The organism is Hydrocarboniphaga sp., from assembly GCF_965279055.1.
Taxonomy (GTDB): domain Bacteria; phylum Pseudomonadota; class Gammaproteobacteria; order Nevskiales; family Nevskiaceae; genus Hydrocarboniphaga.
This window is the reverse complement of record NZ_OZ257125.1, coordinates 1,363,010-1,419,918: the sequence shown is the minus strand read 5'-3', so window position 1 is coordinate 1,419,918 and position 56,909 is coordinate 1,363,010. Positions and strand designations below refer to the sequence as shown.

The following is a 56,909-nucleotide window of genomic DNA, read 5'->3' as shown; positions in this document are numbered from 1 at the left end:
GCGCCAGTATCTGGCGATGCTGCTGCCCGACGGCGCCGCGCTGATGCTCAATCTGCTGCGTTTTCCTCAGGAAATCGTCGCCCACGACGAATTCAAACTGCCCGAGGGCAAGCCAGCCGACTTCAAGATCAATGCGCGCGAGATCGACATGGCGGCGCAGCTGATCGAATCGATGTCGGTGGAATGGAATCCCGAGGACTACAAGGACGACTTCCGCGACAAGCTGACCGCGATCGTCGAAAAAATGGTCAAGGAGCAGTCCGACGATCTGGTCGCCGAGGACGACGAGGAAGAAGAGCAGCCGAGCAAGGGCAAGGGCAAAGCCACACAGCCGGACTTCATGGCACTGCTGAAGCAGAGCATCGCCGCCAAGGGTCAGAGCCAGAAAACCGGCCGCGCCAGCCGCAGCCCGAGCCGCCGTCGCAGCACGCATACCAAGGCGCCAGCGAAGACCGCGAGCAAAACCGCGACGAGCAAACGCAAAAGCAAGTAGGCGGAAACCCTACCCTCCGTTCGTCCCGAGTAGCCCGCGATTTTTTGCGGGCGTATCGGGACGAACAGGGTTTGGTGGCAACTTCAACAACAAACCAGCGCACATAAAAAAAGCCCGGCGATTGCTCGCCGGGCTTTTTAATTCCCGCCAGATCGATCTGGCGGGTGATCAGACCTCGATCAGCCTTCGGTCACCTTGAACTCGACGCGACGATTGTTCTCGCGTCCTTCCTCGGTGTCGTTGGTGTCGATCGGGTTGGACTCGCCGTAGCCCACCGGCTTCAGGCGCTTCTGCTGCACGCCATTGTCCTCGAGGAACTTCTGCACCGCGATCGCACGACGCTCGGACAGGCCGAGGTTATAGGCCTCGGTACCGATCCAGTCGGTGTGGCCTTCCACGTCCACCTTGATGTTCGGGTAAGCCGACAGCGTCTCGGCGACCTCCTTCAGGATGACCTTGGATTCCGGCAGCAGGCGATCGGAGTCGAACTCGAACTTGACGCCGCGGAGCACGAAGCGACGGTCCAGAGCGCAACCGCGGGCATCGACGGCTTCACCCGGACGCGGCTTGCGGCAATCGCCGGCCGGCGCGCAACCATCCGGCAGCACCTTCAGGCCTGGAGGCGTGTTCGGGCACTGATCCTGGTCGTCCGGAATGCCGTCACCGTCGCTGTCCAGCGGGCAGCCATCCGGGCCGACCTTCTGACCCACCGGCGTGTTCGGGCACTTGTCCAGATTGTCCGGGATGCCGTCGCCGTCGCTGTCCGCGATCGGGCAACCGACTGCGTTCACGGCCTGGCCAGGCGCGGTCTTCGGGCACTGGTCGAGGTAGTCCGGGATGCCGTCGCCATCGCTATCCAGCGGGCAGCCGTTCGGGTCGACCTTGACGCCGGCCGGGGTACCCGGGCACTTGTCGAGGAAATCCGGAACGCCGTCGCCGTCGCTGTCGACCGGGCAACCGTTGGCATCGACGATCGCGCCGGGCGGCGTGCCGGGGCAGCGGTCGAGGTTGTCGGGCACGCCGTCGCCGTCGCTATCCAGCGGGCAGCCATCGGGGCCAACTGCGGTTCCCTTGGGCGTATTCGGGCACTTGTCCAGGTAATCCGGAACGCCGTCGCCGTCGAGATCGATCGGGCAGCCATCGGAGTAGACCTTGACGCCGCGGGGCGTATCCGGGCACTTGTCGAGACCGTTGGGCACGCCGTCGCCGTCGTCGTCGGCCGGGAACGCGCCGAACTTGTACAGGAAGCCGACCGAGAAATCCCAAAGGTAGAACGTGTCCTCGGGGACATCGCCCTTCTTGTTGATGAAGTCCAGGCTGTAACGGCCCTGCATGCGGAAATCCCAGTGCGGGCTGAGGTTCAGCATCGCACCGCCGCCGACGCCGACACCACCGCCACTGAGGTTCTCGTCGAGAAAATCAATGAAGTGGTAGTTGACGTTGGCAAGCACGAACGGCCGGATCGGAATCTCCTGCGGCAGCACGTACTGGATGAAATTGAAACCAATGGTCGGGCGGCTGTAGTCGTACTTGCCCTTCACATCTTCGACATTGAGCTTCAGATAGTTGGCTTCGAGCTCGATGCCCTGCCAACCGGTGATCGCGCGGCCGACGGAGAACGATCCGTAGGGGCCGAACTTAGCCGAATCCGTTCCCGCGTATGACGCACCGCCCGAAAGCGAGGTGTACCAACGCTTATCCACCTCGTCGTCCTGCGCCATTGCCATGGTCGCCCACAGCAAGGCAGCGACGGCGAAGCCAAGCTTCTTCAGCATTACATTCTCCCTGTACGGCATGAAAACAGTGCAACCCCCGCCGTCCCGGCCGATCCGGGTGACGTCCAACCCATCTTTTTTTCCCAAAACCGGCGATGGGCATAGCTCAGGTGCTATTCACGGCTGGCCGGTATCTGTAGATTATGCCCTGTACGCACTGGCTTACAACAGACTTCGGATGAAGTTGATGCCGAGCCGGTCGCGCAATCGGGCGATCAACACTGAGTGGGAATGGGAGTAGAGATGAAAGGGATGCGAATTCTGGTGCCCCTGTGGGCGCTTTTGCTGACCGCGTGCGGCGACGGGAGTATCCAGAGTCCGGATTTCACCGCCGTGCTCAAAGGTCTGCAGGTTCAGGACCGGGCGACTTCGTCCAGCACCGTGACTGCCGCTGCCGGCACCACCGTGCAGTTCGATGCGATCGGGCAGTTCAGCACGCCGCCGGGCTCCGAGACGGACACCACGGCGCAGAAGGTCGATGCCTCGTGGGAGAGCACCGACGTCAATGTCGCCACCATCGACGGCGACGGCCTGGCGACGGCCGTTTCGCCGGGCGTGGCGACGATCACCGCCAGCAAGGGTGATTTCACGGCCACCGCCACGCTGACGGTCACCGAGGCGCAGGTCGTCTCGCTGTCGATCATCCGCACCGGTGACTCCACCCAGACCGCGCTGACCAGCGACACGATTCCCAAGGGTGGCCAGCGTAGCTATACCGCGATCGCGACGCTGACCAATGGCGCCAAGGTGGTCAACCCGACCACCAGCTGGACTTCGTCGGTGCCGACCGCGGTGCAGGCCGATTCTCCGGCCGACCCGACGCCGACCAAGGTGTTCAAGTCACCCTCCTCGGCCACTAACGGCGCCGTTTCGGTGATCGAGGCCAGCAGCCCGGCTCCGAACAACACCACGATCCGCGCCAGCCTGCCGGTCACCGTCAGCGCCGCGACGCTGACCGGTGCATTGGAGGTCAGACTGAACCCGGCGAGCCCGATCCCGATCAACTCGTCGACCATCGCGACCGCCTACGGCGCCTACAGCGACGGCTCGATCAGCCCGATCAGCAATTCGTCGATCGACTGGACATCCGGTTCCGACACCCTTGCCACGGTGGACGCGAACGGCAAGGTCACGACCAAGACGATCGAAGGCACGGTGGACATCATCGCCACGCTCAAGACCGGCGCGGAACCGCAGATCGTCGGTGCTGCACGCACCGCCAGCACGCCGCTGCTGATCACCGGCGCGGTCTGCACCAGCCCGCTGCTGGCGCCGGCTCAGGTCACGGTCAGCACCAGCCCGCTGTGTCTGCTGTGCAACGTCGATTCGCCGGATAACCTCGTCGATGCCGACAGCAGCAACTTCGCCCAGGCCAACATCGGCGTCGGCCTGCTGACCCTCAGCTCGGTCACGATCGACGTCAAAGGTACCAAGATATTCCCGGGCGGCCCGAACACCAACGCGGGCTTCATCGTCGGCCATCCGGCTGGTCAGCTGGTGTCGGCGGAACTGCTGGCGCAGGTCACGGTATCCACCTATCTGGGCGCCACGGAGACCGGCGACACCAGCAGCGACAGCAATCCGCTGACGGTCGACCTGCTCGGCATCACGCTGATCGGCAACAACGAGCAGGCACTGTTGTCCATTGCCTCGACCAAGTCGTTCGACAGTCTGCGCCTGACCTACAACGGCGGCCTGTTGACTGCGCTGTCCGGCCTGCAGGTCTACAGCGCCTGCGGCACCACGGCACCGCCGGCGGCCACGCCGTAAGCCTCCGCTTCATCGCATCAAACAAAAAGGGCGCCGAAAGGCGCCCTTTTTGTTTGCCGATGATTTCGCGGCCTCAAGTGCAACCCGGGTAGCATTCCGGCTACGACAGCAGCAGCTTGATCGCCTGCGGATAGAGTTTGACTTCGACTTCTTCGAGCAGCCGCGTGGCGAGCTGTTCGGCGGTTTCACCGGCGCGGATCCTCATGCGCCCCTGCAGGATCACCGGGCCGCCGTCGAGTTCCTCGGTGACCCAGTGCACGCTGGCGCCGTGTTCGCTGTCGCCGGCGGCAATCGCCCGCGCGTGCGTGTCCAGGCCTGGATACAAGGGCAGCAACGACGGATGGATATTGATCAGCCGACCGGCGAAGGCGCGCACGAAGGCACTGCTCAGAATGCGCATGAAGCCAGCGAGCACCACCAGATCGGGCTTGCATGGCTCGATCGCGGCGATCATTTCCGCGTCGAAAGCTTCGCGCGTCGGAAAGTCCGCGTGGCGGATCACACAGGTATTGATGCCGGCGGCGCGCGCATAGTCGAGGCCGCCGGCGTCGGGCCTGTTGCTCAGCACCAGCGCGACTTCGGCCTGCAGCTCACCGCTCGCTATCGCCTCGATGATCGCCTGCAGATTGCGGCCGCGACCGGAAATCAGCACGACCAAGCGCTTCATCGAAACGCCCTCAGACGAAGCGTACGTCCTGCTTGCCCTTGACGATCTCGCCCATCACGAAGGGCTTGGACTTCTTCAGCGCGGCCAGCGTCTCGGCCACCTTCTTGCGCGGCACGACCATCGCGAAGCCGACGCCGCAGTTGAACACGCGCCACATTTCGTCCTGTTCGACGCCGCCCTTTTCCTGCAGCCAGTCGAAGATTGCCGGGCGCTTCCAGCTCGTCGTGTCGATCACCGCCGCGGTGCCCTTGGGGAAGCAGCGCGGCAGGTTGCCGACGATGCCGCCGCCGGTGATGTGCGACATGCCGACGATCGGCAGCTTGGCATCGAGCGCCTTCAGCACCGGCTTGACGTAAATCGTCGTCGGCGCGAGCAGCGCGTCGCCGATGGTGCCGCCTTGGAACTTGTCGTCGAGGCTGGCGCCGCTGACTTCGAGAATCTTGCGCACCAGCGAATAGCCGTTGGAATGCGGGCCGCTGGACGGCAGGCCGATGATCAGGTCGCCGACCTTGATCTTGCTGCCGTCGATGATCTTGGATTGCTCGGCGACCGCGACGCAGAAACCGGCCAGATCGAAATCGCCCTTGGCATACATGCCCGGCATTTCGGCGGTCTCACCGCCGACCAGCGCGCAGCCGGCGAGCTTGCAGCCGGTGGCGATGCCCTTGATTACCTGCGCCGCGACTTTTTGATCGAGCTTGCCGGTGGCGTAGTAATCGAGAAAGAACAGCGGCTCGGCGCCCGACACCAGCACGTCGTTGACGCACATGCCGACCAGATCCTGGCCCAGGCCCTCGACGCGGCCCGAATCGATGCCCAGGCGCAGCTTGGTGCCGACGCCGTCGGTGCCCGACACCAGTACCGGCTTCTTGTACTTCTTCGGCAGCGACACCAGCGCGCCGAAGCCGCCGACGCCGGCCAGCACTTCAGGCCGGCGCGTGCCGCGGACGATCTTCTTGATGTCGTCGACGAGTTCGTCACCGGCATCGATATCGACGCCGGCGTCGCGATAGGAAAGGCCTGCTGCTTTGGTCATGGAGAGTACGGGTGCGGGAGCGCAGGCTCGACGGCGTCGGCTGCTGGGTTGGGGGCGGCTCTGTCTGTGATTTTACCGGTTGGCACCGGATAATGCGCCCTTGCCTGACCGGTCCAGCCCGATGAACGCAGCGCCCGACAGCGTCGAAGACAGCGTCGCCTCCTCGTTCAAGGAGAACTGGCCGTGGATGCTGGTCGGCGTCGCGCTGCTGGTGTTCACCTGGCTGCTGGCCCCGATACTGACCCCGTTCGTGGTCGGTGCCGGCCTGGCCTACATCGGCGATCCGCTGGTCGACCGGCTCGAAAAGCTGCGGATGTCGCGCACGCTGGGCGTCAGCCTGGTGTTCTTCGTGATCTTCGCCGCACTGGTGCTGGTGGTGCTGCTGGTCGTGCCGATGCTGCAGGGCCAGCTGACGGTGCTGGTGCACAACATCCCGGACTGGCTGACCTGGGTACAGGACAAGGCCCTGCCCAAACTCGGCATCAAGCTGCCGCGCGGCGTGCAGCTCGATGCCGAGGGCGTCAAGACGCTGATCACGCGCAACTGGTCCAGTGCCAGCGACATCCTGCCGGCGATCTGGGAACGCGCCTCGCAGTCCACCGGCGCAATCGTCACCACGATCGCCAACCTGCTGCTGATTCCGATCGTCACGTTCTACCTGCTGCGCGACTGGGATCTGCTGGTCGCCTGGGTGCGCAACACCATTCCGCCGCGCTGGCGGCCGAACGCCGACAAGCTCGCGCTCGAAACCGACGACGTGCTCAGTGCCTTCTTCCGCGGCCAGCTGACGGTGATGGCGGCGCTGACCGTGTATTACTGGATCGCACTGTGGCTGGCCGGTTTGAACCTGGCGCTGATCGTCGGCCTGATCATCGGCCTGGTCAGCTTCGTTCCGTATCTGGGCGCGGTGATCGGCATCGTCACTGCGGTGATCGCGATGGTGGTGCAGACCCAGGAGCTGACGCCGTTCATCTGGCTCGGCGTGGTATTCGCGATCGGCCAGTTTCTCGAGTCCAACGTGTTCTCGCCCTGGCTGATCGGCGACCGCATCGGCCTGCATCCGGTGGCGGTGATTTTCGCGGTCATGGCTGGCGGCCAGCTGTTCGGCTTCATCGGCGTGCTGCTGGCGCTGCCGGTGGCCGCGGTATTGGCGGTGATGATGCGCCACACGCTGCATCACTGGCTGGGCAGCAAGCTGTACCTTCAGGACGCGCCGCTGAACGAACTCACGCCCGAGCAGCTCGACAGCGTGCCGGGGCCGATGCCCTAAGGTGAAGGGCGAGCAGATCCCGCTGTCGGTGCAGCTGCGCAGCACCGCGAGCTTCGACACCTATCATGCAGGCCCGAATGCCGACGCCGTTGCCGCGCTGCGCGCGCTCAGATCGGGCGGACTGTATCTGTACGGCCCGGCCGGCACCGGCAAGAGCCATCTGCTGCAGGCGCTGGCGCGCGAGGCCCAGCAGCGCGGACTCAAAGTCAGCTATCTGCCCTTGCGCGGCCTCGTCGACAACGGCGCCGATGCGCTCGACGGGCTGGTCGGTTTCGACCTCGTGTGCGTCGACGACATCGAGGCCATCGACGGCAATGCGGATTGGCATCACGCGCTGATCCGGCTGCTCGACCGGCTGCGTAGCGAGGGCAGCGGTTGGTGCGTTTCCGCGTCCGCGGCTCCCGAGCGCATCGCCAGCCTGCTGCCGGATCTGCGCACGCGCCTGTCGGCGCTGCCGCTATTCGGCCTGCGCGCGCTCAGCGACGACGACAGACGCGCCTGGCTGCGAGAAGCCGCGCGTCAGCGCGGCCTGGAGTTGCCGGACGATGCCGCGCGCTGGCTGATCAATCACCTGCCGCGCGACGCCGGCAGCCTGCTGCTCGCGATCGAACAGCTCGACCGCGCCTCGCTGCGCGACAAGCGCCGGCTGACGATGATGTTCGTGCAGAAGACGCTGGAGCCCCGTTAGCGAAGCTCTTCACGAAGCACTCATTTGTCATTCCCGCGAAAGCGGGAATGACAGGCTGATGCAGCAGCTCCTCAAAATTCCTACGGCCTCTCTCGGGCCAGCAGCCGCACGTACAGCACCAGCGCGACGAAATCGATCGCCGCGATGCTCGCCAGAAAGAACGCCGACCATTTCTGCATCGGCTGCGCATAGCCCGAGGCCAGATAACCCGCGGCGTAGAACACCACCAGCATGCAGGCCCAGGAATACGTGTAGGCGCGGCCGCGGATGATGCCGGCGATCGGCAACAGCAGCGGCAATACCAGCAGCGCGCCGCTGCCGCCGCGCGAGCCGATCAGCATCAGCACGATCAGCAGCAGATGCGAGGCGATCGCGACGACTCTCGCGTAAAAACTCAGCGGACGCTTCATGCGAGCTTCTGCGCAAACTGCGCGACGCGACGCCCCAGCGCATGGCACAGCGTGATCTCGTCGCGCGTCAGCACCGCTGGACTCGAACCGGTGCCGGCAACGTGCGAAGCGCCATACGGCGTGCCGCCGCTCTGCGTGCTCGACAGCGCCGGCTCGGTGTACGGAATGCCGGCGACCAGCATGCCGTGATGCAGCAGCGGCAGCAGCATCGTCAACAGGGTGCTCTCCTGGCCGCCGTGCATCGTGCTGGTCGAGGTAAATACCGCGGCGGGCTTGTTCGCCAGCGCGCCGGACATCCACGGGCCGGACGTCGAATCCAGAAAATACTTCATCGGCGCGGCCATGTTGCCGAAGCGCGTCGGGCTACCCAGGATCAGGCCCGAGCATTCGCGCAGATCGTCATGGCTGACGTAGACCGGCCCGTCCTGCGGAACTTCCGGCTGCGTCGCCTCCGTGACCGTCGACACCGGCGGCACGGTGCGCAGTCGCGCGACCGCACCGGCGGCTTCGACGCCGCGACAGATTTCGCGCGCCATCGCCGCGACCGAGCCGTTGCGCGAGTAGTACAGCACCAGGATGTCGTTCATTGCGGCGGATCGGCAGGTGGAGTGCGCATTGTAGTGGCTTGCAGCGCGCCGCTTCGGCGATCATGCGGTTTCGCCTTCCGCCATCGAGACCGCCGTGCTGCCAGAGCGCCCCGCCCGCCTGTTGCTGATGCTGCTGACGACGACCGCGCTGCTGGCAGCCTGCGCGCCGCCGCGCCGGCTGGACGTGCCGTACACGCCGCCGCCGCGAGCGCAGCCAGCGGCGCAGCCGGCCACAGCGCAAGGCGCCGCGCTCGACACGATGACCCGCCGCAACAATGCGACGGTACGCCCGGAAATCCGCCCGCTGACCACGCAGACACCGCCGCCGTTGCCCGACTACCTGCCGCCCTCGGCGGGCAGCGATCCGGCCGGCAAGCGCGCCGCCGACGTGCCCTATCTGCAGCTCGCGCAGGCCGAACTGCAGAAGTCCTATCAGTACACCGGCCTCAACGACGCGCAGATCGCGCAGCAGAAAAACGCCGAGTCGCTGCTGGTGCTGGGCGCCGGCGAAGCCGCGTACAAGGCCTTGCTGCAGCTCAACGACCAGCTGAAAAACGGCGTCAAGCCTTATGCGATCAAGCGCGGCGACAACTTGTGGATCATCTCGGCGCGCCCGGAAATCTACGGCAATCCCTGGCTATGGCCGCTGATCTGGCAGAACAACCTGCAGGTGATTCCCGACCCCAATCGGCTCAGCGCCGGCCAGCAGTTGAAGATCCGCCCGAATCCGACGATCGACGAAGTGGTCGACGCGGTCAATTACGCGCGCGAACGCGCCAAGACCAGCGATACGCGTATCGGCGAAGTGAAGGAAGAGACGCCGTAAGAGCGTCGCTTGAGCGGCTTGCCTACCCGCGATACCAGCGCTTGTTCAGCGCATTGATCACCAGCGCCGGATACTGCGGCTTGCCATAGCTGCCGTTGTAGCGCTGCAGGGCCTTGACCAGATCACCGTGTTCGCGATCCAGGTAGTAGCGCAGGATCGTGCAGCCCATACGCAGATTGGTCCGCGTGTGGAACAGATTGTCCTCCGGCCCGGCGATTTCGCGCAGCCAGAACGGCATGATCTGCATGTAACCCTGGGCGCCGGCGCTGGACAGCGCGAAGCGCTTGAAGCCGCTTTCGATCTGGATCACCGCCAGCGCCAGCTCCGGCGTGATGTTGGCGCGGTCGGCTTCCTGGTGCACCAGGCGCAGGAATTCCAGCCGCTCCTTGTCGTCGGGGATGTTGCGCTTGATCCGGCCGGACATGTCGACCAGCCAGACTTCGGCGTCGAAGCGATCCTGGAAGGTATTCGATTGCGCGATCGCCGCCTTCAGCAGCGCGCGCAGCTCCGGCTCGGGTTCGCCAGTCGGGCCTGCATGCGCGAAAACACTCGCGAGCAGCAGCAACGCGGCCATCAGGCCGCGCGCCGCCAGGCTCGCGTCGCGTTTTCGCATCAGGCCAGCTTGGCGAGTACCGCGGCAAGGTTCGCGTCTATCATCTCGGCCTTCTCGGCGCGACGATGCTTGTACTCGAACTGCGAATTCGCCAGGCCCTTGTCGCCGATGACGATGCGATGCGGAATGCCGATCAGGTCGGCGTCGGCGAACATCGGGCCGGGACGCAGGCCGCGATCATCGAGCAGCGCGTCGACGCCGGCTGCGATCAGCTCGTTATAAAGCTGCTCGGCGGTGTCTTTGGCCGCCTGCGACTTGTCGGTGCCGATCGGCGTGACGATCACGCGGAACGGCGCGATCGCGTCCGGCCAGACGATGCCGTTGGCATCATGGCTCTGCTCGATCACCGCCGCGACCAGGCGCGACACGCCGATGCCGTAGCAGCCCATCTGCGGCGTGACCGCCTCGCCGGACTCGTTCAGCACCGTCAGGTTCATTGCCTTGCTGTACTTCTGGCCGAGCTGGAACACGTGCCCGCCTTCGATGCCGCGCAGCAATCTGATGGTTCCTTTGCCATCCGGCGAGGGATCGCCTTCGACGATCATGCGCAGATCCGCGGTTTCCGGCGCCGCGCAGTCGCGCCCCCAGTTGACGCCCTTAATGTGCGCGCCGCTGGCGTTGGCACCGCAGACGAAATCGCCGAGTTCGGCGGCGGCAAAGTCGGCGATCACTTCGATCGGGCAATTGACCGGGCCGAGATAGCCGACTTCGCAGCCGAACTTCGCCTGCACGTCTTCGACCCTGGCCATCTCGAACGGCGACGCGATCTTCGGATGCTTGGACGCCTTGATCTCGTTGAGCTCGTGATCGCCGCGCAGCACGATGCCGATCAGGCCGCCGTCGGCGGCCTTGGCGACCAGCAGCTTGGTGGTCGTCGCCAGCGGAATTTTCAGAAAGGCGGCAACCTGCTCGCAGCTCTTCTGCCCCGGCGTCGGCACGGTTTCCATTGACATGGCCGGTGCGGGCGCCGGCAGGCCGGAGGGCTGGGTTTCCGCGGCCTCGACATTCGCCGCGTAGTCGCCTTCGGTGGACACCGCGAGCAGGTCTTCACCGGCGCCGGCGAGAATGTGGAACTCCTCGCTGGCGGCGCCGCCGATGTTGCCGGAATCCGCCTGCACCGCGCGAAATTCCGCGCCGATGCGCGTGAAGATGCGCGTATAGGCGGCGCGCATGTTGTGGTATTCGGCGACCAGGCTGTCCATGTCCATGTGGAAGGAGTACGCGTCCTTCATGATGAATTCGCGCGCGCGCATCACACCGAACCGCGGGCGGCGCTCGTCGCGGAACTTGGTCTGGATCTGGTAGTAGTTGATCGGCAGCTGCTTGTAGCTGCGGATGTCCTGGCGCACGTGGTGCGTGACCGCTTCCTCGGCGGTCGGGCTGTAGATGAAGTCGTTCTTGTGGCGGTCCTTGAAGCGCAGCATTTCGGCGCCCATCACGTCCCAGCGGCCGGATTCCTGCCACAGCTCGCCGGGCTGCACCGTCGGCATCAGCAGCTCCAGCGCGCCGGCGCGGTTCATCTCCTCGCGCACGATGTTCTCGACCTTGCGCATCACGCGCAGGCCGATCGGCATCCAGCTGTACAGCCCGGTGCCGAGCTTGCGGATCATGCCGGAGCGCAGCATCAGCCGGTGGCTGATGATCTCGGCATCGGCCGGCGTTTCTTTGGTGGTGCTGAGAGGGAAGCGGGACAGGCGCATGGCAGGACTGGCTTTACGGAAAGGCGGCGATTCTAGCTTTTGTCTCCTTCCCCCGCCTGCGGGGGAAGGCCGGGATGGGGCGAGACGACAGAGCAACTCCGCGACGAACGCCCCCACCCTAACCCGCCCCCGCAGGCGGGGGAGGGAATTTCAGTCAGGCGGTGGCTTCCGGAAGACGCAGCTTCAGACTCACGATCAATCGCGCCGCGCCGACTTCACCTGCGGCGTGATCTTGACCAGCAGCACGCGGTTGCCCTGGACCCGGCGCACCAGCGCGGCGAAATCCTCGAACTGGGCGTTGTCACCCTCGCCCGGCACGCGGTCGAGCTTGCTCATGATCAGGCCGCCGACGGTGCTGACGTCCTCGTCCTCGGCCTCCTCGATCTCGCGGCCGAGCTCGCGCTCGATGCGATACACCGGCGTGTCGCCCGGCACCAGGAAGCTGCCGTCGGGCAGCCAGACGAAGCGCCGGTCGGTGCTCTTCTGGCGGCTGGTCTCGTGCTCGTCGGTGATCTCGCCGAAGATCGTCTCGAGGATGTCTTCCATCGTCACGAAGCCGACCAGGCGCTCGTCGTTGTCGCGCACCAGCGCCAGGTGCGGCGCGCCGCCGCGGAAGCGGCGCATCAGCTCCAGCGCCGATTCTTCTTCGCGCACTTCCAGCACTTCGCGGATGTGTCGGCGCAGCCGCGACTGCACGTCGTCGCCGCCCGGTTCGAGCAGGATGTCCTTGACGTGCAGCAGGCCGAGCACGATTTCGTCTTCACGGTCGTCGTCCTCGGCCTCGAGCAGCACGTAGCGGCTGAAGCGGTGGTTCTGGATGGTGCGGCGGATTTCCGCGTAGCTGTCGTCGGAGCGCAGCGTGACCAGCTCGCGGAACGGCCGCATCAGGTCGCCGGCTTCGAGGTCCGCCAGCTCGAGCGTATGCGCGACGATGGTCTTGATCTCGATCTCGGGGCCTTCGGTGACGCGGCGGCTGTGATGCAGGATGGTCTGAAGCTCTTCCGGGCTGTAATACGCGTCGCTGCCATGGCCGCCGGCCGCCGCGCCCAGGCCCAGGCGCTTGAGCAGTGCGTTGGAACTGGTGTTCAAAAACCAGATCGCCGGGTACATCAGCCAGTAGAAAACATAGAGCGGGCCGGCGGTGATCAGCGACAGCGCCTCGGGCCGGCGCAGCGCCAGCGACTTCGGCGCCAACTCGCCGAGCACGATGTGCAGGTAGGAGATCACCGCGAAAGCGACGACGAAGGCGATGCTGTGCACCACTTCCATCGATTCGATGCCGATCGCCGCCAGCGGCATTTCCAGCAGTCCGGCAAAGGCCGGCTCGCCGATCCAGCCCAGGCCCAGCGAGGCCAGCGTGATGCCGAGCTGGCAGGCCGACAGATAGGCGTCGAGATTGTCGTGCACCCGCCGCAGCATGCCGCCGCGCCAGCCATGCGCGCTGGCCAGATCCTCCACCCGGCTGCGGCGCAGCTTGACGATCGCAAACTCGGCCGCGACGAAGAAACCATTCAGCAGAACCAGCACAAAAGCGACGACCAGCAGCAGGCTGTCTTGGAGCAGGACCATCGGGCACCACGAAAAGGGCTAACCATCAGTCTACGACACGCCGGCTTGCGGCGGCCTTGCCTGCTCAGCGCTGCCTTGCCCTCTCCCTTCGGGAGAGGGTGGCGCGAAGCGCCGGGTGAGGGCGTCTCAGATTCAAGCTGGCCTGATGCTTGGAGACCCTCACCCCTGCCGCTCTCCCGGAGGGAGAGGGGTTAGCCAAAACTAACGCTTTTCCAGGCGAATATCCCCGGAAAAGCTCGACAGGTCGACCCGTGCGCGGCCGTCGCCGATCTTGAATTCCTTGCGTTCGCGGCGCTCCTCGTCGGAGGCGCTGCCGCCGCCGAAGGCGCTGCGCACTTCACCGCTGAAGGTGTGCAGGCTCACCAGCGCCGAGGTCGCCTGCGGCAGCCGCACGCGCATTTCGCCGGACAGGGTTTCGCCGGTCAGCCGGCCGTCGCCGGTCAGCGCGGCCTCGACGTTGTAGTCGCCGGAGATCGACTTCAGGCTCAAGTCGCTGAACGTGCCGCCGACCAGCTCGGCGTCGCCGGAGACGGTCTCCAGCTTGAGCCTGCCGCTGGGTCCGGTGACACGCACGTCGCCGCTGATGGTGTTGATGCTGCAGACCTTGGTCGGCGATTTCAGCACCACGTCCCCGCTGACGGTGCGCGCCTCGACTTCGTCCGAGGCCAGGCTCAGGGTCAGCTCGCCCGACACCGTCGCCGCGACCACCTTGCCCTTGATGCCCTGCACGATCACGTCGGCGCTGACCGCGTCGATAGTGAGTACGGCATTGGCCGGCAGCATCACGCGCAGGTCGGTGCCGCTGACATTGCGCGAGTTCTTCGGTGTTTTCACCACGATTTCGAGGTTGCCGTCGCTGCCGCTGATGTCGAGCTTCTCCGCGCCATGCCCGAGTTCGCCGGTGACGTAGGCCTCGTTCTTGTCCCAGGCCGAAACCTGCACCGAGCCGGCGACATTGGAGATGCGCACTTTCGCATCGGCCTTCAGCGGACGACGCTCGTCGATGGTGCTGGCGGCGTCGTCATAGTCGTCACCGCCGCGGCTGTGCCAGTCGTGCTGCGACGGCGGCGACGGAGGTGATGGCGGCGACGGCGGCGCGACCGGCGCAGCGGCCTGCGCCGCGACACTGCCGAAAGCCAGCAGTGCGGCGGTGATCAAGGGTCTGATCGGGGTCTTCATGTGCAGCTCCTGCCCTCTCGGGCCTCGATAACTCAAATCAATAACTCAAATAAGCTGGCGGTCGAGCAGACCGCTCAAATGTTGTTTCTGGCTCTGCGTGCTGAGCAGCAGGTTCTGCAGATAGGCATCGTTGGGATCGGCCGCCAGCGCCTGGCGCAACTGGCTTTCGGCGCTTTTGACGATCTTCAGGTTGGCCTTGATCAGCGCGCGATTGGCACCCTGCATTTCGTCGCGCGAAGCTGCGCGCATCGCCACCGTGTGCAAGCCGTCGTCGGCCTGGGCGAGCTGCGGCGACGTCGTGGCCGGCTGCCCGGACACCGCTGCGACCGTGGTCGGCGCTCCAGGCGGCGGCGTCTGCAACTGGCGCACGACGATCAGGCCGGCGATCAGCGCGGTGACGCTCGCGGCGGCGGCCAGCGGCACCCAGCGGCGACGCGGCGGCGGCAGGCGCTGCACGCGCTGGGTCTGCGCCTGCGTCTGGATCCGCGCCTGGATCGCCGGCCACAGATCGTGCTCGGGCGCGCGCTCCATGCTCAGGCCTTTGAGGCCGGCGATCGGCGGCAGCTCGTGCTCGTGCTCGTTGTCGTGGATATCGTTCATTGCAGAAAACCTCTCATCAGCTTGCGGGCGCGGTGCAGCTGCGCCTTGGAGGTGCCGACCGCGATGCCGGTCAACTCCGAAATTTCGTCGTGCTGGTAACCCTCGACGTCGTGCAGCAGCAACACGCTGCGCGCGCCCGGCGGCAGCTTCGCCAGCGCTTTTTCCAGATCCATGCGGTCCGCGGTCTGCTGCTGCGGATGCTCGTCCACCGGCACGCCATCGCCTTCGTCGCCGGCCGCTTCGGCGACGTCCTCGAACGTGACCCAGCGCTTCATCAGCCGGTATTCGCCGAGCACCAGGTTCACCGTCAGCCGGTGCAGCCAGGTCGAGAACTGGCTGTCGCCGCGGAACGAGCCGAGCTTTTCCCAGGCGCGGACGAAGGCGTCCTGCGTGGCCTGGTCGGCGCGCTTGTCGTCGCCGTTGACCAGGCGCCAGCACAGGCCGCGAATGCGGCTCACATGGCGCCGATACAGCTGCTCGAAGGCGTGCGCATCGCCGGCCGCCGCGGCCCTGGCCAGGCGCAGATCGTCGGCGTCGGCCGCCGCCGGGTCGCTCGTCGTCAGGACCGCCTGCTGAGACACCAAGGACGCGGTCTCCGGGCTGTGAGTCGGTAGGTTGTGGGCGATTGCGGACATCATCGAGCCTCTGATGCGCCAGCCACGCCGAAGGTTTAAGCCGCCTTAGAATGATCGCCCGATTCGCCGCCATGCCGCCATGACGACCCCGGTCACGATCACCTACCTGCAGATGCGCTCGCCGGACGAGCTGCGCGCCGCGCCGCCGCCGCGCGTCGCCGACGTGCAGCTGCGCCGCGCCGAAGTGCCTTGCCCGGCGTTCAGCCGCTTTCTCTACACCGCGGTCGGCGGCGACTGGTACTGGCGCGACCGCCTCGGCTGGACGCAGACGCAGTGGCGCGAGTATCTGGAGCGGCCCGGCGTGCACACCTGGCTGCTCAGCGTCCGCGGCACGCCGGCCGGCTATGTCGAGCTGGAGCGCCAGCAGCAGGACGTGGAGATCGCCTACTTCGGCCTGCTGCCGGAATTCATCGGCCAGGGCCTCGGCGGCTGGCTGTTGTCCGAGGCGATCCGGCACGCCTGGGAAATGGACGCGCCGCGACGCGTCTGGGTACACACCTGCACGCTCGACGGCACCGCGGCGCTGCCGAACTACCAGGCGCGCGGCATGACGGTCTATCGCGAGGAGACCAAGCTCATCGACGACCCGGGCCAGCCCGACGGCCCCTGGCCGGGCTCGAATCGCAGCGCAGCGCCATGAACAGCACCACCTTGCTGCTGACCGCCGCGGGCACGCATCTGCTGGCGGTGATGTCGCCGGGCCCGGACTTCGCGATGGTCACGCGTCAGACGCTGGCCTACGGTCGCCGTGCCGGCATCTACACCGCACTCGGTATCGCCAGCGCGCTGAGCTTTCATGTCGGCTGGGCGCTGTTCGGGCTGGGCTGGGTGATCGAGCGCGTGCCGGTGCTGCTCGACGTGCTGCGTTACGGCGGCGCCGCGTTTCTGCTGTACATGGGCGTCAACGCGCTGCGCGCGCAACCGCAGCCGCTGAAGCAAGACGCGCCCGAAGCACCGGCGTTGCCGGCGAGCCGCAGCTTCGCGATCGGCGCGGCAACCAATCTGCTCAACGCCAAGGCGATGCTGTATTTCCTGGCGCTGTGCTCGGCGCTGGTGACGACGGCGACGCCGGTGTCGCTGCGCTTGGCTCTCGGCGCATGGATTCTGCTGACCACCGCCGCCTGGTTCAGCCTGGCCGCCTGGTCGCTGGGGCATCCGGCCGTGCGTCGCCGGCTGATGAGCCAGGCGCACTGGATCGATCGCGGCATGGGCGTGCTGCTGATTGCGCTGGGGCTGCTGAGTTTGCTGGCGCGCTGAAACAGGTCGCGGACAGGGTCCGCTCCTACACGAGCCACACTTGTAGGAGCGGACCCTGTCCGCGACTGGAACCCCGCAGAAACTATTTTCCCTGCAACTGCGCCACGATCCCCGGATTCTCCAGCGTCGAAATGTCCGAGGTGATCTCCTCGCCCTTGGCGATCGAGCGCAGCAGGCGGCGCATGATCTTGCCGCTGCGGGTCTTCGGCAGGTTGTCGGCGAAGCGGATGTCGTCGGGCTTGGCGATCGCGCCGATCTGCTTGGACACGTGCTCGCGCAGTTCTTTCGCCAGTGCGATCGCCTCGGCGCCTTCGGGCCGCTTGCCGCGGACGATGACGAAGGCGAACACCGCCTCGCCTTTGACTTCGTGCGGCCTGCCGACGACGGCGGCTTCGGCGACGCGAGGATGGCTGACCAGCGCCGACTCGACTTCCATCGTGCCGAGCCGGTGGCCGCTGACGTTCAGCACGTCATCGGTACGACCCAGAATCCAGTAATAGCCGTCCTGATCGCGATGCGTGCTGTCGCCGGCGACGTAGTACTGATTGCCGAACTGTTCCCAATAGGTCTTGATGTAACGATCGTTGTCGTTCCAGATCGTGCGCAGCATCGACGGCCAGGGCTTGGTGATCACCAGATAGCCGCCGACATTGTTGCCCTCGACCTTGTTGCCGCTCTCGTCGACGACCTCGACGAAAATGCCCGGCAAGGGCTGCGTGCACGAGCCCGGCTTGGTCGCGGTCGCGCCCGGAATCGGGCTCATCATGATCGCGCCGGTTTCGGTCTGCCACCAGGTGTCGACGATCGGCAGCCTCTCTTTGCCGACGACGCGGTGATACCACATCCAGGCTTCCGGATTGATCGGCTCGCCGACGCTGCCGAGCAGGCGCAGCGACGACAGATCGTATTTCTCGGGCCACTCGTCGCCGAGCCGCATCAGCGCGCGGATCGCGGTCGGCGCGGTGTAGAAAATCGTCACCTTGTGATCCTGGATGATCTTCCAGAACCGCCCCGCGTCCGGCACCGTCGGCGCGCCTTCGTAAATCAGGATCGTCGCGCCGTTGGCGAGCGGACCATAAGTCACATAGCTGTGCCCGGTGATCCAGCCGATGTCGGCGGTGCACCAGAACACGTCGCCGGCCTGAAGATCGAACACCCATTGCGCGCTGACGGCGGCGTTGACCAGATAGCCGCCGGTGGAATGCTGGATGCCCTTGGGCTTGCCGGTCGAGCCCGAGGTATAGAGCAGGAACAGCGGATGCTCGGCCTCGACCCATTCCGGATCGCAGTGCGCGGACTGCTTCTCCAGCAGCTCGTGCCACCACAAATCGAGCTTGGCGTTCCACTCCACCTTGTGATCGGTGCGCTTGAACACGATCACGTGCTCGATGCTCTTGCAGCCGCCGGCGAGCGCTTCGTCCGCGGCTTTCTTCAGCTCGACGATGTTGCCGCCGCGGCGGCCGCCGTCGGCGGTGATCAGCAGCTTGGCACCGGCGTCTTCGATGCGATCGCGCAGCGACGATGCCGAGAATCCACCGAACACCACCGAGTGAATCGCGCCGATACGCGCGCAGGCCTGCATCGCGATCACCGCTTCCGCGGTATGCGGCATGTAGATCACCACGCGATCGCCCTTCACCACGCCGAGCGACTTCAGGCCATTGGCGAGCCTGCAGACTTCGGCATGCAGCTGCCTGTAGGTCCAGACCTTGACGTCGCCGCCCTCGCCTTCGAAACGGATCGCCGGCTTGTCGCCGCTGGCGCCGAGATGGCGGTCCAGACAGTTGGCCGAGGCATTGGTGCGGCCGTCGGTGAACCAGGCGTAGTTCGGCGCCTTGCTGTCGTCGAGCGCGATCGTGAACGGCGTCTGCCAGCTGATGTGCTTTCTCGCCAGATCGGCCCAGAAACCCACAGGATCGGCCGCCGCTTCGACGCGCAGCTTTTCGAGCTGCGCCGCGTTGATGCGCGCTTTGGCGACGAATTCGGCGGAGGGCGGAAACAGGCGCTGTTCATCCAGCACCGACTGCAGTTTGGCTTGTGGCTCGCTCATGGCTTTGGCTCTTCTTGATATGGGTATCGATTACATCCGCACGCGCCGAGTATGGACGATCGTGCTGAATCGTCCACACCCGGCGCGCTGTTCACAACGGGCTTAGTGGCTGGACGCGGTGCTCGCGCCATAACCGGTTTCCGCGCGCACCAGCTGCTCGGTGTAACGCGCCGCTTCATTGACGGCGTTGCGGCTGGAATCGGTGATCGAGCCCAGCCAGCAGCCGATGAAGGCGATCGGCATCGAGAAGATCGCCGGCGCGTCGTAGGGGAAAATCGCCTCCGGGAATCCCAGCACTTTCACCCACACCGCCGGGCTCAGCACGGTCAGGCTCACCGCCGACAGCAGGCCGAGCCCGCCGCCCAGCACCGCGCCGCGCGTGGTCAGGCCTTTCCACATCATCGACAGCAGCAGCACCGGGAAGTTGGCGCTGGCGGCAACCGCGAAAGCCAGGCCGACCATGAAGGCGACGTTCTGTTTTTCGAACGCGATGCCCAGACCGATCGCGAGGATGCCGAGGCCGACCGTCGCGATCTTGGACACGCGGATCTCGTCCTTCTCGTTGGCCTTGCCACCCTTGAACACGTTGGCATACACGTCGTGCGACACTGCCGCCGCACCCGACAGGGTCAGGCCGGCGACCACGGCGAGGATCGTCGCAAAGGCCACTGCGGAGATGAAGCCAAGGAACATGTCGCCGCCGACCGCGTGCGCCAGATGGATCGCCGCCATGTTGCTGCCACCGCGCAGACCGGCGCCGTCGAGGTAGAAGGTGTTGGTGCCGATCAGCACGATCGCGCCGAAGCCGATGATGAAGGTCAGGATGTAGAAATAGCCGATGAAGCCGGTCGCATACAGCACGCTCTTGCGCGCCTCGACCGAGTTCTTGACCGTGAAGAAACGCATCAAAATATGCGGCAGGCCGGCGGTGCCGAACATCAGCGCGATGCCCAGCGACACCGCGGACACCGGGTCCTTGACGAACTTGCCCGGCGCCATGATGCCCTGGCCGTCCTTGTGCACCGCGACCGCGCTGCTGAACAGCTTGTCGATCGAGAAGCCCATGTTCTTCATCACCATGAACGCCATGAAGCTGGCGCCGCCGAGCAACAGCACGGCCTTGATGATCTGCACCCAGGTGGTCGCGAGCATGCCGCCGAAGGTGACGTAGACGATCATCAGCACGCCGACGATGACGACGGCGACGTTGTAGTCCAGGCCGAACAGCAGCTTGATCAACTGGCCGGCGCCGACCATCTGCGCGATCAGGTAGAAGGCCACCGTGACCAGCGTGCCGGCGGCCGCGAGCAGGCGTATCGGCTTCTGCTGCAGGCGATAACTGGCGACGTCGGCGAAGGTGAACTTGCCCAGGTTGCGCAGGCGCTCCGCGATCATGAACATGATCACCGGCCAGCCGACCAGGAATCCGATCGAGTAGATCAGACCGTCGAAACCGGAGCCGAACACCAGCGCCGAAATACCCAGGAACGAGGCCGCCGACATGTAGTCGCCGGCAATCGCCAGGCCGTTCTGGAAGCCGGTGATGCCGCCGCCGGCGGTGTAGAAGTCCGAACGCGAGCGCGTGCGCTTGGCCGCCCAGTAGGTGATGCCCAGCGTCGCGGCGACGAACGCGAAGAACATGATGATTGCGGTGACGTTGAGCGGCTGCTTGGTCGCCTGCCCTTCGAGCGCGGCCGCGAATACCGGCGCGCTGAAGCCCAGCGCGGCGGTGCCGGCGGCGAGCCTGCGTATCGCGCGGATCATGACTGCGCCGCCTTCAGCGCATCGGCGCTGAGCTGGTCGAATTCGCGATTGGCGCGGCTGACGTAGATGCCGGTCAGCACGATCGCCGACAGGATCACGCCCAGGCCCAGCGGGATGCCGACCGTGATCACCTCGTCGATCCTGATCGCCAGCACCTGCGGTGCGAACGCGATCATCAGGATGAAACCGTAGTAGATCACGCACATTGCGATGCTCAGCTTCAGTGCCAGGCTGCCGCGGCGCGCACGCAGGCGCGCGAAAGCCGGGCTCTGGTAGATACGGCGGATATCGGGCGCCAGCGCGGCGACCTCTTCGGGCGTGAGCGTGCCGGGGGCGACGCTGGCGGCAGCGGATGTCATGGTGCTCTCCTCGTGCTTATCGTTATGTGCAGCAGTGGCCGCAGCATAGAAGTGCCCCCGCCTGCTCACCATCCGACCTTGGTCTAAGGCCGGCGCGGCCGCACTGCTTGCGGTTAAGCTGCGGCGCCTGTTTGCGGGAGCCTGAGCCTTGCTGTCCAGCAGCATTCTCTTTCTGGTGTCGGCCACCTATGTCGGCCTTCTGTTCGGCCTCGCGTTCTGGGGCGACCGGCGCGCGCGCCGGCTCGGCAGCCCGGTGCGCAAACGCTGGATCTACAGCCTGGCGCTGGGCGTGTACTGCACCTCGTGGACGTTCTACGGCGCGGTCGGCCGCGCCGCGATCAGCGGCTGGGATTTTCTGCCGATCTATCTGGGGCCCGCGCTGGTGTTCGTGTTCGGCAACGGCCTGATCGCGCGGCTGGTGGCGATCAGCAAGCGCCACAACATCACCTCGATCGCCGACTTTATCGGCGCGCGTTACGGCCGCCACCAGAAGCTGGCGATGATGGTCGCGCTGATCGCGGTGTTCGGCGTGCTGCCGTACATCGCGTTGCAGATCAAGGCGGTGGCCTTCAGCTTCGAAGTGCTGGTCGGACCGGCGCGCGGCGAACGCGCCGACGACAATGCGCTGTTCATCTCGATCCTGCTGGCGACGTTCGCGATCCTGTTCGGCACGCGCCACGTGGTGTCCACCGAAAACCATCACGGCATGATGCTGGCGATCGCCTTCGAGTCGATGTGCAAGCTGCTGGCTTTCGTCGCGGTCGGGCTGTTCGTCTGCTTCGGCCTGTTCGACGGCATCGGCGATGCGTACACCCAGGCGCTGGCGCTGCCCCAGGTAGCGCAGCCGCTGACGCAGCCGGAATGGCAGCTTGGCTTCGTCACCCAGACCTTGCTCGCCGCAGCCGCCGCGCTGTGTCTGCCACGGCAGTTTCATGTCACCGTGGTCGAGAACACCGCGCCCGCCGATCTGCGCACCGCGCGCTGGCTGTTTCCGGGCTATCTGGCGCTGATCAGCCTGTTCGTGCTGCCGATCATGGCCGCCGGCGTGCTGCGCTTGCCGGCGGGCACGCCGGCCGACAGCTTCGTACTGTCGCTGCCCTTGAACGAAGGGCACACCGCGCTGGCACTGGTCGCCTATCTCGGCGGATTCTCGGCGGCGACCAGCATGGTCATCGTCGCGACGATCGCGCTGTCGACGATGATCTGCAACGAGGTGGTGATGCCGCTGCTGCTGCGCTGGCCGCGGCTGGGCCTGGCCGAACGCGGCGATCTGTCGAGCCTGCTGAAAACCATCCGCCGGCTGTGCATCGCCGGGCTGGTGATGCTCGCCTACCTGTACTACCGGCTGTTCACCGGCCCGGGCTCGCTGGCCTCGATCGGTCTGCTGTCGTTTTCGGCGGTACTGCATTTTCTGCCGGCGCTGATCGGCGGCCTGTACTGGCGTCGCGCGACCTATGCCGGCGCGGTGGCGGGCCTGTCGATCGGCTTTCTGAGCTGGTGCTACGTGCTGCTGCTGCCGACGATGCTCGGCTCGTCCGGCGTTGAGTCCGGCCTGCTGCAGCAAGGGCCGCTGGGCATTGCCTGGCTGCGGCCGAACGCCCTGTTCGGCATCGACGGCCTCGACCTGATCACGCACGGCACTTTGCTGAGCCTGGCGCTGCATCTGCTGGCCTATGTCGCGGTGTCGCTGTCGTCGGGCTCCGGCCTGCGCGAGCGCCTGCAGGTGTCGCGCTTTCTCGAAGACAGCCGCGACGCGCCGAGCCTGCCGCCGGTGCCGCTGCGCAGTTCGGCAACGGTCGGTGATCTTCAGGCGCTGCTGGAACGCTTCTTCGGCGCCGAGCGCGCCCTCAAGCTGATGCACGACTACGCCGCGCGCAGCGGCCGCAGCAGCAAGCCCGGCGATCGCGCCGAGCCGGCGCAGGCGCGCTACGTCGAGCATCTGCTGGCGTCCGCGGTCGGCAGCTCGTCGGCGCGCCTGGTGCTGGCTTCGACCCTGCGCGGCCGCGACATGCAGCTCGAGGACGTGGTGCGTCTGCTCGACGAAACCTCGCACGTGATCCAGTTCAATCGCGAGCTGCTGCTGGCGACGCTGGAGCATCTGTCGCAGGGCGTGTCGGTGGTCGACAAGGATCTGCAGCTGGTCGCGTGGAACCAGCGCTACATCGACATCTTCGACTATCCGCCCGGCCTGGTCGCGATCGGCCGGCCGATCGAGGAGCTGCTGCGCCACAACCTCGCGCGCGGGCTGCTCGGTGCCGAGGCCGACGCCGAGGCCGCAGTGACGCGGCGACTGCAGCACATGCGCGAGGGCCACGCTTACACGCATCAGCGCGCATTGCCCGACGGCAGCACCGTCGAAATCCGCGGCAACCCGATGCCCGGCGGCGGCTTCGTCACCAGCTATTCCGACGTCACCGGCTACAAGCGCGGCGCCGACGCGCTGCGCGAAGTCAACGAGACGCTGGAGTCCCGCGTCGCCGAACGCACCCGCGAGCTGACCGCGCTGAACGCCGAACTCGCCGCTGCCAAGCGCGCCGCCGAACAGGCCGATCACGCAAAGACGCGCTTTCTGGCCTCGGCCTCGCACGATCTGGTGCAGCCGCTGAATGCGGCGCGCCTGTTCACCGCGGCGATCGCGCGCGACGCATTGCCCGAGTCCGCGGCGGCATTGCTGAGCCAGGCCGAGAGCTCGCTGAGCGCGGCCGAGGGCCTGCTGTCGGGCCTGCTCGACATCTCGCGTCTGGACGGCCGCGCACAGGCGATACGCCGCGAGCATTTCGCGATCAACGATCTGCTCGAACCCCTGGCGGCGGAAACCGCGGCGCTGGCGGTGCGCGCCGGACTGCAATTCCGCTGGCGGCGTTCGCGCGCGATCGTCGAGAGCGATCCGCAGCTGCTGCGCCGCGTGCTGCAGAACCTGCTGTCGAACGCAGTGCGCTACACCGCCAGCGGCAAGGTGCTGCTCGGCTGCCGGCGGCTGCGCGGCGGCCAGCTGCGCATCGAGGTCTGGGACAGCGGCGCCGGCATCGCCGAGCATCAGCAGCAGGAGATCTTCCAGGAATTCCGCCGGCTCAGTGCGCAGGACGCGCGCGGTGAACGCGGCATGGGTCTGGGTCTGGCGATCGTCGAGCGCGTCACCGGGATCCTGAAACATCCGCTGCAGCTGCGCTCTCGTGTCGGTCATGGCAGCGTGTTTTCGGTGACCGTGCCGCTGGGGCAGCGTTCGATGCAGCGCGGCAGCGAAGTGCGTGCGCCGCTGCGCGGCTCGCTCGCCGGCGCGCGCGTGCTTTGCCTGGAAAACGAGCCCGCGGTGCTCGACGCGATGCAGGCGCTGCTGCTGAGCTGGGGCTGCGAAGTGATCGTCGCCGCCGACGACAACGCCGCGTATCAGGGCCTGCAACAGGCCACGCCGGATCTGCTGCTGCTCGACTATCACCTCGACGGTGAACTCAACGGCGTGCAGGTGGCGCGCGGTCTGCGCGAGCGCTGCGGCCGCGACATTCCCGGCATCGTGCTGACCGCCGACCACACGCCACAGGCGCGGCTGGATGCGCAGGGTCACGGGCTGTCGCTGCTGCCCAAGCCGGTGAAGCCGGCAGCGCTGCGCGCGCTGATGACGCGGCTACTGAGCCAGAACGCCGACCTGTAGGAGCGGACTGTCCGCGACTGTGCCATCAAGCGCACATCGTCCGGTGATTTCGCAGTCGCGGACAGGGTCCGCTCCTACTGCCGCTATTCGGCGTCGAGGTCTTCGCTCGCTGCGACTTCCGGCGGCGGCGCCAGCCGCCCGCTGTCGGCGCTGAGCAGGCGCTGCGCCAGCACTGCGGCCTGGGTGCGGCGTGACAGGCCGAGCTTGCGCAGGATCACGGTGACATGGGCCTTGATCGTTGCTTCCGATATCTCCAGCTCGGCGCCGATCTGCTTGTTCAGACGACCATCAGCGAGCAGCGTCAACACGCGAAATTGCTGCGGCGTCAGGCTGGCGACGCGGGCGGCGAGCTCGGCGTCGACGTCGGCCGCGGATTCACCGAGCAGCATTTCCGCCGGCACCCAGGTGTTGCCGGCGAGCACCGCGCGCAGGCCTTCGGCGATCTGCTCGGTGCTCGATGACTTGGGGATGAAAGCGCTGGCGCCGAAGTCCAGCGCACGACGGATCACGCCCGGATCTTCTTCGGCCGACACGATCGCGATCGGCAGCGCCGGATACTGGGCGCGCAATTCGATCAGCGTCGAAAAACCCTGCGAGCCCGGCATGCGCAAATCCAGCAGCAACAGGTCGGCCTCGCTGTTGGCCTGCACCGCTGCCTGCAGTTCGGCAACACCGGAAGACTCGACCACGCGCACGCCCGGCAGCAGCTTGGCCAGGGTCTCGCGCAGCGCGGCGCGGAACAGCGGGTGATCGTCGGCGAGCAGGACTAGTGGGGCGTTCACGCGGCGAGCCTAGTGCAAGCACCCGCGCGCCGCCAGCCGCATGCGACTTTGGTCGCATATCGACTTTCGGCGAATGGCCGCGCGCTGCCGCGCTGCCCATGCTGCGCTTCGAGACGGCCAGCGGATCAGCGCAACAAGGCCGCCAAAAACGACGAGGAGAGAACGATGAAAACTGTCATGCGTGCCCCGCTGCGCCGCAGCCTGCTGTGCGTTGCCGCTGCAACGATCGTCGGCGCCGCTGCGCCCGCCGCACAGGCCGCCGAGATCGGCGACGTCACTTTGACCTGGGGCGGCTACATCAAGCTCGACACGCTGTACAGCCATTTCAGCGACGGCCCGGTCGTACAGGGCACCGGCCGCGATACCTACATTCCGAACCAGATTCCGGTCGCCACCGGCGCGGCCGACGACGACTCGCACACCTACCTGGATTTTCACGCCAAGGAAACGCGGCTGTTCCTGAAAGCCGACACCGCAGTGGAAGGCCACAAGCTCGGCGGCTACCTGGAGATGGATTTCATCGTCGCCCAGGGCAGCGGCAACGAGTCGGTGACCAATGCCTACAACCCGGGCCTGCGTCGCGCCTACATCACCTTCGACAACTGGCTGCTCGGCCAGGACTGGAGCACGTTCCAGAACATGGGCGCGATTCCGGAAGTGCTGGACTTCATCGCCTTCCCCACCGACGGCACGGTGTTCGAGCGCCAGCCGATGATCCGCTACACCGCCGGCAACTTCGTGTTCGCGATCGAAAACCCGGAGAGCACGGTCGCCACCAACGGCGGCGGCCCGAGCTATGCGAACACCGACGATGCCAACCTGCTGCCGGACTTCGTCGCGCGCTACAACCTCAAATCCAGCGCCGGTGATTTCACCATCGCCGCGCTGGCGCGCGAGCTGGTCGACAAGGGCCAGGTCGGCGGCGTGTCGGACAAGGCGATCGGCTACGGCGCCAGCGTCTCCGGCAAGATGCCGCTGGGCGCCGGCGGCAACGACATCCGCTTCATGCTCAACGGCGGCGACGGCATCGGCCGCTATCTCGCTTTGAACACGATCGGAGACGCGGTGATCGACAGCGACGGCAAGCTCGACCCGGTGCGCATCTTCAGCGGCTACGTCGCGCTGCGCCATCCCTGGGACGTGAAGACCCGCTCCAGCATCGGCGTGTCGTACCTGAGCTCGAACGCCGACAGCGACCAGCTCGCAGCCGGCGCCACCGAGAAAGTCAAAAGCGCATTCGTCAACCTGCTGTATTCGCCGGTGACCAAGCTCACCGTCGGCGCCGAGCTGCGCTACGCGCAGCGCGAAACCGTCAGCAGCGACAAGGGCGATCTGATGCGTCTGCAGTTCTCGGCGAAATATTCGTTCTGAGCGTTTTGATCGCGGCAAGACCCCTGTCTCGTCCGCGATTTCTTTACTTCAGGCCTTTCAGCCATTCAGAAAACCGAGATCGTTGACGGCGAAGCGCGAAAGATGCGGGAAAATTGTACCGATCTGAACCGTACCCGCACCGAACCATTTCAGCATCGTCGCGCCGTACTGCTCGACGCTCGTGGTCGGGATCAGTCGGCCCTCGCCCAGATCGTCGACGCCGTCCAGCGTCAGGTCGGGGAACTGGCCATAGACTGCACCGCCCTTGACTGCGCCGCCGGTCACCCAGTGCACATTGCCCCAGGCGTGATCCGTCCCGTCGCCATTGCTGGTCAGCGTACGGCCAAAATCTGATGCGGTGAAACTGGTCACCGAGTCGCGCACCCCGAGTTCGGAAAGCGCGGCATCGAACGCTCCGAGTGCCTGTGAAACCTGCGTCAGCAGCGCCGCCTGCCTGGCCGGCTGGCCAATATGGGTATCGAAACTGCCGGCCGAAACGAAAAACACCTGACGCGACATCGAAAGCGTCTTGCGGGCCGCGATCAGTTTCGCGACCACTTTGAGCTGGCTCGCCAGGCTGCTTTCAGGGAATGCCGTTTTTAGTTCACCGACACCACTTAGCGCCGCCCCGATCTCGGCACCCAGGTCCACGGTGCGCTCCGCCAGTTCGCCACCAAAGCGCTCGAACAGGCCGCCGGCACGCGATGCTTCCATCAAGGCACGCGCGGCAGTGGCTCGTTCCATGCCGCCCGGTCCCGAATCGGATCGCAAAGGCAGCACACCGGCGGCGCCGAGCGAATAAGACCGGCTGGTCTGCCCGACCTGCAGCAGATTGTTGCCTGCAATCGACAGATTCATCGGCAGCCGCAGATTGCTGTTGGCCGAGCTCATCAGATCGGCCAGTCGTCCGCTCCAGCCCAAGCGTCGCGTGACATCCGGCTGGCTCGCCTGCCAGCTCTCCTGCTGATCGTTGTGCGAAAACAGTCGTGGCGGCAAGTCCCGCTTGGCGAGGAAATCCGCCTTCGTCGTCGGAGCAAGCAAAGTCCCGACATTGGCAATGAAGGCGAGCCGCCCCTGATCGAAAAGCCGCTGGATTTCGGGCATCGAGGGGGGCAGGCCGTAGAGACTGCCCGGCGTCGCGCCGGCTGGCGAGGTCTGCAGAGGTAGCAGCGTATCCCGGGACAGGGCAATCGTTCCACGGGTCGCCGCATAGATCGGATAGCGTTCGTCGTCGTTGGGAACCAATACGTTGTAACCATCATTGCCACCGTAGAGGAACACGCAGACCAGTGCCTTGTAGTCGCTGAAAGCGGCGCCTGCGGTGCCGGCCATTGCGCCGCCCAGCAGGCCTAGCATGCCGCGACGGGTCGACAAACCCGCCGCAGCGGCCAGGCCGTCGCGCAACAATTCGCGCCGCGAGCGAAGTATCGTCATCGTCTGCTCCTGGCTTAGTGTTGGACGGCGTATTGCGGCGACGACATCACCAGGTACACGGCGTCCTGCACCCGCGCACATCCTGCATCGTCGGAGACGGAGATCGTCTGCAGGTGGTCGCTGAGTATCGTCCTGAAGTTGCCACTCATCTGTCCGGACATCAACAGCAGATCCAGACGATCGATCAACGCTGGCACATCGGCGGCCAAGTCCATCAGCGCCGACAGGTCGACGCGAATCGCGGACCGGGCGATCGCCTTGTTGCCGGCGAAGTCGACATAGATCGATTGATAGAGCCGATTGTTCAGGCCCGTCACACGCGATTCGTCGGCAAGTTGAAACTCCGGCGCGACCAGTCCGCCGCTGAGAATTTCGCCCTGCGGCGCGTAGCCCGGACTGAAGAAATTGAACACGCTGGGCGATGAAAGCGGCTGCTGGCCCAGATCCGCCAGCGCATTGCTGTAGCTATAACGCCCGTTCAACGCCGGCTTTGCTTCCAGCGCGCGCCACAGATGCGATTGCCGTAGCAAGGGCTCGCGAACCTTGCCGAAATTCGGGTTGACGGACAGGCCGCGGCGCGCCTCGTCGTCCAGTAGGATAGCCCGCACCACCGCACCGAGATCGCCCCGTACGCCACTACCATTGTTGCCAAAAACAGCGGCGATGCGGCGCACATAGTCCGCGGAGGGATTGCTGGTCACTAATTTTTGTATCAGCTGCCGGCTAATGAACGGCGCCAGGTTGGGGTGCTGGAACAGCGTATCCAAGGCGATCGCCATATCGCCAGCGGCCGTGCCGCCGGCAGGAACATTGACCCCGCCGACCAGCACTTTGGAATCGGTGTCGTGTTCCTCATCGAATGCCTGCATGGGCACAAGCCAGGCCGGTTCGCTGTTGCCGAAACTGCTTCCAGCCCAGCTCCACCCTGTAAAAACGCGTGCCAAATTCTGGATATCTTCCTGCGTATAGCTGTCGATCGGCTTACCTGCGCCGTCCAGTGTCGTCGTCGCGTCGGGATTCAGCAGCACGGTTCCGATCGAAAACAACTGCATCACCTCGCGTGCAAAATTTTCGTCTGCACGGCGGCCCAGGACCGGGTTGGGCTTGCGGTTGCGAAACATCGACAGATAACGACCCATCTGTGGTGTTAGTGCAACTTTCTCGATCAATGGGCGGTAGTTTCCAAAAGCGTTTTCGATCAGAAGGTCGTAGTACTGGCAAAGACCTTCCTGGCTGGCGTCGACAATGCCACTGATGTCCGACACGACCATGATCTCGGACAAGGCAAGCGCCACTCTTTGACGAAGCTGATCAGGCGCGGTCAACGACAGCTTCCACCAGCTATAGAGCCTCGAGTGCTGCTTGACCATGCCCAGCGCCTCGCTGTCGAGCCGGCACTCTGGAAGGTGCAGGCTTGGCGGCAACGCGAGTTGTTCGTCGACATAGGCCGGCGTGCTCATCGCAGCGAGTCGCTGGATCTCAGAGTAGGTCGGCCCGAAAGTCGATTGAGATAGCAACCGCGCCGCCTCAGTCGGCCCCATGCCGGTGGGTGCCGGTTCTTCCGGGACGGGCACATCGGGGACCGGTACATCCGGAGCCGGAATCTCGGGAGTCGGGACTTCTGGAACGGGAACATCGGGAACTGGGACTGAAGGCACCGGGATCTGCGGTGTTGGAGCCTCGGCGACCGGGCTGTCCGGGGCCGGATTGCCGCCTCCACATGCAGAAAGCAGTAGCACGACTACCGCCAGCAACGCGGGGCGTACAGCCCGCGCACAAGCAGGCAGGCCGCTGGCCTTGTCGAACATCTGCATCGTCCCCCTCCTTGATGCGGCAAGGCCAGCTGCATCGCTGCCGCATCCCCTTGCACGGATACTACCGACCATTAGGGCGTCTGCCCACATCGACTACAAAACTCGCTTGCTTCGACGGTGCCAGAAGCCTGGGCAGCCCTAGGCCTTCATGAAGCCCAGATCGCGGCTGTCGAAGCGCGACAAATGCGGGAAAATCGTGGCGATCTGCGTGTCGCTGGCACCGAACCACCTCAGCATCGTCGCGCCGTACTGCTCCACGCTGGTAGTCGGAATCAGGCGGCCGCTGCCGAGATCGTCGTTGCCGTCGAGAGTCTGGTCAGGAAAGCTGCCGTAGACCGCGCCGCCGTTGACGGCGCCGCCCATTACCCAATGCACGTTGCCCCAGGCATGGTCGGTGCCGTCGCCGTTGCTGGTCAGCGTGCGGCCAAAATCCGAAACGGTAAACGTGGTCACCGCGTCGCGCATACGCAGCTCGCACAGCACGTCGTCAAAGGCTCCCATCGCCTGAGACAGCTGCGCCAGTAGCGCAGGCTGTACCGTCAGCTGGTTGTCATGCGTATCGAAGCCTCCGATCGACACGTAGAAAACCTGCCGCGACATCGACAAGGCCTGCCGCGCCGCGATGGTCTTGGCGACCATCTGCAACTGCGCGGCCAGGTTGCTGTCAGGAAAAACCGTGTCGAAAGCCGGGACCTTATCCAAGGCGTCGGCGATGCCGGCGCCGAGATCGATCGCGCGCCGCGTCAGCGTCGCGCCGTAGCGCTCGTAGATACTTTTGCTGACGGCCGCTTCCAGCAACTGGCGGTAGCTCGCCGCGATCTCGGCGCCGCCGTCGCCGGCATCGGCAATGAAGCGGCGAACGCCGCTGCTGGCGAGTGAATACGGCACGGTATTTTCGCCCAGCTGCAACAGATTGTTGCCGGCGATCGAAATATTCATCGGCAGCTGCCGATTCACGTTGGCCGAAGCCAGCAGATCGGCCAGGCGCCCGGCCCAGCCAACGCGCGGGCTCGCATCGGGTTCGCTGGACACCCACGAATCCTGCTGGTCGTTGTGCGAGAACAAACGCGGCGGAAGGTTGCGCTGCATCAGCACGTCGGCCTTGGACGTCGGTGCCAGCAAGGTGCCGACGTTGGCGATGAACGCGAGCCGGTTGCGGTTGTACAACGAGGCCAGCTCCGGCACAGCCGGATGCAGGCCGAACTGGTTGGTGGTCAGCAACTCGCGCAGCGACGGCCGCAACCACAGCAGATCCTCATGCGGCGTCGCCAGATTGCCGCGGCTCGCCTCGTAAATCCGATAGCGCGACGTATCGCGCGGTACCAACACGTTGTAGCCGTCGTTTCCGCCATTGAGAAAAATGCAGACCAGCGCCTTGTAGTCGGTGTACGCGGCATTCGCGGTGCTCGCCATTGCGCCACCGAGCAGGCCCATCATGCTGCGAGGCGTGGCCAGGCCGGCAGCCGCGGCCATGCCGTTGCGCAGTAGTTCGCGTCGGGACCAGAGTGTCATCTCGATCGTACGTCCGTTACCGTTGAACCAGATATTGCGGCGAGGCCATCAGCAGGTAGACCGCGCGCTGCACGCGGGCGCGGCCATCGTCGGCATCGACAGCAACCGCGGCCAGGTGCGTCTTCAGCGTGGCCCTGACATCGGCATCCATCTGGCCCGACATCAGCAGCAGATCGAGCACGTCGAGCAGCGTATCGACGTCGCCGGCCTGGCTGATCAGCGCCGACAGATCGACGCGGATCGCATCGGCGGAAATCTCCGAGTTCCCGACGTAGTCGTAGAACAGCGCGGTGTAGAGTCGGTTCGCCGCCGTCGGCACACTGGACTCGTTGGCGAGCTGGTATTCGGGCGTTACCAGACCCGCACTGCGCAGGCCGCCTTGCGGCGAATAGCCGGGCGAAAAGAAATTGAACACGCTGGGCGCCGACAGCGGCGACTGGCCGAGTTCTACGGTGGCAGCACGATAGCTGTAACGACCGTTGATCGAAGGCTGCGCATCCAGGGCGCGCCACAGATGCGTCTGCCGCAGCAGGGGCTCGCGCACCTTGCCGAAATTGGGGTTCTCGGCGACGCCGCGACGAGCCTCCTCATCGAGCAAAATGGCGCGGATCACCGCTCCGAGATTGCCCCGCACGCCATGACCGTCGTCATTGAATGCCGCGGCGACGCGGCCGACATAAGCCCGCGACGGATTGCTGGTGACGAGCCTCTGTATCAGTTGACGGCCGATGAAAGGCCCGACGTTCGGATGCTGGTACAAGGTGTCGAGCGCGATCGCCAGGTCGCTGCGCGCGGTGCCGCCGGCCGCAACGGCGACATTGCCGACCAGCGTCTTGGCGCCGCTGTCGTGTTCGCTGTCGAACGGCGTCATGGCGGAAAGCCAGTTGGTCGTGCCGCCGAAAAAGCGCGTTGACCCGCCCCAGGTCCAGCCCGTGAAAATTCTAGCCATGTTCTCGATGTCGGCCTGGCGATACACGTCGATCGGCTTGCCGTCCGCGTCGAGCATCAGCGAGCCGTCGGGGTTGAGCTTCGACAGCCCCAGCGAGAACAGCTGCATCACTTCGCGGCCGAAGTTCTCGTCGGCGCGGCGACCGATGGTGGCGTCGGGCTTGCGATTGCCGAGCATCGACAGATAGCGGCCCATCTCCGGCGACAGCGTGACGTCCTCGAGCAGCTCGCGATAATTGCCGAAGGCGTGATTCAACAGAATGTCGTAGTAGTAGCAGAGGCCTTCATAAGCGGTGCCGACGCTGTCGTTGCGGTCGGAGACCACCATGATTTCTGACAGCGCGAACGCGACGCGCTGGCGCAGCTGGTCCGGCGCGGTCAGCGACAACTCCCACCAGGTGTCGGTGCGCGAATTCTTGTCGACGGCACCGTCGGCATTCTTCAGCGCGCGGCAGCGTGCCAGATGAGAGGTCGGTGCCGTGGCAATTTGCTCGTCCACATAAGCCGCCGCGCTCATCGCGGCGACGCGCTCGATCTCGGCAAGGCTGGGGCCGAACGTCGCCTGAGTCAGCAGCCGCGCCGCCTCGCGCTCACCGATACCGGCGACGACCGTCGCCGGCGCGGCAGCGGCGGTATCGCTGCCTGCCACGGCCGTGCCGGCACCGGCCTTTGCCGCGCTCGAGGTCTTCGGATCGATGCCGATGACGCTGTCGTCGTCATCGGATCCGGAGCCGCCGCAGGCTGACAACTGGATCAGGCTGGCGACCAGGACCCAGCGGAATAGTTGAACTGCGTTCCGTTGAATCCGAACCGATGCCGCCACGTTTCCCTGCCCAGTCGCGATGTCGCGGTGTCGGTGGCTTCAAGCCGCGCTGACACCTGAGGAGACCCTCCTGGCCTCCGGCGCAGGGTAATGCAAATGACGCGCCGAATCGGGTCGCCGAGCGGGCCTGGTCTACAAAAAGCCCAGATCGCTGACCGGGAAACGACTCAGGTGCGGGAAGATCGTCGCGATCTGCGTCTCGCTGGCGCCGAACCACTTCAGCATCGTCGCGCCGTATTGCTCGACACTGGTGGTCGGGATCAGGCGGCCCTGGCCGGCGTCGTCGTCACCGTCCAGCGTCTGGTCCGGGAAAGTGCCGTAGACCGAGCCGCCTTTGACCGCGCCGCCGGACATCCAGTGCACGTTGCCCCAGGCGTGATCGCTGCCGTCGCCGTTGCTGGTCAGGGTGCGACCGAAATCCGAGGTGGTGAACGTGGTCACCATGTTGCGCACGCCGATCTCCGCCAGCACGCTGTCGAAAGCGCCAAACGCCTGCGACACCTGCGTCAGCAGCGCCGGCTGCGTCGTCAGCTGATCGTCGTGCGTGTCGAAGCCGCCCAATGATACGAAGAACACCTGGCGCGACATGCCCAGCTCGCTGCGCGCAGCGATCATCTTCGCCACCATCTTCAGCTGCGCAGCGAGGCTGGAGCCGGGGAACTCGGTGGTGAAATCGGCGACGCCGGACAAGGCCGCGTCGACGTCGGCGCCGATGTCGATCGCGCGTTCGCTGAGCTGCGCGCCGTAACGCTCGTAGATGCCCTTGGTCTTGGCCTGCTCGAGCAGCTTGCGGAACGTCGCGGTGCGGGCGTCGCCGCGCGTGCCGGAGTGAGCGCTGAACTTGCGCACGCCGCTGCTGCTGATCGAATACGGCACCGTGTCCTTGCCGAACTGGAACAGGTTGTTGCCGGCGACCGAGATGTTCATCGACAGCCGTGTATTCGTGTTGGCCGTCGTCAGCAGGTCGGCCAGACGGCCGCCCCAGCCCAGGCGCGGGCTCGCATCCGGCTGGTTCGACAGCCAGGAATCCTGCTGGTCGTTGTGCGAATACAGCCGCGGCGGCAGCGAGCGCTTCATCAGCACGTCGTCCTTGGTCGTCGGCTGCAGCAGGGTGCCGACGTTGGCCAGGAACGCGAGGCGGCCGCTGTTGTACAGCGACTGGATTTCCGGCATCGCCGGATGCACGCCGTACATGCGGCCGCTGAGCACCTCGCCGAGACCGGCATTGAGGGTCAGCAGATCGGACTGCGCGGTCGCCAGGTTGCCGCGGCTGGCGGCGTAGACGCCGTAGCGCGAGTTGTCGCGCGGCACCAGCACGTTGTAGCCGTCGTTGCCACCGTACAGAAACACGCAGACCAGCGCCTTGTAATCGGAGAACGCGGCGTTGGCCGTGCTTGCCATCGCGCCGCCGAGCAGGCCCATCATGCTGCGCGGCGTCGCCAGGCCGGCGGCGGCCGCCAGGCCGTTGCGCAGCAGTTCGCGTCGGGACCAGTTGTTCATCGTCTTTTGCTCCCGCCGATCAGCGTTGAATGAGGTACTGCGGCGAGGCCATCACCAGATACACCGCGTCCTGCACGCGCGCCAGACCGCCGTCGCTGCTGGTCGGTATCGCGGTAAGGTGATCCTTCAACGCGGCCTTGAAATCGGCGTCCATCTGGCCGGACATCAGCAGCAGGTTCAAGGTATCGATCAGCTGCTGCACGTCGCCGGCCTTGGCTTTCAGCGCCGTCAGATCGACGCGGATGACGTCGTTGGACAGCCCGCTGCGTCCGACGTAGTCGGTATAGATCGCGGTGTAGAGCCGGTTCGCCGCGGCCGGCACGCTGGACTCGTTGGACAGCTGGTATTCCGGCGTGACCAGCCCTTCTTCGCGCAGCTCGCCCTGCGGCATGTAGCCCGGGCTGAAGAAATTGAAAACGCTTAGCGCGGACAGCGGCAACTGGCCGAGTTCGGAGGCCGCTCCGCGATAGCTGTAGCGCCCGCTGACTGCGGCTTTCGCATCGAGCGCACGCCACAGATGCGTCTGCCGCAGCAGCGGCTCTCGCACCTTGCCGAACTGCGGATTCACCGCAGTGCCGCGGCGCGCCTCGTTGTCGAGCAGCAGCGCGCGAACCACCGCGCCGAGATTGCCGCGCACGCCCTTGCCGTCGTTGTCGAACACCGCGGCGACGCGGCCGACATAGGCCGCGGACGGATTGCTGGTGACCAGCTTCTGGATCAGCTGCCGGGCGATGAACGGCCCGACGTTCTGGTTCTGGTACAGCGCGTCCAGCGCCAGCGCCAGGTCGGCCGCGGCGGTGTTGCCGGCCCGTGCGGAGATACCACCGACCAGGGTCTTCGCGTTCTGGTCGTGCTCGCTGTCGAAAGCCTTCATCGGCGCCAGCCAGTTCTGCGGGCCGCTGAAAAAGCTGGACGAACCGCCCCAGGTCCAGCCGGTAAAGGCGCGCGCCATGTTCTCGATGTCGTCCTGGTTATAGGTCGGAATCGGATTGCCGGCGACGTCGAGCAGCGGCGTGCCGTCGCCGTCGACTTCGTTCAAGCCCAGCGAGAACAGCTGCATCACCTCGCGGCCGAAGTTCTCGTCAGCGCGGCGGCCGACGCTGGGGTCCGGCTTGCGGTTGCCGAGCATCGACAGGTAGCGCCCCATCTCCGGCGACAGGGTCACGTCCTCGAGCAGCTTGCGGTAGTTGCCGAAAGCGTCCTTGGCGAGGAGGTCGTAGTAGTAGCAGAGGCCTTCGTGCGCATCGCCCAGACCATTGCCGACGTCCGACACCACGAAGATCTCGGACAGCGCCAGCGCAAGCCGCTGACGCAGCTGGTCGGGCGCTGTCAGCGACAGCTTCCACCAGGTGTCAGTGCGCGAATTCTTGTCGATGGCGCCGTCGCTGTTCTTGGCATTGCGGCATTCGCTCAGGTGCGAACTCGCCGGCTTGGCCAGCTGCTCGTCGACATAGGCCGCCGCGCTCATCGCCGAGACGCGAGTGATTTCGGCCGAGGTCGGACCGTAGCTGGCCTGGGTCAGCAGCCGCGCCGCCTCGACCGCACCGATGCCGGCGGGCGACGTCGGATCGCCGCCGTCGTCCGGTGCCCCGTCATCCGAACCACCGCCGCAGGCGGCCAGCAGTGCCACCATGATCGCCGGCAGCGCGCTGCGCCAGCCGGACTTCAGGCCAACGCGATCCCCGGCGTCGGCGCCACGCTGAAACTTCTCCACGACTTACCCCAATAGTGTTGCGCCGAAAGACGGCGGCAAGTTGCTGCGAACGCGGCCCGATGCCGAGTCCCTAGCATGGTGATATCGCGGCCGGACGACGCAATCGACGACGATACCTACTGGATAGGCCTTCAATGGCCTACTCTTATCTGGAAGCAAATGACGGGCCGCATCATCATCATGCCGCGACCCGTTGCCAAGCGCATCAACTCAGGTTCGATTTCCCAGGTCCATGCATTACCGACATCACTACCACGCCGGCAATTTTGCCGACGTTCTCAAGCACACGCTGCTGGTCGGCCTGCTCGACGCCCTCAACGCCAAGGACAAGCCCTGGTTCTACCTGGACACGCATGCCGGTGCCGGCCGCTACGACCTGCGCCAAGCCGCGGCCGAAACCACGGCCGAATGGCGACAGGGTATAGGCCGACTGTTGCAGGCCGGTAAACCCGGTTCCGGGCCGCCGACGCTGCAGCGCTATCTGGCGCTGGCCGGCGACGGCACGGTCTATCCGGGCTCCCCGGTGATCGCCGCCGGCCTGGCGCGACCCGGCGACCGGCTGCTGCTGGTCGAGAAGATCGCCGAGGTCGCCGACGCGCTGGAATGGCAGCTGCGCCAGGCCGCGCCGCGCGCCAACACCACGGTGCTGCGCCGCGACGGCTACGAGACCGCGGCCGCCTCGCTGCCGCCGGCCGAGAAGCGCGGCCTGGTGCTGATCGACCCACCGTTCGAGGCGCTGTCCGAGTTCGACCAGATCGGCGACTTCCTGCAGACCGCGCAGACGCGCTTTTTGCAGGGCCAGTATCTGGTCTGGTACCCGGTCAAGAAGCGCTTCGAGGCCGACCGCTTCCTGCGGCGCATCGCCAAGGCCTCGCCCAAGCCGGTGCTGGACTTCCGCTTCGACAACGGCGCGCCGGCGCAGGGCCAGATGCACGTCTGCGGCGTGGCGGTGCTGAACCCGCCGTGGAAGTTCGAAGAGACCATGAAGCCGGCGCTGGACGCGATCGCGCGCGGCCTGTCGCAAGGCCCCAAATCGACCATCGAAACCCGCTGGATCAAGACCGAGGCCGAATGTCTGACGAGCAAATGAACAAGCCCCCGCGCCGCCCTGTGGAGCCGGACGTGCAGGTGCTGCACGAAGGCGAGTGGCTGCGGCTGCTGCGCCGCGGGCACTGGGAATACGTGGTGCGGCCCCACTCCAGCGGCGCCGGCTTCGTCGTCGCGGTGACCGACGCCGGTGAACTGGTGCTGGTGGAGCAATACCGCTGGCCGATCCGCTGCCGCAGCATCGAGCTGCCCGCCGGCATCATCGGCGACAGCGCCGAGTTCGCCGGTGAAGACGCCTGCGCCAGCGGCCTGCGCGAGCTGGAAGAGGAAACCGGCTTTCGCGGCGCCAGCGCCGAGCTGATCACCTCGGCGCCGACCGCGGCCGGCCTGACCGCCGAGACCAGCTACTTCGTCCGCGTGCGCGGCCTGAGCCGGGTGCACGACGGCGGCGGTGTCGACGGCGAGGACATCACGGTGCACTGCATCCCGACCGACCAGGTCGACGACTGGCTGGACCTGCAACGCGCCGCCGGCCTGAGTGTCGACACGCGGATCTACGCGGCGCTGCATTTCCTGGCGCGCGAGGCGCGGCGCAAGGGCTGATCCAGGCGCCGATTCCAGGCAGGCACGGTTTGCCGGATCCGCCGTTCTCGCCTAAGGTAGCGGCGTAGCCGGGGGTGCCCAAGCAATGCAACGCGACGGGCTGAGATCAGACCCTTGGAACCTGGCCGGCTCTGCCGGCGTAGGGATGGCTCGCAAAGACGCACACTCGTGCGCGCTGCAGTGCATCCCCGTTCGTACGACAACCGTGGATGCCCGCCGATGAATCTGCCGCTAGCCCCGCTCCCCGACATGTTCCGCCGCGCCGACGAACTGTCGGCCGACATGCGCAAGCCGTTTCCGTCCAGCCAGAAAATCTACGTCGACGGCCCCAGCGGCATTCGCGTGCCGATGCGCGAAATCAGCCTCACGCCGACGCATACCGCCAGCGGCGACGAGCCGAACCCGCCGGTCACGGTCTACGACACCTCCGGCCCGTACACCGATCCGAACGTGCAGATCGATCTGCGCCAGGGCCTGCCCGGCGTGCGCGATGCCTGGATCAAGGCACGCGGCGACACCGAGGAGCTGCGCGGCCCGAGCTCGCTGTTCGGCCGCATCCGCGCGGCCGACGAGAAGACCCGCGACCTGCGCTTCGAGCACATCCGCGCACCGCGCAAGGCCATCGCCGGCGCCAACGTCAGCCAGATGCATTACGCGCGCAAAGGCATCATCACGCCGGAGATGGAGTACATCGCGATTCGCGAAAACGCGCGTCTCGAAGAACTGCGGCCGAGCTACGAGGCCGCCGGCTACCTGCGCCGCCAGCACAAGGGCAACGACTTCGGCGCGTTCCTGCAGAGGCAGATCACGCCCGAATTCGTGCGCTCGGAAGTCGCGCGCGGCCGCGCGATCATCCCGGCCAACATCAATCACCCGGAACTGGAGCCGATGATCATCGGCCGCAATTTCCGCGTGAAGATCAACGCCAACATCGGCAACTCTGCGGTCACGTCGAGCATTGCCGAAGAAGTCGAGAAAATGGTGTGGAGCACGCGCTGGGGCGGCGACACCGTGATGGACCTCTCCACCGGCAAGAACATCCACGAAACGCGCGAGTGGATCCTGCGCAACTCGCCGGTGCCGATCGGCACGGTGCCGATCTACCAGGCGCTGGAAAAGGTCAACGGCAAGGCCGAAGAGCTGACCTGGGAGATCTACCGCGACACGCTGATCGAGCAGGCCGAACAGGGCGTTGATTACTTCACGATCCACGCCGGCGTGCTGCTGCGCTACATCCCGTGGACCGCCAACCGCATGACCGGCATCGTCTCGCGCGGCGGCTCGATCCTCGCCAAGTGGTGCCTGGCGCATCACAAGGAAAATTTCCTCTACACGCACTTCGAGGAAATCTGCGAAATCATGAAGGCCTACGACGTCAGCTTCTCGCTCGGCGACGGCCTGCGCCCAGGCTCGATCGCGGATGCGAACGACGAGGCCCAGTTCGGCGAACTGCACACGCTCGGCGAACTCACCCAGATCGCCTGGAAGCACGACGTGCAGACCATGATCGAAGGCCCCGGCCATGTGCCGATGCAGCTGATCAAGGAGAACATGGAGGAGCAGATCCAGCACTGCTTCGAGGCGCCGTTCTACACGCTTGGGCCCCTGACCACCGACATCGCGCCCGGCTACGACCACATCACCAGCGGCATCGGCGCAGCCAACATCGGCTGGTATGGCTGCGCGATGCTGTGCTATGTGACGCCCAAGGAACATCTCGGCCTGCCGGACAAGGACGACGTGCGCGAAGGCATCATCACCTACAAGATTGCCGCGCACGCGGCCGATCTGGCCAAAGGCTTCCCCGGCACGCAGGTGCGCGACAACGCGCTGAGCAAGGCGCGCTTCGAATTCCGCTGGCAGGACCAGTTCAACCTGGGTCTGGATCCGGAAAAGGCCCAGGAATTCCACGACGAAACCCTGCCGCAGGAAGGCGCCAAGCTGGCCCACTTCTGCAGCATGTGCGGCCCGCACTTCTGCTCGATGAAGATCACGCAGGACGTGCGCGACTACGCGGCGAAGATCGGTGCCGAAGAGCAGTCCGCGCTGGCGGCGGGAATGGCGGAGAAATCGGCGGAGTTCAAGAATGCCGGTGCCGAGGTTTATCGAAAGCTGTAACCGCGATTCGCTTCAGGCTTTGGAAGACCGCGGCCGCGCCTTATAGCGTGGCCGTTTTTCTTGTATCGACTGCGCGGCAGCGTGCACTCGCAAACGCGGCCGCAGCCAGGCCGCGAACTCGGCTTCGCTCATTTCGCCTTCGGCCAGCTCCAGCGCGATCGGATACAGCTCCAGATCGCTGGCATCCAGCGTCGCGCCATTGAGCTCGATGAAGGTTTCACAGGCAACGATGGCGCTGCGTTTGTTGCCATCGACGAAGGCGTGATTTTTCGCCAGACCATAGGCCAGGCTCGCGGCCAGATCGGCCAGGTCCGGCGGCGGATCGCCGTAGTGATGCAACTGCTGCGGCCGCGCCAGCGCCGATTCCAGCAGACCCTCGTCGCGCAGCCCAGCCGAGCCGCCGTGCTCGGCGATCTGCCGATCGTGCAGCAAGCTCACCAGCGCGCGCCTGATCCAGACAATCACCGCACGGGCTCAGCTGTCGGCGAGCTTGCGCAGCAGGCCGCGGCGGCGGCTCATCACCCTCTCGGCCACCTCCATCTGCGCTGCCAGCTCCGGATCGTGCGGCATCAGCTTGATCCCGTCCGGGGTCTCGGCGACGTACAGGCTGTCGCCCTTGTCGACGCGCAGTCGCGCCAGCAGCTCCTTGGGCAGCAGCACGCCGGCGGAATTGCCGACGGCGATGATCTTCAGTTGCATGGCAGTCTCGGCGATAAATATTACTTAAGTTATAACACCCCACGGGCGATCACCGTAAGCGGAAAAACGCATGGAGCGCGGTGGCGCGGGCGTGTCATGCTTGCGCCCGTCATCGTCGGCGGGCGCTACAGGCTCCTCGACTACCCACGATCAATACCCCGCGCGCGGCGCCGCCGCTGTCATGGAACGCAAACTGCGTCTGTGGCAGCTTGGGCGCCCCCGCCCTGCCTCACGGAGTGCTGCACTTGCAAAAACGGGAGTTTCTCAAAGCCTGCGCGTCCCTCGCCGGCGCCTCGATGGTCGGCTGTGCCGGCTATGCCAAGCCGGTCGGCCCGCGCCCACGTTTGTCCGAAACCGATGTGCCCGGCGTCTGGGACGCGATCCTGGGCCGGCTGCCGCCAGAGCTGTCGGTCCTCGCCAACGACCCGGCCAACGAAGTGCAGATCGTCTACACGCCGGTGCGCCGCGTCGACGGCAAGGTGCAGATTCCGCGCAGCTATACCTTTGGCGTGGTGCCGGAGCGCTGGTACCCGGCCAATGGCATGGCCAGCCTGCCGCTGGCGCTGCTGGCCGCGCAGAACCTCGGCGGCTGGCGGCTGGACCTGGACACCGCGATCGAATTGGAAGGCAAGCCCGGCGGCGTCTGGGCGGCCGACGAGCCCGCGGCGGAAAAAGTCTCGCGCAGCCTGCGCCGGATCTTCGCCGTCGACGAGCCCTCGCCCTACAACCGCCTGTTCGACTTCCTCGGCACCGACGACATCTACGACGGCCTGAGCCGCATGGGCTACGCCAACTCGCGGCTGATCGCGCACCTGGGCGGTGACGAGACCAAGGAGGTCGTCACCACCCGCGGCGGCCGCCTGGTCAGCACCGCCAGCAACCGCACCTTGACGCAGTGGCGCGAACGCCAGGGTCGCGAATTCCTTTATCCGTATGGTCAGGCGATGAAGGGCAAGGCCTGGACGCAGGCCAATGGCCAGATCGTCCAGGGGCCGCACGATTTCACCCGCTACAACTTTCTGCCGCTGCAGGATCTGCACGACATGCTGGTGGCGCTGATCTACCCGGAGACCGCGCCGGCCAAGCACCGCTGGGCGATACCGACGGCGACCCGCAACCAGTTGCTGAGCCTGATGCAGACCCTGCCGCGCGGTTCCACCGATCCGGGTTATGGCACCACGCGCTTCGCCGACGGCTACTCGAACTACCTGGTGATCGGCGACAGCCGCGACACCAAGCCGGACTCGCTGAGCCTGATCGGCAAATCCGGCAAGGGCCTGGGCCACGTGTCGGACGTGCGCTACATCCGCGACGCCAACACCGGCGTCGAGTGCTTCATCGGCGCCGTGATCTATTGCAACAACGACGGCGGCATCAACGACGAGCGCTACGACTACAGCCAGACCGGCATTCCGTTCCTGGCGGCGCTGGGCCGTGCCGCGCTGGCGGCGACGCCGGAGATGTAGTTGTAGCGGCTGCGTCTAGCTTGCGCCGGGCCGGCTCCACGCCGGCCCGGTTGCTTTCGGCGCCGCTGCTATCAAGATAGACCCATGGAAATCGGCGCCAAACTGAAGATCCTCGCCGACGCCGCCAAGTACGACGCCTCGTGCTCGTCCAGCGGCGGCAACAAGCGCGATTCCATCGGCACCGGCGGCATCGGCTCCAATGAAGGCATGGGCATCTGCCACGCCTACGCGCCGGACGGCCGCTGCATCTCGCTGCTGAAAATCCTGCTGACCAATTTCTGCACCTACGACTGCGTGTACTGCATCAACCGCCGCAGCAGCAACGTCGAGCGTGCGCGGTTCTCGGTCAGGGAAGTCGTCGATCTCACGCTGAATTTCTACAAGCGCAATTACATCGAAGGCCTGTTCCTGTCGTCCGGCATCATCCGCAACGCGGACTACACGATGGAGCAGCTCGTGCGCGTCGCGAAAAGCCTGCGCGTCGATCACCGGTTTCGCGGCTACATTCATCTGAAGACCATTCCCGACGCCTCGCCCGAGCTGATCACCGAGGCCGGGCGCTGGGCGGATCGGCTGTCGATCAACATCGAAATGCCGACCGAAAGCGGCCTGCATAATCTGGCCCCCGAAAAAAACCTGCGCGACATCCGCGCCGCGATGGGCTCGCTGCGCCTGTCGATCGACGAGGCCCGGGCCGAGCCCAAGTCACCGCGCTTCGCACCGGCCGGCCAGAGCACGCAAATGATCGTCGGCGCCGACGACGCCAGCGATCGCGCGGTGCTGAAGACCAGCCACAATCTGTACAACAACTATGGCCTGCGCCGGGTTTACTACAGCGCGTTCAGCCCGATTCCGGACGCCTCGAAAGCGCTGCCGCTGATCGCGCCACCGCTGCAGCGCGAGCATCGTCTTTACCAGGCCGACTGGCTGCTGCGCTTCTACGGCTTCAGCGTCGACGACATCGCGCCACCCGATGCGGAGCACGCGAATCTGGACCTGGATGTCGATCCGAAGACTGCCTGGGCGCTGCGCAATCGCGAGTATTTCCCGGTGGATCTGAATGTCGCCAGCCGCGAAACCCTGCTGCGCGTGCCCGGCCTCGGCGTGAAGACCGTCGACCGCCTGCTCGAACTGCGCATGCACAAGCAGCTGCGCTTCGAGGATTTGAGCAAGCTGCGCGTGCCAACGCGCAAGGTCGCGCCGTTCGTGATCACCGTCGATCACCGGCCGCGCGCGCAGGCCGAGAGCACGACGCTGCGCAGTCAACTGGTCGCGCCGCAGCAGGCGGATCTGTTTGCTTGAGCCCTCGCGAGGAACGGGGTTTGTTGCCGCGTCCATGATCAGCGTGCAACTGCAGGACGGGGTCGACTTCGCGCAGTGGCGCGGGCGCGCACGCGCGCTGCTACAGGCCGAGATCGCGCCCGAGCACGTCACCTGGATCGTCGGCAGCGAGGCGAGCCTGTTCGGCGGCGGCGATGAAGCGCTGCCGCCCCCGCCCGCCGGCGCGTCGCAGGCCAGGGTGCCGCGCGAATTCATGAGCCTGGCGGATCGCGTGATCGCGCATCGCGATCCGCAGCGTCACGCGCTGCTGTACCGGATGCTGTGGCGGCTGACGCATGGCGAGCCGCAGCTGATGAAGCTGATCACCGACGACGACGTCGCCAAGGCGCTCGCGCACAGCAAGAACGTCGGCCGCGACCTGCACAAGATGACCGCCTTCGTGCGCTTTCGCGAGCTTGCGCGCGGCGACGAGCTGCCGCCGGTATTCGTCAGCTGGTTCGAGCCCGAGCATTACATCGTCGAGCGCGTCGCGCCGTTCTTCGTGCGCCGTTTCGCCGGCATGCACTGGTCGATATTGACGCCGTACCGCAGCGCGCACTGGGACGGCAGCGAGCTGCGCTTCGATCGCGGCGCAACGCGCGACCAGGCGCCCAGCGACGATCTGCTGGAAGAACTGTGGCGCAGCTACTACGCCAGCATCTTCAATCCGGCGCGGCTCAAGATCGGCGCGATGAAAAGCGAAATGCCGGTCAAATACTGGAAGAACCTGCCGGAAGCGCGGCTGATTCCGCAGCTGATACGCGACGCACCGGCGCGCGCGCAGGCCATGGTCGCGGCCGCGCCGACTGTGCCGCGCAAGCGCATCAGCGAAGCGGCCGCGCCACGGATCGACGCGCCGTTCTTCGTCGAAGGCAGCCTGGCCGACGTGCGCGCGCAGGCCAAAGACTGCCGGCGCTGCCCGCTGTGGGAGCCGGCGACGCAGACCGTGTTCGGCGTCGGCCCGGAAGACGCGCGCATCATGCTGATCGGCGAACAGCCCGGTGACAAGGAAGACCTCGGCGGCAAGCCTTTCGCCGGTCCGGCGGGGCAACTGCTGGATCAGGCCCTGCTCGCCGCCGGCCTGGACCGCGCTGCGATGTACGTGACCAACACCGTCAAGCACTTCAAGTTCGAGGCGCGCGGCAAGGAGCGCCTGCACAAGCGCGCCGGCGCGCGCGAGCAGGCCGCGTGCCGGCCCTGGCTCGACGCCGAGCTGGCGCGCGTGCAGCCGCAGATCATCGTCTGTCTCGGCAGCATGGCCGCGAGCGCGCTGTTCGGCAGCGACTTCAAACTGCTGCAACAACGCGGGCAATGGCGCGAGCTGGGCAACGGCGTGCGCGCGATCGCGACCGTACATCCGGCCTATCTGCTGCGGCTGCCCGAGCAGGCCGCGCGCGACCAGGGCTACCGCGATTTCGTCCGCGATCTGCAGATGCTGAGCGAGTAGCGCGAGTGAAACCCGGAATTGCGAAAATGAAAACATTCAGTCTCCGGCTTGCCGCCGCGCTGCTGGTTGCCATGCTGCCCGCGCTCGCCGCATGCTCGGCGCCCGGCACCGCCCGACCGACATCGACCATGAGCCTCAAGCCGCTACCGAAGATCATCGTCATCGCCCATCGTGGCGCCTCGGCTTACCGGCCGGAACACACGATCGGCTCGTATACCCTGGCGATCGAATACGGCGCCGACGTGATCGAGCCCGATCTGGTCGCGACCCAAGACGGCGTGCTGGTCGCACGCCACGAGAACGAAATCTCGGGCACCACCGACGTCGCCGAACATCCCGAATTCGCCGCGCGCAAGACCACCAAGACCATCGACGGCGTCGTGCTGAGCGGCTGGTTCACCGAGGACTTCACGCTCGCCGAACTGCGCACGCTGCGCGCCCGGGAGCGCATCGCCGACATCCGCCCCGGCAACACGCGCTACAACGGCGTCTGGCGGATTCCGACGTTCCAGGAAGTCATCGACCTGGCCAAGGCCAAGAGCATCGAAACCGGCCGCACCATCGCGATCTATCCGGAGACCAAGCATCCGAGCTATTTCCAGGGCATCGGCCTGCCGCTGGAGCAGCGGCTGCTGGATCAGCTCGCCGCCAACGGCTACGCCGGCAAAAATGCGCCGGTGTTCATCCAGAGCTTCGAAGTCGCCAACCTGAAGGCGATGCGCGCGAAGACCGATCTGCCGATCATCCAGCTGATGGGCGCGCCGCCCGAGCAGCCTTACGACGCGGTCGCCGCCGGCTCGACGTTTGGCTATGCGGACATGATCACGCCGGCCGGCCTGAAGGAAGTGGCGCGCTATGCAACCGGCATCGGCCCGGACAAGAACATGCTGATCCCGCGCGACGCCGACGGCCGGCTGCTGGCGCCGACCGCGCTGATCGCCGACGCGCACGCGGCCGGGCTGCTGGTGCATCCCTACACTTTTCGCCCGGAAAACCACTTCCTGCCGACGGACTTCCGCTCACAAGCCGACAAGACCGCACGCGGCGACGCCTTCGGCGAGATCACGCGGTTTCTGCGCGCCGGGATCGACGGCCTATTCAGCGACGATGCCTTCGTCGCGCGGGCGGCGGTGGACGCGTTTCTGCAGCCCTAGTCCACTGCATCGATGAAATCGCACCTGGCTATCGGCGCCATCACAGCGCGCTGGCACCGCTATCCAGATGCTTTTCCACCGATGCAGCGGACTAGCCGCAGTTGTAGGAGCGGATCCTATCCGCGACTGTGCCGGCGAAGCCTGAGTCGCGGATAGAATCCGCTCCTACAGGCTCGGCCATGCGCCGCCCGGCGGACCGCCGGTATGAAATATCGACACTGGCGCCTGCTCAAGAAGCGTCCAGCTGCAGGATAATGGCGCCACGGCATCGCTCTCTGCCGTAGAGCTCGCTTCAGGATGAAGACACCGATGTCGTAACAGCTGCTGCTGGTCCGGCCTCGCGACAAGGCCTGCAAAGAACCGTCGCATCCGCTGTTCTCCCGTTGTCCTGCGGCGCGTCGCGCCGTGAATGAAATGACCGCCTTCCTGGCCGCCGGCAACACCGCCGACCCGCTCGATTCATCCTCCAGCCGGCAGAAAAGCCGCGCGCCGATCGCGTTGCCGCGACCCTGCCCGAGCTGTATCGCGACATCTGGCGCTATGCCGCCGGCGCGCGCGCGTCGTATATCGCCGCGATGGCGATGCTCGGTGCCTCCAGCGCGATCAAGCTGCTGATTCCGATGCTGGCTGCCTCGGCGATCAACGCGGTGCAATTGTCCGGCAGCGGTAGCATCGCGCATGCCGGCTGGATGATTCTCGGCATTGTCGGCGTGCAGGCCGCGGTATGGATGCTGCACGGCCCGGGCCGCGTGATGGAACGCGTCGTCGGCATGCGCGTGCGCGCCAACGCCGCCGACGCGATCTACAGCAAGCTGATCGCGCTGCCGCTGGGCTGGCACGAGCAGCATCACTCCGGCGAAGTGCAGCACCGCACGCAGCAGGCCACGGGTGCGCTGTACGAGTTCACGCAGAACCAGTTCATCTACCTGCAGAACGCGGTCAACCTGGTCGGCCCGCTGGTCGCGCTGAGCCTGATTTCACTCACCGCCGGCGGCGTCGCGCTGGCCGGCTACATCGTGCTGGCCGTGATCATCCTGCGCTTCGATCGGGCGATCATGAAGCTGCAGGTGACCGAGAACGCGGCCGAGCGCCGCTACGTCGCCGGCCTGCTCGACCTGCTCGGCAATGTATCGACGGTGCTGAGCCTGCGCGTCGGCGCCGCCTCGCGCGCGCTGCTCGGCAATCGCCTGTTTGCGATCTTCGCGCCGCTGCGCAGGAACATCGTGCTGACCGAAGCCAAGTGGTGCGCGGTCGATCTGCTCGGCGTGGCGCTGTGCTGGAGCCTGGTCGCGATCTATGCCTGGCAGGCGCATCGCGGCAGCAGCGCCGGCGGCGCGCCGCTGCTGATCGGCAGCGTCGGCGGCGCGGGCGGTGTTGCACAGGCCAGTTCGATCATCCTGCTCGACGAGCCGACCAGCGCACTCGACCAGGTGACCGAAGGCCGTGTGTTCCAACGCCTGCGCGAACAGTTGCCGGAAACGACACTGATCGCCTCGGTGCATCGCCTCAGCGTGCTCGACCAGTTCGACAAGGTGGTGCTGATGGCCGAGGGCGGCATCGTCGACTGCGGCACCGCGGAAGAACTGCAGGGGCGCCAGAGCCTGTTCCGCGACCTGCTGCGCGAGTCGGAAAACCAGGGACCGGCGGTCGAAAACGCCGCGCAAACGGTGTAAGCCTTTTGCTATTTGCGTATCAAGGCGCGAAACGCCCGCGCCGCTAGCTGGTTACCGCCGCGCATTTAAGCACGGCGACCGACTATCGCGAGGAGCACCCCTATGAAATATCTACACACCCGCTGGACCCAGGCCGCACTGGCCGTGGCCGTCAGTTTTCTCGGCGTCACCGCCGTCCAGGCCGGTGCGCTCAAAGTCATCGACTACGCGCCGCCCGGCGCCGGCTCGGCTGCCGAAAACGGGCCCGATCTGAACGGCGACGGCCGTCCCGACTACTTCGAAATCCGCAGCGAAGCCGCGGGCAGCGGCATGGCCGACCGCCTGCACGACGAAGCCTCCCAGCCGCCCGCGGACAAGGCCGCCGCCGGCGCGCAGACCTGTGTCTACGTCGCGATCAACGAAGGCGACCGCCACTGGTCACACGACCGCGCCTACTGCGGCAGCTGGAAGGTCGCCGAGCTCGACGTGCCCGATCGCGTCACGCCGAAAGATCAGCTCGCCTATGTCGCGCAGCTGTCGCAGAAGTTGCTGATCCCCAAGTTCGGCTATGTGGCCAGCGCGCGCGACGCGGTGTATCTGGCCGCCAACGGCAAGCCCAGCTTCCTGTTCTTCGACGGCGTCGACTACGTGCTGCACACCGGCCTGGACGCGCACAAGGTCGTCAGCCTCGAGTCCATGGAAATGCTGGCTCGCTTCGAGACCGGCCACGGCGGTGCCCAGGCCAGCGCGGTATCCGCGCCCTAGGACCGCGCAGAAAGTTCGCGGACCCGCCGCTGGCTCGCGACCGGCGGCGGGCAGCCCGCTTGATCTAATCGCGAAAATTCTCGAACTGCAGCGGCAGTTCCAGCTCCGACTTGCGCAGGAAGGCGATCGCGGTCTGCAGGTCGTCGCGCTTCTTGCCGCTGATGCGCAGCTTCTCGCCGTTGATCGAGGCATCGACCTTGAGCTTGGCTTCCTTGAGCTTGGCGATGATCTTCTTCGCCTGCACCTGCTCGATGCCCTGCTTGATCGTGATGTTCTGGCGCGCGCCGGCGAGGTTGGTCTCGGGATCGTCGGCCTCGACCGCGCGCAGATCGATGCCGCGGCCGGCCAGGCGCTTGTGCAGGATCTCCAGCAGCTGGGTCAGGTGATATTCGCTGGGCGCGGTCGACTTGACCGTGTATTTCTCCACGTCCAGCTCGAACGCGGCATTGGTGCCGCGCAGGTCGTAGCGGTTCTCGAGGTCGCGCTTGGCCTGGTCGACGGCATTGGTCAGCTCGTGCTTGTCGACTTCGGAGACGATATCGAATGAGGGCATGGTGGCAGCCGTGTACGGGAACGGCGGCCAGTATCGGAAAGTCCGCCGCGACTTGCCACAGCGGCGCTGCCGGCGGCAGGCATATCGCCGATAATCACGCATGATCGTGGCTCCCGAATCCGCATCGCATCGTCGCATCGCCGTCGTCGGCGGCGGCCCCGCCGGGCTGATGGCGGCTGAAGTCGCGCGCGCGGCGGGTTTCGAGGTCGACCTGTACGAGCGCATGGGCTCGGTCGGCCGCAAGTTTCTGCTCGCCGGCAAGGGCGGTCTCAATCTGACGCATGGCGAGCCGGCGGCGGACTTCGCGCAGCGTTACGCCGAGCGCAGCGCCGAAGTCGGCGCATGGCTCGACGGGTTCGGCGCCGGAGCCCTGCGCGACTGGGCGCGCGAGCTGGGGGTCGAGACGTTTGTCGGCAGTTCCGGGCGCGTGTTCCCGGCCGACATGAAAGCCGCGCCGCTGCTGCGTGGCTGGGTGCGGCGGCTGCGTGCGCAGGGCCTGCGTTTTCATGTCGAGCATCGCTGCGTCGGCGTTGCACGGCGTGACGACGGACGCATCGATCTGAAATTCTCCAGCGCTGGCGGCGAACTGCAGGCGCAGGCTGACGCGGTGATCTTCGGCCTCGGCGGCGGCAGCTGGCCGGAGCTGGGCTCGGATGGTTCCTGGACCTCCTGGCTGACGCCGGATGCGGATGCGATCGCGCCACTGCGGCCGTCGAACTGCGGCTTCGAGCTGGACTGGAGCGCCCATTTTTCGTCGCGCTTCGCCGGCCAGCCTTTGAAGCCCGTCGTGCTGAGCTGGGACGATGCGCAGGGTACGCGGCACTCGCAGCAGGGCGAGCTGATGATCACCGCCGCCGGCCTCGAAGGCGGACTGATCTATGCGATGTCGGCGCCGCTGCGCGAGGCCATCGCCGCCCAGGGCAGGGTCGCGATCCGTCTCGACCTGGCGCCGAACCAGGACGCGGCCAAGCTGCAGCGCGACATCGGCCTGTATCGCGGCAAACGCTCGCTGAGCGAACATCTGCGCCGCGCCGCCGGCCTCGACAGCCTGCGCATCGGCCTGCTCTACGAAGTGCTGCCCAAGGACGCGTTCAACGACGCCGTGCAACTCGCCGCGACGATCAAGGCGCTACCGCTGACGTTGCGGCGCACGCGGCCGCTTGCCGAGGCGATCAGCAGCGCCGGCGGGGTGCGCCTCGCAGCGCTCGACGAGCAGCTGATGCTGCGGGCGATTCCGGGCGTGTTCTGCGCCGGCGAGATGCTGGACTGGGAAGCGCCGACCGGCGGCTACCTGCTCACCGCTTGCTTCGCCAGCGGACGGCGCGCGGCACTCGGCGCGGTCGGCTGGCTCCATCGAAATCTTCGCGACACGGGCTGAGGCATGTCGAAGGCAACACCCGCGACCTTGTGGCTGAGCAAGCAAGGCATTGCGTACGAGACGCGCACTTACGACTACGACGCGGACAGCCCGCGCATCGGCCTGCAGGCCGCCGAAGCGATGGGCGAGCCGCCGTCCCGCGTGCTGAAAACCCTGATGGCGTTGGTCGACGGCAAACCGGTTTGCGTGATCCTGCCATCCGACCGCGAGCTGAGCATGAAGAAAGTCGCCGCGGCTTTCGGCGGCAAGAGCGCCGGCATGATGCCGGTGGCCGACGCCGAGCGTATCAGCGGCTACAAGGTCGGCGGCGTCAGCCCTTTCGGCCAGCGCCGCAAATTGCCGACCGCGATCGAGCGCACTGCGCTGGGCGAACCCTACGTTTACGTCAACGGCGGCCAGCGCGGGCTTCAGGCGAAGCTGGTACCAGCTGATCTGCAGCGCGCACTGGACGCGGTCACCGCAGACCTCATCGCTTAAGCGCGCGCCAGCTGAGAACGCCTATCGATCCCGTTGCGGTTTCGTCATCGAAAATCCGCAGCCGTCATAATGAAGGCTCATTTTGGTGCAGGTGGAATCATGCAAGGGCAGCAGGTCGTCGTCGAATGTCTGAAGGAGTTGCTGCGCGGTGAGCTGAGCGCGCGCGACCAGTACTTCATCCACTCGCGGCGCTATGCGCATCTGGGCCTGATGGGCCTGTATCGCCGCATCGATCACGAAATGCAGGAAGAAACCCAGCACGCCGACGTGCTGCTGCGGCGCATCCTGTTCCTCGGCGGCGAGCCGGTGATGCAGCCGACCCCGTTCAGCGCCGGCCTCAGCGTGACCGAGATGCTGCAGAAGGATCTGGCCACCGAGTACGAAGTGCGCGCCAACCTGCAGGCGGCAATGGCGCTGTGCGAACGCGAACGCGACTACGTCTCGCGCGACCTGCTGCTGCCGCAGTTGCGCGACACCGAAGAAGATCACGCCCACTGGCTGGAACAGCAGCTCGGCCTGATCGACAAGATGGGGCTGCCGAATTATCTGCAGTCGAAGGTCGAGTAAGTTTCTGGATTTTGTAGCCCGGGTGAAACCCGGGTTGCACCCGGGCTACAAAAGCGCCGCGATATGCCGGCCAACGGTGCGGCCCGAAAAGATGCAGTCGGCGTACGACAGCCCGCTGACGTAGATATTCGACGACACGCCGATCGCGCTGCGGCCGGCCGCATACAGGCCGGCGATGATCTCGCCCGTCGCGTTCAGCACGCGGCCGCTGTCTTCATCGACCCGCAGGCCGCCGAGCGTCATCGTCGCCATCGGCAGCAGGCGGCTGTGGATCGAGGCGTCGATCGCGTAATACGGGCCTTGCAGCTGCGGCTGGCATTCTTCGCGTCGCTTCTCGAAAGGGTCGTCGAGTTCGCCGCGCGCGATGCGGTTGTACGCGTCCAGGGTTTCGACGAGACGCGTCGCATCACAACCCAGCCGCTTCGCCAGCTCGCGCGGCGTCGCCGCCTTGATCGTGTTGAAGCTCAAGTTCAGCCGCGCGACGTCGCGCTGGAACGGCACGATCTGCGGATCGCGTGCCTGTTTCAATGCCGCGGCGCGCTGCGCGGCATCGAACACCAGCCAGGCTTTTCCGTCCGGCTGCGCCATCACCGCGTCGCCGATCGAAGCGCCGTACAGGGTCTCGTTGACGAAACGCTCACCGCGCGCGTTGATCAGCATGCCCGCGGCCCAGGCCGCCGGCGGATTGATGAAACGCCAGGCGCTGATGCGGTCCATCAGATCGAGCCGCCCACCGGCCGAGGCGCCGAGCCGGTGACCACTGCCGACGTCACCCAAGGTGCCATTGGGGTGACCGGCCATATAGCGCGGCGCGTGCTCGCGCAGCAGTTCGCGATCGAGGATGAAGCCGCCGGCCGACAGCAGCACGCCGCGGCGCGCGCGATACCAGTGCGAGCGGCTGCATTGGCGCTGGATGTCCTGCGCACGGCGCAGATGCCAGCGACCCAGCGCGATCGTCAGGAAGGCCAGCGGAAACGTCGGCGGCAAGGCCAGCAGCCACTTGCTCGCGGCCGCGATCACGCGCGTGTAGCGCGCCGACTGCGCGGTGCCGGGCTCGACCTGTAGCGCCCTGACGCCGACGACGCGGCCGTCGCGGTCCACTGCGAGCTGCTGCACCTCCGCATGCCGGTGAAAGCGCAGGCCGAGCCGCAGCGCCGCGTCGCGTAGCGGCGCGTACAGCGCGACACCCAGGCCCCAAGGCTTGGTGCCATTGCGCATGTGCGTGCGATGGCCGCGCGCGGCCGGCTTCGAGCGGCGCATGTACGGCGCGGTCAGCGAACTGTCCGGGTGATACAGGAAATGATCCAGCGGCGGATACGAGGTTTTCTTCTTCCACAGCTTGCTGTTGAACGGCGCGCCGTGCGCGCGCAGCCACTCGAACGTGGCGACGCTCTCGTCGCAGAAGCGGCGCACGGTGCGGTCGCCGACCACGCCTGCGACTTCGATCTTCAGGTACTGGTACATCTGCTCGGCGCTGTCGTCCTCGCCGGCCTCGCGCTGGATGCTGGTGCCGCCACCGGCGTAGTACACGCCGCCATTGGCGGCGCTCGATCCGCCGCCTTCATAGCGGTCCAGTGCGATGACCTCGGCGCCGCCTTCGAGCGCTTCCAGCGCCGCCGCGACACCGGCGCCGCCGAGGCCGACGACGATCAGATCGGCGTGGTCGTCCCAGGGAAAGGCGTCGACGTCGTCGATCAGGCGTGGTGGCTGGATGGTCTGGTTCATCGGCGCAGTATCGGCAGGCGTCGACTGCGCCAAATACCGCAATCGGATGAGCTGCCGGCAAAAGCGCTAGCCGCGCTCCAGCAGCACGATCACTTCGTAATGCTGCGTATGCGGAAACATATCGAGCAGGCGCGCGCGCCGTGGCTTCAGCGACGGCATCGCGGCCAGATCACGCGCCAGCGATTCGGCATTGCAGCTGGAATAAATCAGCCAGCGTGCAGCGCTGTCATTCAGGAATCGGCCGAGCTCGGCGCCGATGCCGCGACGCGGCGGGTTGACGATGACCAGCTCGGGCGCGTCGGCACCGGCAGCGAACCCGCTCGCATCGAGCGCCTTGAACTGCAGCCGCTTCAGGCCCAGCTCGTCGCGACTCTGCTCGGCGCTGGCGATCGCCTCGGCGCTGGTTTCGACGCCGACCACATCGCGCCAGGGGCTGGCGCAATGCAGCGCGAAGCCACCGACGCCGCAGTACAGATCCCATAGCGAGGCCGGCTCCAGCTCATCGACCCAGTCGCGCGCCTGGCGATACAGCGCACCGGCGATGTCGGTATTGGTCTGGAAGAAGCTCTGCGGCCGCAGGTGCAGCGGCAGCTCGTTGACCTGGATCGTCAGCGACGGTGCCTCCGGCGTCAGCAGGATTTCGGTCGGGCCTTCGAGGATCGCCTTGTGCTCGGGCTGCAGGTTCACCGTCACCACGCGCAGCTGCGGCAGCGCCTGCATCAGATCGGGCAAATGGCGTCGAATGCGCTCCAGCGGCTCTTCCGATCGCAGCACGAAGCGCAGCATCAGATCGCCAGTGTCGGACTCGGTGATCAGCAGGTACTTGAGTTCGCCGCGCTTCAGCGCGACGTTGTACGGCGAGATCACCGCCAGCGTGACGAACTCGGCCAGCGCGCCGAAGCAGGATTGCAGCCCGGGCGAATACAAGCCGCAATCACTCAGATCGACGCCCTGCCCGGCCGCGTCGAGGATGCCGAGCACAGGCCGACGCCAGCTGCCGCTGACCACCATCTTGGCCTTGTTGCGAAAGCCGGATTCACGACTGGCTACCGCCGGCAGCCATTGCAGCTCGCCGTAGCGCGCCAGCATGTCATCGCAGCGCTGCTGCTTGGCGGCGAGTTGTTGCTCGTAGGGCTGCGGCAGCTGCGTGCAGGAGCGGCAGCGGCCGGCGTCGTAATGGGAACACTGCATCGTCTGGGTACAAAACCTGGAGCGCGAGCGCCATGTTACGCGCTCGCGGACCCGGACGACGCTGGCGGCGCGATCAGCCCTGCGGCTGTGCCAGCACGGTGGAGCGGCGCAGCGCGACGAATTCGATCACGCCGTACAGCACCACGGCGCCGATGGTCACCGGTTTCGAGCTGGCGAACTTGAGAATCAGCTTGTCCATGGCTTGTTCCTGCATCTGAAGACGATTGACGAGGGTCCAAGCTAGCAAGCGCAAATGACGCGCGGATGGCAGCCCGATGACAGCGCGCGTCGCGCCACTGTCACATTGGCCTCCTAGGCTGCGCGGCCAAGCCGCCCTGGACCGCAATGCCCAAGCCCCCGCTCGTGTCACCGCCGGATCTGCCGGAACTCGCCGAACTCGCGCGGCTGACCGAAGAGGGCCGGCCGTACATGGAGGCGCGCGTGATCGGCGAAGTCACCTGCGGCGACCGCCGGTTCCCGCTGCACGCCTTGCTGATGGGCAACCCCGATCCGGGCGTGCCGGCGGTCGGTTTCTTCGGCGGCGTACATGGCCTGGAGCGCATCGGCGCCGAAGTGGTGATGGCCTATATCCGCAACCTGGTGTCGCGCCTGCCCTGGGACCTGGTGCTGCACCAGCATCTGCAGCAGGTGCGTTTGGTGTTCATGCCGCTGGTCAATCCGGGCGGGCTGTGGCGCGGCACGCGCGCCAATCCGCGCGGCGTCGACCTGATGCGCAACGCGCCGCTGGACGCGACGCAGCCGGTGCCGTTCATGCTCGGCGGCCAGCGAGTCAGCGCCGGCCTGCCCTGGTATCGCGGCGCCGCGAACGCGCCGATGGAAATCGAAAGCGCCGCGCTGTGCAAGCTGGTCGAGGACGAAATGCTCGGCCGCCGCTTCAGCCTGGCGATTGACTGCCACTCCGGCTTCGGCGTGCAGGATCGCGTGTGGTTCCCGTATGCGCACACCGCCGAGCCGATCCACCACCTGCCGGAGATGCATGCGCTCAGCGCCATTTTCGAGGCCACGCATGCGCATCATCCTTACTTGCTGGAGCCGCAGAGCAAGCAGTACCTGACGCATGGCGATCTCTGGGATCACCTGTACCGGCGCAGCTGCGAGCGCAGCCTGGACAACACCTTCCTGCCGCTGACGCTGGAGATGGGCAGCTGGCTGTGGATCAAGAAAAACCCGCGTCAGCTGTTCTCGCGCCAGGGCATTTTCAATCCGCTGATCGCGCATCGGCAGCGCCGCGTGATGCGCCGGCACATCGCGCTGCTGGAATTCTTCACCCGCGCCGCCACCGGCTTCGAGCGCTGGCTGCCGGTCGGCAATGCGCGCGAGCGGCACCAGGCGCTGGCATTGCAGCGCTGGTACTCGGATATTGGCGCGAAGCCGAACCGGAAACGCGCCAAGTGAACGAGCAGGACGACACGCCCTGGGTGCTGCTGCGGGGCCTGATGCGCGATCGAAGGCATTGGGGGCCGTTTGCCGCGCTGTTCGCGTCGCGCTTCGCGGGCGCGCCGATCGCGGCGATCGACTTCCCCGGCAATGGCGAGCTGCATCAGCAGCGCAGCCTCGCCAGCATCGATGCGACCGCCGATTTCTGCCGCGCCGACTTGCGCCGCCGCGGCCTGAAGCCGCCGTATCGCGTGCTGGCGATGTCGATGGGCGCGATGGTCGCGGCCAGCTGGGCGACGCGCTATCCGCAGGAACTGGCCGCCTGCGTGCTGATCAACACCAGCCTGCGGCCGTTCAGCCGGTTCTGGCAGCGGCTGCGGCCACGGGCGTATCCGTCCGTGCTGAAGATGGCGCTGCTGCAGCCCTCGCCGCGCGAGGCCGAGACGATGGTGCTGCGCCTGACCACCAGCAGCCGCGACGAGCGCGTGCTCGACGACTGGAGCGCGTGGCGCGCAGCGCAACCGGTCAGCAAGGCCAACGCGCTGCGCCAGCTG

General features: G+C 66.1%; 50 protein-coding genes (2 of these 50 running past the window's edge). 23 read left to right on the top strand and 27 right to left on the bottom strand.

All coding sequences use genetic code 11. The annotated features are described in order from the left end of the window. A protein-coding gene (locus tag ACQZF9_RS06510; protein WP_428312443.1) for a Ku protein crosses the window boundary here: on the top strand, window positions 1-493 show its 3' portion. It extends 434 nt beyond the left edge of the window; the window shows 493 of its 927 coding nt (coding positions 435-927); its start codon lies off the left edge, out of view; its stop codon occupies window positions 491-493. Window positions 494-672: 179 nt separating this feature from the next. On the opposite strand, the gene ACQZF9_RS06505 is transcribed toward ACQZF9_RS06510, so the two are convergent. Then, entirely contained in the window at window positions 673-2,268 is a 1,596-nt protein-coding gene (locus ACQZF9_RS06505; protein WP_428312442.1) for a thrombospondin type 3 repeat-containing protein, read from the bottom strand. Between the two features lie 243 nt (window positions 2,269-2,511). Here ACQZF9_RS06505 and ACQZF9_RS06500 point away from each other — a divergent pair, with 243 nt between their 5' ends. Beyond that, a complete protein-coding gene (locus tag ACQZF9_RS06500) occupies window positions 2,512-4,038 on the top strand; it encodes an Ig-like domain-containing protein (RefSeq protein ID WP_428312441.1) in 1,527 nt (508 codons plus the stop codon). A gap of 100 nt (window positions 4,039-4,138) precedes the next feature. On the opposite strand, the gene purN is transcribed toward ACQZF9_RS06500, so the two are convergent. Both purN and purM read right to left on the bottom strand, forming a co-directional pair. Continuing rightward, window positions 4,139-4,705: a phosphoribosylglycinamide formyltransferase gene (purN, locus tag ACQZF9_RS06495; RefSeq protein ID WP_428312440.1), complete on the bottom strand. Its 567-nt coding sequence runs from the start codon at window positions 4,703-4,705 to the stop codon at window positions 4,139-4,141. Between the two features lie 10 nt (window positions 4,706-4,715). Further along, on the bottom strand, window positions 4,716-5,741 hold the full coding sequence (purM, locus tag ACQZF9_RS06490) for a phosphoribosylformylglycinamidine cyclo-ligase (RefSeq protein WP_428312439.1): 1,026 nt from the start codon (window positions 5,739-5,741) through the stop codon (window positions 4,716-4,718). 121 nt (window positions 5,742-5,862) lie between these two features. Between purM and ACQZF9_RS06485 the strand changes: the two genes are divergently transcribed. Together ACQZF9_RS06485 and hda are read left to right on the top strand one after the other, a co-directional pair. Further along, window positions 5,863-7,011 carry an AI-2E family transporter gene (locus ACQZF9_RS06485; RefSeq protein WP_428312438.1) on the top strand — a complete coding sequence of 383 codons (1,149 nt, stop codon included), beginning with the start codon at window positions 5,863-5,865 and terminating at the stop codon, window positions 7,009-7,011. Between the two features lies 1 nt (window position 7,012). Beyond that, window positions 7,013-7,699 carry a DnaA regulatory inactivator Hda gene (gene hda, locus ACQZF9_RS06480; protein ID WP_428312437.1) on the top strand — a complete coding sequence of 229 codons (687 nt, stop codon included), beginning with the start codon at window positions 7,013-7,015 and terminating at the stop codon, window positions 7,697-7,699. 80 nt (window positions 7,700-7,779) lie between these two features. Here hda and ACQZF9_RS06475 read toward each other — a convergent pair whose 3' ends face one another. Beyond that, window positions 7,780-8,109: a DUF2069 domain-containing protein gene (locus ACQZF9_RS06475; RefSeq protein ID WP_428312436.1), complete on the bottom strand. Its 330-nt coding sequence runs from the start codon at window positions 8,107-8,109 to the stop codon at window positions 7,780-7,782. Beyond that, window positions 8,106-8,696, bottom strand: coding sequence for an NAD(P)H:quinone oxidoreductase (gene wrbA, locus ACQZF9_RS06470; RefSeq protein ID WP_428312435.1), 591 nt, complete (start codon window positions 8,694-8,696; stop codon window positions 8,106-8,108). The genes ACQZF9_RS06475 and wrbA overlap by 4 nt, the downstream gene beginning before the upstream one ends. A gap of 94 nt (window positions 8,697-8,790) precedes the next feature. Here wrbA and ACQZF9_RS06465 point away from each other — a divergent pair, with 94 nt between their 5' ends. Next, entirely contained in the window at window positions 8,791-9,522 is a 732-nt protein-coding gene (locus tag ACQZF9_RS06465; RefSeq protein WP_428312434.1) for a LysM peptidoglycan-binding domain-containing protein, read from the top strand. A 22-nt stretch (window positions 9,523-9,544) separates the two neighbouring features. On the opposite strand, the gene ACQZF9_RS06460 is transcribed toward ACQZF9_RS06465, so the two are convergent. From ACQZF9_RS06460 to ACQZF9_RS06435, 6 genes are all read right to left on the bottom strand, one after another. Then, the gene (locus ACQZF9_RS06460) at window positions 9,545-10,114 is read right to left on the bottom strand and encodes a lytic transglycosylase domain-containing protein (RefSeq protein WP_428313382.1); all 570 of its coding nucleotides are present in this window, start codon (window positions 10,112-10,114) and stop codon (window positions 9,545-9,547) included. Between the two features lie 20 nt (window positions 10,115-10,134). Further along, window positions 10,135-11,835, bottom strand: coding sequence for a proline--tRNA ligase (locus tag ACQZF9_RS06455; RefSeq protein WP_428312433.1), 1,701 nt, complete (start codon window positions 11,833-11,835; stop codon window positions 10,135-10,137). 195 nt (window positions 11,836-12,030) lie between these two features. Next, on the bottom strand, window positions 12,031-13,404 hold the full coding sequence (locus tag ACQZF9_RS06450) for a hemolysin family protein (RefSeq protein ID WP_428312432.1): 1,374 nt from the start codon (window positions 13,402-13,404) through the stop codon (window positions 12,031-12,033). A 201-nt stretch (window positions 13,405-13,605) separates the two neighbouring features. Next, window positions 13,606-14,583, bottom strand: coding sequence for a DUF4097 family beta strand repeat-containing protein (locus ACQZF9_RS06445; protein ID WP_428312431.1), 978 nt, complete (start codon window positions 14,581-14,583; stop codon window positions 13,606-13,608). A 45-nt stretch (window positions 14,584-14,628) separates the two neighbouring features. Continuing rightward, a complete protein-coding gene (locus ACQZF9_RS06440) occupies window positions 14,629-15,183 on the bottom strand; it encodes a hypothetical protein (RefSeq protein ID WP_428312430.1) in 555 nt (184 codons plus the stop codon). Then, window positions 15,180-15,818, bottom strand: coding sequence for an RNA polymerase sigma factor (locus ACQZF9_RS06435; RefSeq protein WP_428312429.1), 639 nt, complete (start codon window positions 15,816-15,818; stop codon window positions 15,180-15,182). Before ACQZF9_RS06435 ends, ACQZF9_RS06440 begins: the two co-directional genes overlap by 4 nt. Before the next feature lie 79 nt (window positions 15,819-15,897). Here ACQZF9_RS06435 and ACQZF9_RS06430 point away from each other — a divergent pair, with 79 nt between their 5' ends. Together ACQZF9_RS06430 and ACQZF9_RS06425 are read left to right on the top strand one after the other, a co-directional pair. Then, window positions 15,898-16,458: a GNAT family N-acetyltransferase gene (locus ACQZF9_RS06430; RefSeq protein ID WP_428312428.1), complete on the top strand. Its 561-nt coding sequence runs from the start codon at window positions 15,898-15,900 to the stop codon at window positions 16,456-16,458. Next, a complete protein-coding gene (locus ACQZF9_RS06425) occupies window positions 16,455-17,075 on the top strand; it encodes a LysE family translocator (protein ID WP_428312427.1) in 621 nt (206 codons plus the stop codon). Before ACQZF9_RS06430 ends, ACQZF9_RS06425 begins: the two co-directional genes overlap by 4 nt. Before the next feature lie 82 nt (window positions 17,076-17,157). On the opposite strand, the gene acs is transcribed toward ACQZF9_RS06425, so the two are convergent. The 3 genes from acs to ACQZF9_RS06410 form a co-directional block, all read right to left on the bottom strand. Then, window positions 17,158-19,125 (bottom strand): acetate--CoA ligase, encoded by a 1,968-nt coding sequence (gene acs / locus ACQZF9_RS06420; RefSeq protein WP_428312426.1) that lies wholly within the window; start codon window positions 19,123-19,125, stop codon window positions 17,158-17,160. A 102-nt stretch (window positions 19,126-19,227) separates the two neighbouring features. Next, on the bottom strand, window positions 19,228-20,889 hold the full coding sequence (locus ACQZF9_RS06415; protein WP_428312425.1) for a cation acetate symporter: 1,662 nt from the start codon (window positions 20,887-20,889) through the stop codon (window positions 19,228-19,230). Further along, on the bottom strand, window positions 20,886-21,248 hold the full coding sequence (locus ACQZF9_RS06410) for a DUF485 domain-containing protein (RefSeq protein ID WP_428312424.1): 363 nt from the start codon (window positions 21,246-21,248) through the stop codon (window positions 20,886-20,888). The genes ACQZF9_RS06415 and ACQZF9_RS06410 overlap by 4 nt, the downstream gene beginning before the upstream one ends. 148 nt (window positions 21,249-21,396) lie before the next feature. Between ACQZF9_RS06410 and ACQZF9_RS06405 the strand changes: the two genes are divergently transcribed. After that, on the top strand, window positions 21,397-24,897 hold the full coding sequence (locus tag ACQZF9_RS06405) for a NahK/ErcS family hybrid sensor histidine kinase/response regulator (RefSeq protein WP_428312423.1): 3,501 nt from the start codon (window positions 21,397-21,399) through the stop codon (window positions 24,895-24,897). An 83-nt stretch (window positions 24,898-24,980) separates the two neighbouring features. On the opposite strand, the gene ACQZF9_RS06400 is transcribed toward ACQZF9_RS06405, so the two are convergent. Continuing rightward, a complete protein-coding gene (locus tag ACQZF9_RS06400; protein WP_428312422.1) occupies window positions 24,981-25,679 on the bottom strand; it encodes a response regulator in 699 nt (232 codons plus the stop codon). A 165-nt stretch (window positions 25,680-25,844) separates the two neighbouring features. Here ACQZF9_RS06400 and ACQZF9_RS06395 point away from each other — a divergent pair, with 165 nt between their 5' ends. Further along, window positions 25,845-27,050, top strand: coding sequence for a DcaP family trimeric outer membrane transporter (locus tag ACQZF9_RS06395; RefSeq protein ID WP_428312421.1), 1,206 nt, complete (start codon window positions 25,845-25,847; stop codon window positions 27,048-27,050). Between the two features lie 57 nt (window positions 27,051-27,107). Here the strand turns inward: ACQZF9_RS06395 and ACQZF9_RS06390 are convergent, their stop codons facing one another. The 6 genes from ACQZF9_RS06390 to ACQZF9_RS06365 form a co-directional block, all read right to left on the bottom strand. Beyond that, window positions 27,108-28,484, bottom strand: coding sequence for a DUF1501 domain-containing protein (locus ACQZF9_RS06390; protein ID WP_428312420.1), 1,377 nt, complete (start codon window positions 28,482-28,484; stop codon window positions 27,108-27,110). 14 nt (window positions 28,485-28,498) lie between these two features. Next, window positions 28,499-30,298: a DUF1800 domain-containing protein gene (locus tag ACQZF9_RS06385; RefSeq protein ID WP_428312419.1), complete on the bottom strand. Its 1,800-nt coding sequence runs from the start codon at window positions 30,296-30,298 to the stop codon at window positions 28,499-28,501. A 138-nt stretch (window positions 30,299-30,436) separates the two neighbouring features. Beyond that, window positions 30,437-31,810, bottom strand: a complete 1,374-nt coding sequence (locus tag ACQZF9_RS06380; protein ID WP_428312418.1) for a DUF1501 domain-containing protein — start codon at window positions 31,808-31,810, stop codon at window positions 30,437-30,439. A 16-nt stretch (window positions 31,811-31,826) separates the two neighbouring features. Then, complete coding sequence (locus ACQZF9_RS06375; RefSeq protein ID WP_428312417.1) at window positions 31,827-33,506, bottom strand: DUF1800 domain-containing protein; 1,680 nt, start codon at window positions 33,504-33,506, stop codon at window positions 31,827-31,829. Window positions 33,507-33,713: 207 nt separating this feature from the next. Further along, window positions 33,714-35,081 (bottom strand): DUF1501 domain-containing protein, encoded by a 1,368-nt coding sequence (locus ACQZF9_RS06370; RefSeq protein ID WP_428312416.1) that lies wholly within the window; start codon window positions 35,079-35,081, stop codon window positions 33,714-33,716. Window positions 35,082-35,100: 19 nt separating this feature from the next. Beyond that, the gene (locus tag ACQZF9_RS06365; protein ID WP_428312415.1) at window positions 35,101-36,795 is read right to left on the bottom strand and encodes a DUF1800 domain-containing protein; all 1,695 of its coding nucleotides are present in this window, start codon (window positions 36,793-36,795) and stop codon (window positions 35,101-35,103) included. Between the two features lie 232 nt (window positions 36,796-37,027). Here ACQZF9_RS06365 and ACQZF9_RS06360 point away from each other — a divergent pair, with 232 nt between their 5' ends. The 3 genes from ACQZF9_RS06360 to thiC all read left to right on the top strand — a co-directional run bounded on the left by ACQZF9_RS06360 (window position 37,028) and on the right by thiC (window position 40,563). After that, a complete protein-coding gene (locus tag ACQZF9_RS06360) occupies window positions 37,028-37,885 on the top strand; it encodes a 23S rRNA (adenine(2030)-N(6))-methyltransferase RlmJ (protein WP_428312414.1) in 858 nt (285 codons plus the stop codon). Then, entirely contained in the window at window positions 37,882-38,445 is a 564-nt protein-coding gene (locus tag ACQZF9_RS06355; RefSeq protein ID WP_428312413.1) for an NUDIX hydrolase, read from the top strand. The genes ACQZF9_RS06360 and ACQZF9_RS06355 overlap by 4 nt, the downstream gene beginning before the upstream one ends. A 249-nt stretch (window positions 38,446-38,694) precedes the next feature. Further along, window positions 38,695-40,563: a phosphomethylpyrimidine synthase ThiC gene (gene thiC / locus ACQZF9_RS06350; RefSeq protein WP_428313381.1), complete on the top strand. Its 1,869-nt coding sequence runs from the start codon at window positions 38,695-38,697 to the stop codon at window positions 40,561-40,563. A 12-nt stretch (window positions 40,564-40,575) separates the two neighbouring features. Here thiC and ACQZF9_RS06345 read toward each other — a convergent pair whose 3' ends face one another. Together ACQZF9_RS06345 and ACQZF9_RS06340 are read right to left on the bottom strand one after the other, a co-directional pair. Next, window positions 40,576-41,028, bottom strand: a complete 453-nt coding sequence (locus ACQZF9_RS06345; RefSeq protein WP_428312412.1) for a type II toxin-antitoxin system death-on-curing family toxin — start codon at window positions 41,026-41,028, stop codon at window positions 40,576-40,578. A gap of 9 nt (window positions 41,029-41,037) precedes the next feature. Beyond that, window positions 41,038-41,262, bottom strand: a complete 225-nt coding sequence (locus tag ACQZF9_RS06340) for an AbrB/MazE/SpoVT family DNA-binding domain-containing protein (RefSeq protein WP_428312411.1) — start codon at window positions 41,260-41,262, stop codon at window positions 41,038-41,040. 245 nt (window positions 41,263-41,507) lie between these two features. Between ACQZF9_RS06340 and ACQZF9_RS06335 the strand changes: the two genes are divergently transcribed. The 6 genes from ACQZF9_RS06335 (at window position 41,508) to ACQZF9_RS06310 (ending at window position 49,066) form a co-directional block, all read left to right on the top strand. Further along, on the top strand, window positions 41,508-42,728 hold the full coding sequence (locus ACQZF9_RS06335) for a hypothetical protein (protein ID WP_428312410.1): 1,221 nt from the start codon (window positions 41,508-41,510) through the stop codon (window positions 42,726-42,728). An 84-nt stretch (window positions 42,729-42,812) separates the two neighbouring features. Continuing rightward, window positions 42,813-44,030, top strand: a complete 1,218-nt coding sequence (locus ACQZF9_RS06330; protein ID WP_428312409.1) for a putative DNA modification/repair radical SAM protein — start codon at window positions 42,813-42,815, stop codon at window positions 44,028-44,030. 34 nt (window positions 44,031-44,064) lie between these two features. Then, entirely contained in the window at window positions 44,065-45,495 is a 1,431-nt protein-coding gene (locus ACQZF9_RS06325; RefSeq protein WP_428312408.1) for a UdgX family uracil-DNA binding protein, read from the top strand. A 26-nt stretch (window positions 45,496-45,521) separates the two neighbouring features. Continuing rightward, window positions 45,522-46,649 carry a glycerophosphodiester phosphodiesterase gene (locus ACQZF9_RS06320; RefSeq protein ID WP_428312407.1) on the top strand — a complete coding sequence of 376 codons (1,128 nt, stop codon included), beginning with the start codon at window positions 45,522-45,524 and terminating at the stop codon, window positions 46,647-46,649. 575 nt (window positions 46,650-47,224) lie between these two features. Beyond that, the gene (locus tag ACQZF9_RS06315) at window positions 47,225-48,322 is read left to right on the top strand and encodes an ABC transporter transmembrane domain-containing protein (RefSeq protein ID WP_428312406.1); all 1,098 of its coding nucleotides are present in this window, start codon (window positions 47,225-47,227) and stop codon (window positions 48,320-48,322) included. A 102-nt stretch (window positions 48,323-48,424) separates the two neighbouring features. Next, a complete protein-coding gene (locus ACQZF9_RS06310) occupies window positions 48,425-49,066 on the top strand; it encodes a hypothetical protein (RefSeq protein ID WP_428312405.1) in 642 nt (213 codons plus the stop codon). 64 nt (window positions 49,067-49,130) lie between these two features. Here the strand turns inward: ACQZF9_RS06310 and ACQZF9_RS06305 are convergent, their stop codons facing one another. Continuing rightward, window positions 49,131-49,619: a YajQ family cyclic di-GMP-binding protein gene (locus tag ACQZF9_RS06305; RefSeq protein ID WP_428312404.1), complete on the bottom strand. Its 489-nt coding sequence runs from the start codon at window positions 49,617-49,619 to the stop codon at window positions 49,131-49,133. Window positions 49,620-49,719: 100 nt separating this feature from the next. Between ACQZF9_RS06305 and ACQZF9_RS06300 the strand changes: the two genes are divergently transcribed. From ACQZF9_RS06300 to bfr, 3 genes are all read left to right on the top strand, one after another. Next, entirely contained in the window at window positions 49,720-50,997 is a 1,278-nt protein-coding gene (locus tag ACQZF9_RS06300) for a TIGR03862 family flavoprotein (RefSeq protein ID WP_428312403.1), read from the top strand. A 3-nt stretch (window positions 50,998-51,000) separates the two neighbouring features. Beyond that, a complete protein-coding gene (gene ybaK / locus ACQZF9_RS06295) occupies window positions 51,001-51,474 on the top strand; it encodes a Cys-tRNA(Pro) deacylase (RefSeq protein WP_428312402.1) in 474 nt (157 codons plus the stop codon). Between the two features lie 99 nt (window positions 51,475-51,573). Beyond that, a complete protein-coding gene (gene bfr, locus ACQZF9_RS06290; RefSeq protein ID WP_428312401.1) occupies window positions 51,574-52,041 on the top strand; it encodes a bacterioferritin in 468 nt (155 codons plus the stop codon). Between the two features lie 45 nt (window positions 52,042-52,086). Here bfr and ACQZF9_RS06285 read toward each other — a convergent pair whose 3' ends face one another. The 3 genes from ACQZF9_RS06285 to ACQZF9_RS06275 all read right to left on the bottom strand — a co-directional run bounded on the left by ACQZF9_RS06285 (window position 52,087) and on the right by ACQZF9_RS06275 (window position 55,156). Beyond that, window positions 52,087-53,766: an FAD-binding protein gene (locus ACQZF9_RS06285; protein WP_428312400.1), complete on the bottom strand. Its 1,680-nt coding sequence runs from the start codon at window positions 53,764-53,766 to the stop codon at window positions 52,087-52,089. A 66-nt stretch (window positions 53,767-53,832) separates the two neighbouring features. Beyond that, the gene (gene rlmC, locus ACQZF9_RS06280; protein WP_428312399.1) at window positions 53,833-54,957 is read right to left on the bottom strand and encodes a 23S rRNA (uracil(747)-C(5))-methyltransferase RlmC; all 1,125 of its coding nucleotides are present in this window, start codon (window positions 54,955-54,957) and stop codon (window positions 53,833-53,835) included. A 73-nt stretch (window positions 54,958-55,030) separates the two neighbouring features. Then, on the bottom strand, window positions 55,031-55,156 hold the full coding sequence (locus ACQZF9_RS06275) for a hypothetical protein (RefSeq protein ID WP_428312398.1): 126 nt from the start codon (window positions 55,154-55,156) through the stop codon (window positions 55,031-55,033). A gap of 146 nt (window positions 55,157-55,302) precedes the next feature. Here ACQZF9_RS06275 and ACQZF9_RS06270 point away from each other — a divergent pair, with 146 nt between their 5' ends. Continuing rightward, window positions 55,303-56,373, top strand: coding sequence for a M14 family zinc carboxypeptidase (locus tag ACQZF9_RS06270; protein WP_428312397.1), 1,071 nt, complete (start codon window positions 55,303-55,305; stop codon window positions 56,371-56,373). Continuing rightward, window positions 56,370-56,909, top strand: the 5' portion of a protein-coding gene (locus ACQZF9_RS06265) for an alpha/beta fold hydrolase (protein ID WP_428312396.1). 240 nt of this gene lie beyond the right edge of the window; the window shows 540 of its 780 coding nt (coding positions 1-540); its start codon is at window positions 56,370-56,372; its stop codon lies off the right edge, out of view. The genes ACQZF9_RS06270 and ACQZF9_RS06265 overlap by 4 nt, the downstream gene beginning before the upstream one ends.

Coding starts and splice junctions, on each gene's coding strand:
- ACQZF9_RS06505 (WP_428312442.1), bottom strand. CDS start 2,268: ATGCTGAAGAAGCTTGGCTTCGCCGTCGCTGCCTTGCTGTGGGCGACC.
- ACQZF9_RS06500 (WP_428312441.1), top strand. CDS start 2,512: ATGAAAGGGATGCGAATTCTGGTGCCCCTGTGGGCGCTTTTGCTGACC.
- purN (WP_428312440.1), bottom strand. CDS start 4,705: ATGAAGCGCTTGGTCGTGCTGATTTCCGGTCGCGGCCGCAATCTGCAG.
- purM (WP_428312439.1), bottom strand. CDS start 5,741: ATGACCAAAGCAGCAGGCCTTTCCTATCGCGACGCCGGCGTCGATATC.
- ACQZF9_RS06485 (WP_428312438.1), top strand. CDS start 5,863: ATGAACGCAGCGCCCGACAGCGTCGAAGACAGCGTCGCCTCCTCGTTC.
- ACQZF9_RS06475 (WP_428312436.1), bottom strand. CDS start 8,109: ATGAAGCGTCCGCTGAGTTTTTACGCGAGAGTCGTCGCGATCGCCTCG.
- wrbA (WP_428312435.1), bottom strand. CDS start 8,696: ATGAACGACATCCTGGTGCTGTACTACTCGCGCAACGGCTCGGTCGCG.
- ACQZF9_RS06455 (WP_428312433.1), bottom strand. CDS start 11,835: ATGCGCCTGTCCCGCTTCCCTCTCAGCACCACCAAAGAAACGCCGGCC.
- ACQZF9_RS06450 (WP_428312432.1), bottom strand. CDS start 13,404: ATGGTCCTGCTCCAAGACAGCCTGCTGCTGGTCGTCGCTTTTGTGCTG.
- ACQZF9_RS06445 (WP_428312431.1), bottom strand. CDS start 14,583: ATGAAGACCCCGATCAGACCCTTGATCACCGCCGCACTGCTGGCTTTC.
- ACQZF9_RS06440 (WP_428312430.1), bottom strand. CDS start 15,183: ATGAACGATATCCACGACAACGAGCACGAGCACGAGCTGCCGCCGATC.
- ACQZF9_RS06435 (WP_428312429.1), bottom strand. CDS start 15,818: ATGTCCGCAATCGCCCACAACCTACCGACTCACAGCCCGGAGACCGCG.
- ACQZF9_RS06430 (WP_428312428.1), top strand. CDS start 15,898: ATGACGACCCCGGTCACGATCACCTACCTGCAGATGCGCTCGCCGGAC.
- ACQZF9_RS06425 (WP_428312427.1), top strand. CDS start 16,455: ATGAACAGCACCACCTTGCTGCTGACCGCCGCGGGCACGCATCTGCTG.
- acs (WP_428312426.1), bottom strand. CDS start 19,125: ATGAGCGAGCCACAAGCCAAACTGCAGTCGGTGCTGGATGAACAGCGC.
- ACQZF9_RS06415 (WP_428312425.1), bottom strand. CDS start 20,889: ATGATCCGCGCGATACGCAGGCTCGCCGCCGGCACCGCCGCGCTGGGC.
- ACQZF9_RS06410 (WP_428312424.1), bottom strand. CDS start 21,248: ATGACATCCGCTGCCGCCAGCGTCGCCCCCGGCACGCTCACGCCCGAA.
- ACQZF9_RS06395 (WP_428312421.1), top strand. CDS start 25,845: ATGAAAACTGTCATGCGTGCCCCGCTGCGCCGCAGCCTGCTGTGCGTT.
- ACQZF9_RS06390 (WP_428312420.1), bottom strand. CDS start 28,484: ATGACGATACTTCGCTCGCGGCGCGAATTGTTGCGCGACGGCCTGGCC.
- ACQZF9_RS06385 (WP_428312419.1), bottom strand. CDS start 30,298: ATGCAGATGTTCGACAAGGCCAGCGGCCTGCCTGCTTGTGCGCGGGCT.
- ACQZF9_RS06380 (WP_428312418.1), bottom strand. CDS start 31,810: ATGACACTCTGGTCCCGACGCGAACTACTGCGCAACGGCATGGCCGCG.
- ACQZF9_RS06370 (WP_428312416.1), bottom strand. CDS start 35,081: ATGAACAACTGGTCCCGACGCGAACTGCTGCGCAACGGCCTGGCGGCC.
- ACQZF9_RS06360 (WP_428312414.1), top strand. CDS start 37,028: ATGCATTACCGACATCACTACCACGCCGGCAATTTTGCCGACGTTCTC.
- ACQZF9_RS06355 (WP_428312413.1), top strand. CDS start 37,882: ATGAACAAGCCCCCGCGCCGCCCTGTGGAGCCGGACGTGCAGGTGCTG.
- thiC (WP_428313381.1), top strand. CDS start 38,695: ATGTTCCGCCGCGCCGACGAACTGTCGGCCGACATGCGCAAGCCGTTT.
- ACQZF9_RS06340 (WP_428312411.1), bottom strand. CDS start 41,262: ATGCAACTGAAGATCATCGCCGTCGGCAATTCCGCCGGCGTGCTGCTG.
- ACQZF9_RS06330 (WP_428312409.1), top strand. CDS start 42,813: ATGGAAATCGGCGCCAAACTGAAGATCCTCGCCGACGCCGCCAAGTAC.
- ACQZF9_RS06325 (WP_428312408.1), top strand. CDS start 44,065: ATGATCAGCGTGCAACTGCAGGACGGGGTCGACTTCGCGCAGTGGCGC.
- ACQZF9_RS06320 (WP_428312407.1), top strand. CDS start 45,522: ATGAAAACATTCAGTCTCCGGCTTGCCGCCGCGCTGCTGGTTGCCATG.
- ACQZF9_RS06315 (WP_428312406.1), top strand. CDS start 47,225: ATGGCGATGCTCGGTGCCTCCAGCGCGATCAAGCTGCTGATTCCGATG.
- ACQZF9_RS06310 (WP_428312405.1), top strand. CDS start 48,425: ATGAAATATCTACACACCCGCTGGACCCAGGCCGCACTGGCCGTGGCC.
- ACQZF9_RS06305 (WP_428312404.1), bottom strand. CDS start 49,619: ATGCCCTCATTCGATATCGTCTCCGAAGTCGACAAGCACGAGCTGACC.
- ACQZF9_RS06300 (WP_428312403.1), top strand. CDS start 49,720: ATGATCGTGGCTCCCGAATCCGCATCGCATCGTCGCATCGCCGTCGTC.
- ybaK (WP_428312402.1), top strand. CDS start 51,001: ATGTCGAAGGCAACACCCGCGACCTTGTGGCTGAGCAAGCAAGGCATT.
- bfr (WP_428312401.1), top strand. CDS start 51,574: ATGCAAGGGCAGCAGGTCGTCGTCGAATGTCTGAAGGAGTTGCTGCGC.
- ACQZF9_RS06285 (WP_428312400.1), bottom strand. CDS start 53,766: ATGAACCAGACCATCCAGCCACCACGCCTGATCGACGACGTCGACGCC.
- rlmC (WP_428312399.1), bottom strand. CDS start 54,957: ATGCAGTGTTCCCATTACGACGCCGGCCGCTGCCGCTCCTGCACGCAG.
- ACQZF9_RS06275 (WP_428312398.1), bottom strand. CDS start 55,156: ATGGACAAGCTGATTCTCAAGTTCGCCAGCTCGAAACCGGTGACCATC.
- ACQZF9_RS06270 (WP_428312397.1), top strand. CDS start 55,303: ATGCCCAAGCCCCCGCTCGTGTCACCGCCGGATCTGCCGGAACTCGCC.